Consider the following 57,671-nt stretch of genomic DNA (forward strand, 5'->3'; position numbering starts at 1 on the left):
AACGCAATCAAAACGACGGACATGAAGACCAAACCAAAGTTACACAAAAGACCAATAAAGGCAACGAAACCCTTGGAACCCCCTGCCAGTAGCATTGCGAAAAAGAGAATGATTAATAAGACGGTCATGGTACTCATTTAATCACCTTCATTTCACAAAGCGCACTCGCAATCAGGCTGGTAATCGGCACCGTCAGCGTGATTCCAATCGCACTAATCAGACTTTGAATGATTCCAAGTGACATAATCATTGAGAACGAGTAGCCCCAGCTATTGCCGTTTCTTAAGAACAAAACCATCATGGGAAAGGTACCAGCCACGAAGATCAGGAACAAAACGTTAATCAGCGGTCCCATGATTGACCGCCCGATGTTTTGCCCGTTCTTTAAGAGCTTCAAGAATGAGAGACTATGGTCTTCCTCGTAAACCGCAAACAGGCTGGACGTAATATCGGCTGAGAGGTCCATGATGGCTCCTAGTGACCCAATCATACAACCAACGAAGTAGATTGGCAGTCGTTTTTGGGTCACGTAGTCCATCATCTCAAAGTTCATGCCCCGTTCGTGCGTCACTGACAGGACAATGAACGCAATCAGAATCGCGACCGCGGTTCCTAGAATTGTCGACGAAATCGTCACGACCGTCTCCTTTGACACGCCAAAAATCAGGATGGCGGTGACAATCGTGAAAATGACCGATAAGATGGCAAACAAAATAAACGGATTGAAGCTCGTTCCCACGTCAATTGAAACCGCCAAAAAGAACAGGACGGCGTTGATGATAATACTTAAAAGCGCCATGGACCCACTGAACTTCAGAATCACCAGCAACAGCATCACCGTTAGCCAGATTAAGAAGACGACCGCGGTGTCCCGCTTAAAGCCGTTGATCAGAATCGACGAAGGCTTTAAGTTCTTGTTGGCAACGTGAATAAAGATCTGTTGGCCGGCATGATACTTCATGTCGGTCGCCCCAGCACCAGAATACTGGTTGTTGGCGGTAATTGTCTTCCCCTTGTACTCCCCGTTTAAGACCTTGAGGGCCAGTTTCTGATTCTCTTGGTAATCATGATTCTTAAATTCATCAGTTTGACTAGTGCGACCGTAGTTATGCACGTTTACGACTCGAGCCACCGTCTGTTTGTACATCGGTGCGTCGAAATGGGTGAAGGTCACGGCGACGATCCCCGAGATTAGCACCAAAACGATGGCGAGCCAACGAATCTTTAGCTTTGGATGGATTCGTTTCAAATTCTCATCCCCTAATTATTTACGTTCAGTGTATCATACTAAAATTAAGTTTCGCTAAACTTACGTATTTATAGCTAGACAACAAAAAACACCTCTGAATTAAATCAGAAGTGTCACGAATTTTATTTAATAATTACCAAACGAATAATCCGACAATTCCAGCCGAGAGTAATGATACCAAGATTCCGGATAGGATTAAGTATCCAACGTTTCTGGAAATAACGTCGTTCTTTTCACGGCTGACTAAGCCCTTCAAGCATCCAATAACCATGCCAACGGTACTGAAGTTGGCAAAGGAAGTCAAGAAGACACAGAGTTGGGCTTGGTAGTGAGCTGGGAAAATGTGGAGGTTGTTGATGTGGGGAGCAATGGCACCCATGACCACGAATTCGTTGGTCACTAACTTGGTTCCCATGTACTGAGCAAACTGGAAGGCGTGGTTAACGTCCATCCCCATCAGCCATGCAAATGGGAACATCACGATTCCAAGTAAGTGTTGAAGTGACAACCAAGGATTAATGAGTCCCAGTAACTTACTGATTAAGTTAGCAAGGGCCACGAAGGCAATGACGTTAGCAGCGATGATTAATACCAGTTTACCGGCACCTAAGATTGAATCACCCAAAAATGAGAAGAATGGTTCTTTCTTGGGTTTTTCCGGCTTGTCAGCAACTGTCTCTTCGGCCACTTGTTCTGAAGGTTCCGTCATCGTCGCAATTGTGTCTTCTTCAGGCGTAACGTGAACTGGATTCAGTAGTGAAGTCACGATGATGGCGTTCAAGATGTTAAGCGGGATTGCGGTTAAAACGTATTGCCCCGGAATCATCTGGGTGTACGAACCAACGATCGCAGCGGTGATACACGACATCGACATCATGGCGACGGTCAAGAGTCGTTCACTGGATAATTTCTTGAGTTGCAGACTAGAAACGGCTAGGGCTTCCGTGTTTCCAAGGAACATCATTTCAACGGCGTAAAATGATTCGAACTTTGGTTGTCCCGTGACCTTTGATAACGCAATTCCGATCCATTTAATGATAAATGGCAAAATCCCAAAGTATGTAAGGATATCAAACAACGGAACAATCATTAAGATTGGAAGCAGTGCTGAAGTCACAAAGTTCATCTGTTTGACGTGCACCCAGTTTGGCAGCGCAAAGGCAATCCCAGTGTAAGCAACCTGCACGATCCAGTTGAATCCTTCAGCGGCCCCCTTGACGGCGTCTCGACCCCAACTAAAGCGAGTAAGGAGAAACGCGATGACGAGGTTTAAGACTAAAACGACAATGACCGATCGCCAGTTGACGTGCTTGTGATCCTTGGAAAACAAAAAGGCAATTCCGAGGAACACAGCGACCCCAATGATGTTAATAATTAGATAGTAATTCATCGAACTTTCTCCTCCATTTTATATGCAATGTTCGGATATTGTCAGATAACAAAATTCGAACAACCTGTTTTTTATAATAATAGTATTAAACATTAACAATTTCAACCTTCATCGCGGAAATGGTTCACGGATTGGTTAATTTTCCCGTAAAAAAAGACTAATTATCGGTTAAAACCAACAACTAGTCTAATTAATTTATTTCTTTTCTCGTCGTTTATCAATGCGTTCGTCATACCACGTAAAAATCAGGAGCAACCCGATCATAATCAGATTAACAATCGACTGCAAGACTTGATCTGGAACTAGTCCGTACATTAAAACGGTAATCAAAAACAGCACCAGGTACTTAGCCGAACGCAGATACTCCTGGGTGTAGACGTAGCGCGCAAACTGCATGATTGACAGGATGGCGATGATTAAAAACGAACCATCCCTTAAGACGTGCTTCGATACATCTAATTTCATATGCGTCAGTCCTAAACCTGATCGGTTGGTCGAATCACGATTTCGTTGACAGAGGCATCCTTTGGCATGTCAATGGCGTACAGGATGGATTGCGCAATCCGTTTGGGACTAAGCGGCGTCAAGTCGTATGACTCAAACTGCTTCTTGATGTCCGGATCGGTAATGTGATTGGGCAATTCGGTAGCTACCGCGCCGGGTGAAATCATAGTCACCCGAATACCAGACTTAGCCTTAGCCTCTTCCTCTCGTAATGAATCACTAATCATCTTCACGGCCGCCTTTGTGGCACTGTACACCCCACTGTTAATTCCAGAAGTGTGAGCCGCCACCGAAGCGGTGTTGATGTACTGGCCACCACCTTGACCACGCATCGTATCAAGGGAAGCAGTAATGCCGTACAAAACACCCCTGATATTGACGTCAATCATGAGATTCCAACCCTTGACGTCACCCTTAATCAGTGGTGATTGGGGCATCACACCCGCATTGTTCATCCAAACGTCGATGCGACCAAACTGGTCAACCGCAGCGGACGCCAGGTTTCTGACCTCGTCGAGTTTAGTAACGTCGGCCTTCTGAATGGCAGCCACGCCACCGTCAGCTTCAATATCTTCCTGAATCGCACGTAAGCGGTCCTCTCTTCTAGCACCCAGCACGACCTTGGCGCCGTTTTTTGCCAACAACTTGGCGGTCGCTTCACCAATTCCACTAGAAGCTCCCGTAATTACAACTACTTTATCTTTAACAGCCATCTTAATTCTCCCTAACTATTTTAAATTGTTAAGTGCGGTTTCGATACTCATGTCACCACTGTGCATGATGATTACCTTGTCAAAGGCATGCTGGTTATTTAAAACGTCAAACAAGACCTGTGAAACGTCGTTGATTGAATTTGAACCAGGTTGGTCATCATTAAAGGTTACTTCGCCGGTTCCAGGAGTCTCAAGCAAGGAGCCCGGCTGTAAAATGGTGTAGTTCAGGTCAGTATCGTGAATTAACCAGTGGTCGGCCATGAACTTAGCAGCCTGGTAGTCCTGTAACTTGGCGTAATGTTTCTTTCCTTCCCACTGGTCTGGTTGAAGCGCAAAGGCTGAACTGAGCATGATGTAACGTTTGACGCCGGCTTTTTCGGCGGCCTGCATGGTCTTGATGGCTCCGTAACTGTCAACTAGGACCACGTTGTGTCCACCGGATCCAGCGGTGAAGTAGATGGCATCAAAGCCCTTCATTGCGTCGGCCATTGCGTTAACACTCATGTCGACGATGCTAAACTTCATGGTGTTAATTTTGGGACGTTCCTCAACGGTGTCCACAAACTTGACTTCTTCGGGATGACGAGCCGCAATGGTAACCGAATCGTCAGTGTTTTTTTGAAATTGTTTTACTAGGTCAGAACCGACTCTTCCGGTTCCACCAATAATCATAATCTTCATAATTGAAACCTCCTATATACGTCTAAAGCATAACAAATTCAACTAAACGTTAATAGCGATATGCATGTGAAGTTTATGTTAAAGCCAGCGTTAATCGTGCTACCATTCAATCACATAAAATAAATAAAGATAGACATTTTTATCATGTATGATATACTATGTTTGTACCGCGTAGGCGGTAGTTTTCAAACAAGATGCACTACTCCTTTCTATTTGATGGTTATGACCCACAAGTACCATGAAGTTCCCTTGCAACTATTTTTGATAGTTGCAAGGGAACTTTTTGTTTTAAAGACTAATCATGACATTGGATTACCTCTAACTAGATAAGAATAATCTTTGACATTTCGTTCTTAAATGCTAATATCAAATTGGAAAAATGGTTATAGTCCCGTTGAATCACTTAATAACAACTAAAAATCACCCAAAGACTAGTACATAGTCATCGGGTGATTTCTTCAGTCGTTATTTTTTAATGACCGTTGCTCGACCGTTTTCCTCAAAATCGGCAACGTTGTCTAATGACGTAATCACGGCTTCCTTGCCAGTGTTTTTCACAAACTGCATCGCCGCTTGAATCTTGGGTTCCATTGAACCCTTACCAAATTGACCTTGTTTTAGATACATGTCCAGTTCGTCAAGCGACACGTGTCCCAGTTCTCTTTGATTAGGCCGTCCGAAATTAATGGCCGCCTGGTCAATGCCGGTCAGGATAATTAACTGATCAGCATTGACCATTTGTCCGATTAACGAAGCCGTAAAATCTTTGTCAATCACGGCTTCCACGCCTTCGACGTCCCCATTGTCAGTCATGACGACCGGAACGCCGCCACCACCACCAGCAATGACAGTGAACCCACTGTCAACCAGGGTGCTAATCTGCTTGGCTTCTAAAATGCTGATGGGATGAGGCGATGGAACAACCCGCCTGAATCCGCGACCGGCATCTTCGGCAAATTTCCAGTCCGGATGTTTCATTATAACGGAATTAACGTCCGCGTAAAACGGACCGATGGGCTTGGTTGGATCCTTAAACGCTGGATCATTGGGATTGACTAATACCCGCGTGACAATGGTTGAACTAGTCATATCATTGTCTGAAAGGGCATCCCCAATCCACAGTCCTAACTCACCTTGAGTCATCGCTCCAACCACGTCAAGTGGCATTGGCGGATTTTCCTTCGTGCTACCGTTTAGTTCTTGGAGTAACAAGTTTCCAACCTGCGGGCCATTGCCGTGAGTAATCACTAACTGAAGGTTCTCAGTTGAATTACGCACGAACTTCACGATTTTTTTCGTGGTTTTTTTTAAAGCTTCTCTTTGCCCTTTTGCAGTTGGATCATCGGTTAAAATCGCATTGCCACCTAGAGCTATCACGATTCTCTTCATTTACGACACTCCTATCTTTCCCATAAATAGAGCAATGACCGCCCCAATGGCAGCAATCGTTATCAATGCCATCATGATCCATTCAAAGGGTGTGATTTTACGTCCTTGATTCTTGATTGCCTTGATGTAGAAACCAAAGCCTAGAACGTATGCAATTGAACATAACCACAAGAATTGTAGTCCCGCCACTGCGATTCCGACAACTTCAAACAATAGAGCTAGGATTCCCGGCATCATTTTCTTGACCGAATGAGCCTGCAGTCCAGCCTTAATTTGATCGGCACCAACCAGCGCGTAACAAATCACAATCGCTGCCGTACACAACGAAATTGCCAGGTTGTACGCCTGATCGGTAAATAGTAACGAAATCAAAACAATTTGTACCAAAATCTGAGTTAACCATAATGAGTGTGAAGGTGAATTGTGCTTGTTTAAGTAACCGAACCACCGGGGTAGTAGCTTCTGATCAGCTAGTTGTGACGTCGCTTCAACCGGAAGCATGGTCCATGACAGGAGGGCACCGACCATGGTGATTATAAGTGAGATACTGACAAAAGCCGCACCTATTGGTCCAATCATATCTTTAACAACATAGGTCAGGGCCGGGTTACTCAACTTAGCTAGTTTGGCTTGGGGTAAGTAGCCATATGGTAGCATCGCAATCACGATGTTGATGATCAAGAGTGAGATGGTGCCAATAATGGTCGCCTTGGCCGCATCAGAACGCTTCTTAGCGCGTCCTGCCATCATCGTGGCACCTTCAATCCCGATGAAGATCCACATGGTGGTGATGATACAGCCCTTGACTTGATCAAATACCCCCATTGCCGTCGCCGGACTATACGTGAAGTTAGTACTAAAATTAGCCCAGAAGTGGGCGGTGAAAACGTTAGCTTTGAATAAGACAATTCCTAAGATTGCGAAAGCAACCAAGGGAATTATTTTTATTACGGTGATAATGGTATTGATGAAAGCCGCGTTCTCAATCCCCATCGTTACTAACCACGTGAGTAGCCACGTGAATACCGACGCAATGATTACCGCTTGAATTGAGTTGCCTGATCGAAAAACCGGAAAGAAATAACCGATCGCTGACATCATCATGGTGGCAAACGCAATGTTACCAAGCCATGCCGATAGCCAGTATCCCCAGCCTGATAGAAATCCAGCAAAGTCACCAAATCCATCTCTGGCAAAATCGGAAATTCCAGTCAGTTCTGGTTTATCCTCACTTAGAGACTTCAAACTCATTGCTAGTGCAAAAATTCCGACTCCAGTAATAATCCACGCAACCAGCGCGGGTCCCGGAGTGGCCGCTGCCGCAATCTGTTCACTGGCATTATAAATTCCAGCGCCAATCGCGGAACTAATGACCAGCATGATTAATCCAAATAATGAAACTCCCTTTTTATTTCCCATATAATTTACGCAATCCTCTCAAATCCTAATTTAGGACATGATTGTATCATTGATAATCCTATTTATGCTTTAGTAAAATTTAATTTTCGTTGTACATACTTAAGTCGCCTAAAGTGGCGGCCATAATTGCCATGATCGAGTGCTTGCGGTTGCCAGCTTCAACGAACTGGCGCCCGTAAGGACTTCTAAAGACCTCGTCGGTTACTTCCATTTCGGGACTATTCAAGCCCTTGTACTTTTTAACCGCCTCTTTGGCAGTGGTGGTGTTGCCGTCATGAAAGGCTGGCAGACAGTGCATGAAAATCAATTCATCGTCAGGGGTGCCCGTCTTCTTCATTAAGTCCATGTTGACTTGGTATGGTAGTAGTTGGTCAATTCGTTGTTGCCAGTTGTTTTCACCCATTGAGACCCAGACGTCGGTGTAGATGATGTTTGATCCTTTGACCCCCTTGTCGATATCAGAGGTAATCATGAAGTGTGCTCCTGATTCCTTGGCGTACTTTTCCGCCAGGTCGACCACTGATTTTTCGGGGTGCAGTTCGTCTGGAGCCACGATGTGAACGTTCACACCCAGCATCGAACCGGTCACCAGTAAAGAATTAGCCACGTTATTTCGCCCGTCACCAACAAAGGTCAACGTGAGCCCCTTTAAGTGACCGAAGTTTTCCTTCACGGTCATGAAGTCAGCAATCATTTGAGTGGGATGCCACTCGTTTGAAAGACCGTTCCAAACGGGAACTCCCGAGTACTTGGCCATGATTTCCATGTCGGATTGTTCAAAGCCCCGGTACTCAATTCCGTCAGCCAGTTCGCCAAAGACTCGCGCGGAGTCTTCTACCGATTCCTTTTTGCCGAACTGACTTGAGGTTGGATCAATGTAGGCCGTGTTTCCACCTAAGTCGTCACCACCAAGTTCAAACGAAAGTCTGGTTCTGGTCGAAGTCTTTTGAAACAAGAGCACCAGGTCCTTGTCGTGTAAATACTTGGTCACCTTGCCATACTTCTTGTGTTCGTTTTTCAAGTTAATGGCAAAATCAATCAAAGCTTCAATCTGGGCTGGCGTAAAATCAGACTCCTTTAAAAAAGAACGTCCTTGCATTGATTTTAATTCCTCTAGTAATGTACTCATTTAATTTGCTCCCCCTCTAATTATTTTTATCAAGTGGTTCACGAATGATTGGTTGTGACATACAACGAGCTCCACCACGGCCACGCGATAGTTCTGAAGACAAAATCTCGTAAACGGTAATACCGTGTTTTCGCATCACATCAATCGTGACCGTGTTGCGATCGTATGTGACCACTTCCCCGGGGGCAATTGCCAGGTTGTTTGACCCATCGTTCCACTGTTCACGTGGAGCGGCAACTGGATCACCATCGCCGGTCTCCATCATGTCAATCTCAGATAATCCAAGAACTTCCTTGAGTGTATCCGGCAGACTTTCACGATGTTTCATGTTGATGGTATTGTTTTTTCCGGGATGAAGGATGTTAATATTCATCTTACCACCGTTCATGATCCCTGGATATACGGTAAATTGGTCGTAGTTGACCATGGTGAAGACCGTATCTAGATGCATCATAGCATGGTTATGCGGAATTTGAACCGCCACGATTGTGTCAAAATGTGACTTGGGATCTTCAAAAAGTTTGTGAGCCAGTTTTTCAATCGAACGAGTTGAGGTTCGTTGCGAACAACCAATTGCCATGACGTGATCGTTTAAAACGAGTTCGTCACCACCCTCAATGCGAGCATCATTATAGCGGTCCAGCCAAACGTCAACTTTTCCGGCAAACCGTGGATGATACTTCATCACGTACTCCGTGATGAGTGACTCCGGACGCCGCGCCTCAAAAGTCATGTGGTTAATCGTTAAACCAGATCCCATCGAAGCTTGCGGATCCCTGGTAAAGTACGCATTTGGTAGTGGATCCAGCAGGAAGGGATCAAAAGCGTTCGTCCCGGCCACATCATGCAAACTTGGGTGAGTAAAATGAATCTTGTCTCGTCTTAGACCGGCATAAATCGTACTGACCAGGTCGTGAATCGAGAGACTCTCAAAGTAGCGCTTGATGTCCTCTGCCGAACTACCCGTGTAGTAGTGTTCATTTAGATAAGTTGACTCAAAATCATCCCTTACGTCATCCTTTTTTAAGATGTCTTCCAACAAATCCTCGATGTACACAACCTCCACTCCATGATTACGGAGTAGATTGGTGAAATAATCGTGCTCTTTGTCAGCGATTTTTTGATACGGAATGTCATCAAACAACATCTGCTTCATGGTATCCGGAATGACATTTTCAATCTCTTTTCCGGGCCTGTGCATTAAGACAGACTTCAGCTGCCCAATTTCAGAGTTCACTTCAATTGCAGATTTCATAATAATCCTCCTTAAGATTGTTATTCATGCTTATGGTTAAACGATTTAACCACCCATATCGTACGGGGTTTCGCAATTTATAACAAGCATTTTAACCGACTAGAAAAAGTTTCCTAGTCGTACGTCAATAATGATAACTGTTTCACAAATTTTGTCAAATCGTTCAAAGGTTGATAATTTGCAAAAGCGAATACGTGTTGATACACTGGGAAACTTAAATATTTTTGCCAAATTTTAACTAACTTTTTAATAGTTACATGTTTAACAATCATCGCATCAGAAAAATCCTCGAACGTAATATAACTTGGCTCTTAATTAATTAACTTTGTTGAATGTACTGATTAATGATAATCCATTATTAGTTGATACTTAGGCCCTTTAAATCAGCCTTAATCGCCAGCACTTGTCAACCATCTAAAATAATTAAAAATAATCTCGCTTTTGTTTTAACGCAATGGTATAATTAGTTCGGTAATGAGAAGTACCAATCAATCTCTTTTGCCATTTTAAAAACATACCTGTGCACCAAATCTATTGAGAGACCTCCACGTCTACTCGGATTTGGTGTTTTTAGTAAAACAGAAAGGGGGTTACTTGAATTGACAGTCTTTAAGGAACTACTTGAACTAGTGATTTTGGTGTTACTGATGGTCTTAACCTTTTTTCATCCCAATCCATGGGTGGGAATTGGTCTAAACGTCCTTTTAATCTTAATCTTGTGGTTCTTCCCCGAAGGAAGTAATAAGATTAACAAGCTCTTCAAGTACATAATCACAGCGGTCTTCTTGATCTCGATTATCCTGATCGTCCTGCAGATGATTTTTCAATAAAAAAAAGGAGCACTTCAAAAAAATGAAGTGCTCCTTTTGCGTATTTACTTATAGACCTAATTACCTAAAAGCTTGGTGTAAGAAGCAATGTCACCTACGGCATCCTTTAACTGTTTGGAATAGTACTCTTCTGATGGCGCATTACTTACAAAATTGCCATCCTTTTCAAAGTTGTCGTCAATGTGACCAATCATGGTCATGTGTGGCAGCATTACCATTCCCAACATGGATAAAGTGGGAAGGATGCCTAAAGCCGAAGCTTGACCAGACAAGGCACTGCTAGAATACGAAACAATTCGGGCAGGCTTGTCAGCCGTTTCAAAGCCGATATAATCAAGGGCGTTCTTAAACGCGCCAGAAAGACCGTTGTCATAGACTGGTTCAATAAATAAATAACCATCACCAGCCTTGATGTTATCAATCCACTTCTTGGGAGCCCCCGTTAGTTTCCGGTCCGGATCACCCATTGGTGGGAGCGGCTCATTGAAGATTGGTAAGTCTAAATCACCAATATCAATAAAGTTCAACTTGACCTCGTTATCAGACTCAAGTTCTTTTGCGTTCTTCTTTAAAAAGTTAAAAATTCCGGCACCACTAGAATTGGATCGGGCACTACCTAAAATTACGTCAACTGTTTTCATTTAATCTCTCTCCCTTTACTCACAAAAAGTAAGTTAATATGTACTTTAATTCTATTTAATTTCCGAAATAAAAGCAAGCAAAAGGTCCCCTTCGTAGTTGGCCTATCACAATTCTTTATAAATTAGTTAACTTTCATTACAATCAAAACCCACTATACTATAATAAGGTGAGAAGTAGATGAGGGGGAAGTAACATGAAGAATTGGCTTAATAAGATTCTCAAATCAGTCCATGGCGATTCTAACAAGAAGTCATCGGATCATGCCGAGAATAAAAATCAAAACACTCCAAATGAAGCAAAAAACAGTGATAGTAAGCAAACCACTGAACAAAACCAAGATCCAAAGCAAATCAAAAACGATAAATTACTTGGAACAAGCAACGCCATTGATAAGTGATTCTTAAGCAAGATGATTGTGATTGATTCAGTTGAACACTATACTTTAGTTAGTAAATAACCTGTAGGAGGTACTAAAATGACGAAAAAAATGGAAGTCCAAGTTTGGTCCGATATCGCATGTCCGTTCTGTTACATCGGACGGGCCCACTTCAAGTCCGCACTAAATGACTTTGACCACAAGGACGACGTCGATGTTCATTACAATAGTTTTGAACTCGATCCCAACGCATCTGGTGAACCAGAAACCATGGCTGACCATATGAGTAAGGAAAAGGGAATGTCAAAGGAAAAAGTTTCCGAGTTTCTATCAACCATCACCGAACTGGCAAACGAAGCTGGTTTAAGGATGGATACCGGAAAGATTAAAGTAGTGAACACCTTAAAAGCTCACCGTTTACTTCACTTTGCGGGAACCAAGGGTAAAGAATCCGAACTGATGGACAAGTTATTTGAGGCTTACTTTGCCGACGGTTTAAATGTTGACGACAACTCCGTTTTAGTTGACCTTGCCATGAGCGTTGGTTTAAACCAAGACGAAGTCAAATCTGTTATAGACAGTGATAAATTCAAGGACGACGTCCGAGCTGACGAAGCCGCCGCTCAACAAGTTGGAATTAACGGGGTTCCGTTTTACATCTTTAACAAGAAGTACGCCGTTTCTGGTGCTCAACCGGTGAAGGTCTTCAAGTCCGCTTTAGACAAGGCTTGGGCTAGCTTTCAACCAATTGAAATGGTTGGTGGCGATGACGACCAACAAAAAGGTGCTAACTGCGAAGGCGGAAGCTGTAGCGTTGACCCAAATGATAATAAAAATTAATTAAACTAAACGGTCCGTTGGAATAATCCAGCGGACCGTTTTTTATTTAATCAGATGGAGGTGTCTGCCCCAGAGTTCCACAAAAGGACCCGAACACAACGAGATAATGACGGTCATGATTCCAATTGGACCAGAAACGAGGAACGCCAAAAACATGAAAAGCACATCCTGAATCACCCGCACTGACCAGTACGGCATGTGCAATCTTTTAGAGAAAATGGGAGCAATCGCGTCATACGAGGATACCCCGAACTTAGCCGACATGTAAACGGCAATTCCGACCGTGAATATCAGGAATCCAAGGACAGCGAACAACAATTTCAACCAGAAGTTATCGAACACCAAGTAGGCACCGAACCAGAGCGTGAAATACTGAACCCCGTAACCCACCAGCATATTAATCAAAGTCCCAAAACCAATCTGATGGTAATCCAAAATCAGCACGATGACCAACAGGATCATGTAGTCGATGAACTGGATGTTACCCAAGCCAAGCGGTAAATGGTGCGATAATCCGACACTTAACGCGGTAAAGGCGTCCATTCCTAAGTTTTCTTTCCGCATCAACGTCATTCCCAAAGCGATAATCGCCGTTCCAATAGCGGTAATTAGAACTTGAACCAGAAAACGCAGCACCCGATGCAAATTTAAATTTTTCATTATTAATGACACCCTTTCGGCGTTGTACGTGTAGTTGAAGCAAATATCCATATTTTACAAATAAAATAATAAAAAAAGCTAATCAGCCTGTTTCCTATTTATGGTACGGACTGCCGCTATTAATCATGAAAGCTCGATAGATTTGTTCGGTCAACACTAAGCGCATCAGCTGGTGCGGCAACGTGAAGCGACCAAATGACAGCTCAAAGTTAGCCCGTTTTAAGACCTTACGAGCAAGTCCCAACGACCCACCAATCACAAAGGTAATGTCCGAGTGACCGTACGTTGCGAGATCCTTGATTTTTTTCGCAAAGGCTTCAGAGGTCAGTTCATCGCCTTGAATTGCCAAAGCAATCACATACTCGCGGTCTTTAATTTTAGCCAAAATTCGGGTTCCTTCTTGCTCCATCACATCGTCCATTTCCGCTTGACTAAGGTTCTCAGGCGCCTTTTCGTCGGGAACCTGAACAATCTTAAACTTGCAAAAACGAGAAAGTCGTTTGACGTACTCATTAATTCCGTCTTTGAAGTATTTTTCCTTCAATTTTCCAACTACCACCAATTTAATGTTCATAAGTCGACTCCTTTAAACAGACTATCCACAAAGTTATCCACAGGTACCTTCACAAACTATCACGTTTCTGGAGAATTTAAAGACCTGTTAATATTTCGATTTTGTCAACAACATTTTTATTTATCCACAGAAATAAACAAGACATATGTTCGTTAACGCAATTTTCGTTGTTGTAATATCAACGTTTATCGCGTTCTCTTTTTAATAAAATTTTGTTACATAAACTTATGCACACCGCCTGTGGATAACTTCTCGATACTTTTCCACTATCATTTAAAGCCTAAATTACAGCTTTTGTGTTTTCACAATGAGTTTATCCCCAAAGTTATGCACAGACTTTTACCACTTGACATTTCCAACCACGTATTTTCTGATTATTAATTTTTTTTAAACCAATTTTGTTCGGAGTTTACCGTCAATCCCTCTATCATGGAATTCATAAGTATCGTTACAATCATCACAACTAAAATTCAGGCCTTAAACGGACAATTGCTTCAATTATCGCATTAAGCTATCCGAATGTCAGTTCACTCTTTTCAAACAAAAAATGTTCGTCGCATCTATTCTACGACGAACATTTTTTAAATTACTGCTGTTTTGCTTGCTGATCTAGCGTAATCTCAGCCGTTTTCATTTGCCCATTATGATAATAGGTAACGGAAATCTTGTCGCCAACGTTATGCTCATACAGGATGTCACGTAACTTACCCTGATTGGTAATGTCTTTTCCAGCCAACTTGGTAATTACGTCATTTTTCTTGAGACCCGCATTAGCGGCTGGTGAGCCACCCCTAACGTCCATCACCACAACTCCATTGGTAACGTTTGAAGGGAGCTTTAAAATCGATTTCTGCTGTTTAACCGAGATGTTAGCTAGGTCCACGTACTTAATGCCTAGTTCGGGACGAATTACCTTTCCGTTCTTAATGAGCTGGTTGATAATCCGTACGACCTCGTTACTTGGAATGGCAAACCCCATCCCTTCAACACTGGTACCGGAACTATCCTTCGACAGTTTCATTGAGTTAATCCCAACGACCTGTCCGGTACTATTTAGGAGTGGTCCACCCGAGTTTCCGGGATTAATGGCCGCATCGGTCTGAATAACCGTTGCGTCACCGGCACTGGCGTTCTGTTGCCCGTTCTCGGTGCTAACCTGCGGCACTTCCCGTTTCTTTGCGGAAATGATTCCCTCAGTCAGAGACGAAGCGTACTCAGAACCAAGTGGTGATCCAATCGCAAGGGCAGTTTGACCCACCTTGATGTCGTCAGAATTACCGAAGTTAGCCACCTTATTGACACCATCGCCGTTAATCTTAAGAACAGCAAGGTCGGTTACGGCATCATGGCCAATTAGCTTAGCTTCCTTTTTCTGGCCGTTACTCAAGATGACTTCCAAGTTGGACGAACCAGACACCACGTGATTGTTGGTCACAATGTACGCTGAGCCGTTATCCTTATTGTAGACAACTCCAGAACCCTCACTAATCTGTTGCTGATCCTTTTGGTCTTGACCGCCATTGTCTCCACCATTTCCTCCGAACACGCCACCAAACATGCCCTGAAGTGGATCAGAGTCACTGGACTTGGTCTTCTCGGTGTTAATGACCGAAACGACGGTATCCTTGTTGTCCTTAAAGACTTTTTCCGCCTGATTAGAGGCATTTACCCTTACATTCTCAACTTTTGCGGTTCCGCCACGATTGGAACCCGCAGGGACGGATTGAGTTCCTAGAGACATTCCGCCGTTATACCACGAAATCCCACCATAGGCAATTCCACCGCCCAATAGACCGGCTACTAGTGCCACGATGGCAACTGTTAGTAGCGGATGTGTTCTCTTCATATTTACACCCCATTTAATATTATTCTATCAAATAGTTTTTAAAAAAGTATCAATTATTCTCAAAGAGTTATTAAATCGGATGGTTTTTCGACATCGGTGTCAAACAAATTGAAGTCATGACCAACCCCAAAATCCTCATTTTCAAGCATGGAAGCGACGGTGAGATGAGCCAAAGACTTCATGTTGTTATGATGACTGCGGTGCCCGATGAAGATGTTCTTGGTGTCACGTCCGATGATTTTCATCATGGCATCCGCGCCGTCTTCGTTTGACAAATGGCCCTCATCACTCATGATGCGCTGTTTGGTTGGCCACGAATAGTCGCCGTTTCTCAGCATTTCCACGTCATGATTACACTCTAAAACGTACGCGTTGGCGTCTCTTATGACCCCTTCAATGTGATCAGAGACGTAGCCCGTATCAGTCAACACCACAAAACTTTTATCGCCGTCGTGAAAATTGTAGAACTGAGCGTCGGCAGCATCGTGGGACACACTGAAACTTTCAACGTCCAAGTCCCCAAACGATTTAGTGGTATCGGGATCAAAAATAAACTTTTGTTCCTCAGGAAATTTTCCGATCTTGTTACCCATCGCGTTCCAGGTCTTCTCGTTCGCGTAGACCTGCATGTCATACTTACGCGCCAAGATTCCCACTGATTTGGCATGATCGGTGTGTTCGTGGGTCACAAATAACTTATCAACGTCGGTCAAACTCCGTCCAATTGAATTCATGAGGTTCTCAATTTTTTTGCCCGACAGTCCGGCATCAAGTAAGACCTTGTGCTGGTTCGTCTCAATATAAGTAACGTTGCCGCCACTTCCGCTCGACAATACACTGATTTTCATTGGATCTTCGTTCAACTTATTCCCAGCTTTCTAATTATCTTCTGTCCCACTTGTGATTTTATTTTTAAAGTTCTCCTGAACGTTTTCGGTCTTTAAGACCGACCCAGTGAAGGCGTTAATCCGCCTTACGGAAACGTCCTTGGAGTTGCGGGTCTGGATGGCAATGACCCAAGTAGGGATATAGACCCCATTATTATTAATGTTTAACAATTTAGTGTACGATCTTCTGGTCCAAAGCACCCTGGAGTTGTTGGGAATCTCATTGTACTGGTAGAGCCAGATCAGTGCCCGTTCTTCCGAAATGGTCTCAGAACTCTCGTGTAAAATCTTGATGTTATTAAGCGCCGTTTGCGTATAACTCTTAATATTACCGTCGTCATCTAAATAGAAGATGATTCTGGCATTATTGTCCATCAAATTACTCGTCAAAGCCTTCTGAATGTAGACAATCTTACTTGAATTGGACTGGTTTTGGTCATACTCATAATCCTCACCGTTAATCACAAAACTCTTTCTTTTCATGAGCGGGTCCAGCGTGTTCTGTGGGTTCCGATTATCAATGTCAATTGGCGTCCGCAACGTACTTACGACCGCTCCGTTTTCAAAGCGCGCGTCCTGATTTTTCAAGTTACCCATCTCATTTGCGAGATTACCATCATTAGAAGCGGAAATGTAGTAACCGTTAGAGCGCTTATTAGAGAGCTTGCCAACTGAAATTTCATCCCTGCGCATTTCTTTGATAATGGTGGAGTTCGCACTATTTTGACTCGTGTTCTCAGACTGCATGTTTTGGTTTTGAACAATCATTAGGACCAAAAAGACGTCCAAAATAATGAAAGCCAGCAAGAAGATCTCTTGAATTCGCTTAAAATTCATTAGAAGCTCTCCTTTCCGGTTCCATTGCCAATTAACTGGGAGTTAATCCAGGTGCCGTCGTAATTAACGAACCATGATGGCTGCAAGGTGATTAACTGCTTGTTGTTCTTTTCGGGAACAACTTGGTAACCAAGGGTGATGGATCTGACCTTCTTCATGTCAATTCCCTGAGCGGATAGTTGGTTTAAGATTGTTCCAGTACTTGGAAGGGTGGTACTTTCGGCGTTCGTTGGAATTGGGATTTGGAAACTTAAAAGTGAAAATTCATAACGATTGGCTCCACCATTCCCCATCTTAAACGAACACGTTCCCAGTCGCTTCTGATTGAAGACGGGATAACCCTCCACAAACGTTCGGTAGGTGACGGTGTTTTTGACCGGATTATAACTGTCAAAACGAGCATTATCCAGTGGAATCCCCAGCTTAGTAGCGTAGCGATAAGCCGAGTTCAAAACTTCCTCATAACTGTGACCCCGCTTACTTTGCTGGTAGTCCTGATAAATAACGTTGTCCTCATTGTCAAAGTTTAATGACTGGTCCCGACTACTGTAGGTCGTACTCTTCTTTCGGTGCTTAACGCTGGTATCCGTCGTATTACCTAGTACCCGATTAATGTAAGCCGTCTGGGACTGTTCTGCGAGTAAGTACCCGTAATTACGCATCTTGACCTGGCTTGGGTAGAAGAGAAACGGGCGATCGTTTAACGTCCGCATCTGAACGTCCACACTTTGAACTTTCGTAGTAAGAATGTTCTGTAACTTGGCTAAATTCCGCTTTTTAGTGGTGACCTGGTACACGTGGTAACCGTCATCGCCTAGCAGGTAAAAGTGGGTACTGTCATTTAGTGGAATGACCATGCGATCAACGTTGAAATCATTCTTTTTCACCTTGTGATTAAAAATCTTACTTAACAAATTAACTGGAACTTCGCCACCATAATTCAGCATCAGCGAATTTTCAGAGTTAAGGGTATCGATATACCGCTTTTGATTATCCTTTGAGACCTCTTTGATTGACTTGACCTGATAGGTCTTGATGTTTTTGACGATTTCACCGGTCAAACTCGTGGTCTCACTTGTGAGCGACTTCTGTTTCCCACTCCTAGTGGTAGTAATAACCTCGGTGGGAGAATAGATATCATAACGATTCTTCGAAGAAACTTCGCTTTTAAGCGTAGCTGATTTATCCTGATGCATTCGACTCCCAAAGCGAGCTGGATTGACCAGTAGTGCCACGATGAGCACCAAACTGACTAGTACGGCAATACACAGTGAAACCGGTAAAATATAAGGTTTAAGCTTCTCCTTCATCCCAAAGATCCTCCTCGACTGGTTCGTTTGGTAGTGAAATATAGAACGTTGAACCCTTTCCTTCAATACTATCGACCCAAATATGGCCGCCAAAGGCTTCCACAATTTCCTTAGAGATTGCGAGCCCAAGTCCACTTCCACCTTGAGCCCGTGAACGAGCTTTATCGACTCGATAGAAACGATCGAAAATGTGTTTAATGGCTTTTCGTGGCATTCCTAGTCCCTGATCGGAAATACTCATGATGATGCGGTTGTTCTGTTCGTACAGCCGACAGGTAATGATGCCACCGTCTGGTGAATATTTGATCGCATTATTCATAATGTTATCAATGACCTGGGTAAAACGGTCGGTATCGATGTCAGCCCACAGATCCTGCTTAGTAAAGTCCCGTTTAATGGAATAATTCTTCTTTTTCGGATCGTCATCGGTCTTAATGATCATGTCAAAACGATCCAAGATGTAGTTAAAGAGCTTGTTGATGTTAACTAATTCCGTATCATACTTCTGGGTCCCAGAATCCATCCGCGATAGTGTCAAAAGGTCGTTGATCATTCGAATCATTCGGTCGGTCTCGTCCTGAGTGACCTTCAAAAATTTGGGTGCCAACTTTTTATCCTTCCAAGCGCCGTCCTGCAAGGCTTCAATGTAGGAATGCACACTGGTTAAGGGCGTTCGCAGTTCGTGTGAAACATTGGATACAAACTGCTTCCGATCGTCATCAATCTTTTGTTGCAAGGTGATGTCATGGAACACGCAAACAAGCCCATTAATAAAGCCGGATTCACGCTGAATCAACGAAAAATGAGCTGATAAAATCAGCTTATGGTCGTGATCAGAAAAGTCCAAGTTGACCTGTCCTGGGTCTTCAATCAAGTTTTTAAGGGTGAACCGGTCGCGTAAATGCAAGACATCTAGGATGGACTTACCGATGACCTGTTGCTTACTAACGCCTAGAAAACTAAGCGCCTCATCGTTGATGATGATGACGTTTCCGCGACGATCCGTGGCAACCACCCCGTCGGTCATGTTATCTAAGACCGAATCCAGACGCCTTCGCTCTGACTCGGTTGACTCCTGAGACTCTTCAACCCGTACTGACAGGTTATTGACCGCCTTCGCTAGTTGACCCAACTCGTCATTTCCGTAGACCTTAACGTGCCCCGAATAATTACCGCGAGCAATCTGTTCCGTCTGCTTCTTCATTGCGTCGATTGGCTTCGTAATGGCCCGAGAAATAATGAACGTTAGAAGCAAGCCCAAGATGATGGCGACGATCGCCGCAAACAGGTAGATTAAGGTGATACTGTTGATGTTTTGGTAAACCGGATTCAGATTAGCCCGAACGTAAACGACCCCTTCCATGTTGTTTTCATTGCCCTGACTGTTAATCAAGGGTGTAATCATGGTGTAGTAACGGTTCCCATCACTGTAAGTGTTTTTCTCGATGGTTTTACCGTTATTTAAAGCGTTCTTGATGTCATTGTCGGTGGTCTTTTGTCCCACTAACGATTGGTCGCTACTCTGATTGGTTCCACGGATGTTCCCCCTGGAGTCCACCACCAGAATATCATCAGAATTGTTGGTATCAACGTCTTCAAGGATCGTCTGAATCTGCTTATTAGCCTTGGTTTGATTCCTTTTGGCTAACTGCTTTTTAAGGGATGTATTAACGTAGGGCTTCAGTTGGATGGAGTCCTTAAACGTATTCAAATTTTGGTACTCGAGTTGACGCACAAAAACGGCACCCACTACTTCCAAGGTAATGATCATCATTAAGGCGAAAACTAACGCAATCTTAAAATGAATGGACCTTAAAAAGTGCCAACGTCTTTTCTTCTTCATTACATGAATACCTCTAAACTAATCAATTTGGGTTATTCTTCTTTTTCGGAATCCCGCAGGTAATAACCAACCCCACGTCTGGTTACTAACCACTTGGGGTGACTTGAATCGTCTTCAATTTTTTCTCGTAAACGACGTACGGTCACGTCGACGGTTCGAACGTCACCGAAGTAATCGTAGCCCCAAACCGTCTGAAGCAAGTGCTCTCTGGTCATCACTTGACCAATGTGTTGGGCTAGGTAATGAAGGAGTTCGAATTCTCGATGGGTAAGATCCACACCCTTCCCGCGTTTGGTAACGGAGTAAGAGTCCGGATGAATCACCAGGTCACCGATTTCGATATCGTGATTATCGTCTTTCCCTTCCCCAGCTGAGCCAGTGATGTTTTGCCGTCTCAAGTTGGCCTTGACCCGTGCCACTAATTCACGGTTGGAAAACGGCTTAGTAACGTAGTCATCGGCACCGAGCTCTAGACCCAATACCTTGTCGAGTTCAGAATCCTTGGCAGTCACCATGATAATTGGCATGTTGTGGGTCTTTCGAACTTCCTTGGCAACTTCTAAGCCATCGACCTTTGGCAACATGAGATCAAGAATAATGAGATCAGGTGTATTACTATCAACCTTATCAAGGGCCTCTTGCCCATCGTGTGCGACGTCAACGTCAAATCCTTCTTTGGTTAAACTAAATTTTTCAATGTCTGTAATTGGTTTTTCATCATCGACAACTAGAATTTTTTTCTTCATAATATTATTTGTCTCCTTTGGACTACTGGTAGTCCCTATATCAATCAAGTTTGGGATCAAGGCTTATTTTACGCTCAATCCTAGTTAAATTGTAACACATCAAATTACTCGCTTCACGTTATTCAACAACTGTTGTTAATTAATAACAGCTCTTTTCAGTATTTCTTCCGTATCTGCAATTTCGCCTTTTTTGTAAATTAGTGTTGCATGGGGTTTTGCGGTATGCTATTATAATAAATGTACTTTTGATTTGGGCAGTTAGCTCAGCTGGCAGAGCAACGGACTCTTAATCCGTGGGTCCAGGGTTCGATCCCCTGACTGCCCATCACATATCATGATCATGGTTAACGCCATGATCTTTTTTTATATCATTAATTTCACTAAAAAAGGAAAGACCATCTTCGTTAATTGCGAAGGATCCTTCCTTTTTTATTTTTTAATTGCTAAAATTTCGGTTAAAATTGCTAAAACAGCACAAAAGCCGGCCATCGCCAGACCAATCCAAATCAAGCTTTGATCCTCAATAAACGGAACGAGGATCAAAAACATTGCCGCCAAAAAGGCCAAGATTAACGATAGGACATGTTGCTTCTTCACGCTTAACACCTCTAATCCTTGAACACCATGGGATTACATCAATTGTTTCACGTGGAACAATTATCATTTAAAACAGTGAAGCCTGTTGATAGGCAACTTCATCTACTTCTTTCAACTGATTAATCACAACTTGGACACCTTTGGTGGTAAAAGCCGCGTTTACGTATAGTTTATCCGCTCCACATGGTTGAGGCAAGTTAAAATGACCAATTTTTGGTACCATTAACTGCTTTTTCACACTCAGGTCACTGGGGCTATTATTTCCCTTGAGCCATTTGATGGTGTAGTGATGGGCTCTTAAGAACTGGTAAAACTCACGTTTCGTCATTTCCATCCCACTTACGTGTAACTCACCGTAAACGTCATCAATTGATTTAGTGATCTGATTCTGCTTTAAACTATTTCCGTAACGCAACACGATTGGTTTTACCTGCTGCTGAATCCAGCGCATTAGTCGGTCAGCACGTGGATAATTACTAAGGGAAGCAAGACGACACGTTCCTAAAACGGTTAATCGGTTAACTCCATTTTCATCAGTCACTAGTTCACTGTCTGAAAGCGAAACCATTTTGGGCTTCAATAAATTAATTACATCTAAGTAGTCAAAATAGACGTTCGACCCATCGAAACTAACGGTCAGTGGATGCCCACGAAAACCACCTACATCAATTACCTGCACGTTCTCACCTCCAACTAGTCCTTAATGTCGTTTAAGATCCATACTGAGATTGCCGCCAAAACCATGGTAACCGCCGCAATTGCAAAGATGTTAGCAATGGATCCAATTGCCATCACAACTAGTGGACTGGCAAGTGAAGCCACAATTTGGGGAATACAAATTTGAACGTTAAACAGTCCCATGTACACACCAATGTACTTTCCTGGAATCTCACGGGTTACAAAAGTCAACGGGTAGACCGAAACGCCAGCCCATCCAATGCCAATCAAAATAAACGCAAGCACCTGCAAGAAAACGGTGTGGGAGAATGCTGACATCAAAAAGCCGACTCCGCCAATTACCAAACTAATTGAAAAGAGCAACTTATACTTTCGTTGGGGGATTCTTGATAGTAAAAGTGAAAAAATAACAGCTGATAAAGCATAAACGGCCGATAAAATTCCAAATAAATTACCACCGGACTGATAACCACTGCTCATCGGATTGGTTGTGTTGAAAACGTTTTTGGCAATGATACTCGTCCCGTACATCCACATGTAGGCAAAGCCAATGTAGGCAAAAAGTTGGATGATGGATACCACCCAGAAAACGCGTGGAGCATCTTTTAAAAGCATCCACGTACTCTTTTTGGCCCGTTCGCCATTCTGCTCCAGTCCATGATAGTCATTAAACTGTTTAGGGGGGTACTCATCAACCTTCATGACGGTAATAAACGTACAGAAGATTAAAACGATCACCGCAACGTAGAACGAAAAAATGACTGAATTAGGAATCATCCCTTTACTAGCGGTGTTACTGACCCCGAGCTCGGTGAAAACCCACGGCGATAAACACGCTAACACACTCCCAATGTTTAAGAAAAAACTCTGAATTGAGTAAGCAAACCCACTCTGACGTTGATTAACCATGTCACCAATCAACATCTTGTAGGGTTGCACACACATATTGAACGCAATCATCAAAACCAACGTGATGACGGCGGCCAGTGAGATCGTAATGATGCTCGGCCAGCCAAAATCACCAACGTTTGGTAAAAGAAACAGGGTAACGGCGGAAGCAACGGTTCCAATAATGAGGTAGGGAATTCTTCTTCCCCATTTTGGCACCCAGGTTCGATCGGACCACGCTCCCACTAACGGTTGGACAAATAATCCCGCAATTGGGGGAATAATAAACAGAAGCCCTAAAAGACTCGGAGAAGTCCCGAGGGTCTGAAAAATTCTTCCCAGTTGCGAATTCATTAAGCCAAACGCCATTTGGACTCCAAGAATTCCAAAGGATAGAAACCAGATTGCGGCCGTGGTAAGTTTTGGCAACCCTTGTGTCTTTTCATTGTTATTCATTGAAAATCCTCTCAATCATTCTTAATTTTAATAAAAAGACCACTTACTCTGTAAGTGGCCTTTTACTGTACACCATCGTTTGAAGCGTATGAAATCGATGAAAACTTATTATACGATTTAATAAAGAGCAGTTTAACCGTTCCACGTGGACCCGAACGGTTCTTTTCGATAATAACTTCAACTTCGCCAACGTTATCATCATCATTTTCAACACCGGAACGTGGATCTTGGTCATCATCATCTGAATCGTGTTCATAATAATCCTCTCGGTATAAGAATGCAACAATGTCAGCATCCTGTTCGATTGACCCCGATTCACGGATATCAGACAGCACCGGACGCTTGTCCTGACGCTGTTCCACCCCACGCGAAAGCTGAGATAACGCAATCACTGGCACCTGTAATTCATTGGCCAGTTTTTTAAGTTGTCTGGAAATCTCAGACACTTCCTGTTGCCGGTTTTCTTTATTACCACCCTCAATTAACTGGAGGTAGTCGACCACAATCAGCCCTAAGTTCCCCGTTTGTTTTGCCAAACGACGACAGTTGGCCCGAATTCCAGCCATTTTATTGCCGGGAGTATCATCAATGTAAATGTGGGCCTTAGAAAGACTGCCCATCGCAATGACTAGATTTTGCCACTCCTCTTCAGTTAACTGCCCCGTTCTAAGGTGATTGGCGTCAATGCTACCTTCAGCACACAACATTCGGTTCACTAACGATTCGGCACTCATTTCCAAACTGAAAATGGCCACCGTCTTGTCGGTCTTGGTTCCCACGTTTTGTGCAATGTTTAGCGCAAAGGCGGTTTTACCAACGGCTGGCCTGGCAGCTAGAATCATCAATTCGCCAGGATGAAGTCCGGTCGTCATCTTATCGAGCTCGTGATAACCAGTCGCAAGTCCCGTGATGTCGTCGCCACCATTTTGAGAAAGTTGGTCAATCTTTGTAAATGATTCGTTTAAAACGTCCTTGATGTTCTTAAATCCCGACTGATTACGGTCCTCAGAGACGTTCATAATGTCACGTTCGGCATTATCTAAGAGGTCTTCGACGTCTTCGGACTGTTCGTATCCCTGGGTGGCAATATTAGTAGCCGTCTGAATCAAGCGCCTGAGCACGGCCTTATTTCTTACAATTTTCGCGTAGTAGACCAAGTTAGCGGCCGTTGGCACGGCGTTGGTCAGATCAATGATGTAAGGCACACCACCAACGTCTTCCAGCTGGTCACGCTGCTTCAAAAGATCGGTCACGGTCACGGCATCAATGCCCTGATCGTCATCATTTAGATCCAACATCGCCTTAAAAATTAATTGATGCGCCCGCTTATAGAAGTCATCTGGATTCAGATATTCCATCGCGTCAACTAAACCGTCGGTACTCAGAAAAATGGAACCCAAAACGGCCTTTTCGGCCTCAATATTTTGTGGTGGCGTGTGATCATTTAAAGTATCGTTGTTCATTATCGACTCTTTTCTAACTGCAACTTACGACTATTTTTCGCTGACGTGAACCCGAATTTGAGCGGAAACCTGGGGATGAACCTTAACGGGAACATCGGTGTACCCCATGGTCTTGATTGGTTCACTTAATTCAATCTTCCGTTTATCCAGTTTAATGTTGTATTGATCCAAAAGTCCCTGGGCAATCTGTTTACTGGTAATGGAACCGAACAAGCGACCGTCAGACCCAGCCTTGGCTTTCAACTCAACGACGGTTTTGTCATTTTCAAGTTCTTTTTTTAGTTTCTTGGAATCTGCTAGTTCCTCTTGCTCGTGCTCCTGTTCAACGTGTTGTTGAGCCTTTAATTCACTGATAGCCTGCTTGGTAGCTTCTTTAGCCAAGCCCTTCTTAATCAAAAAGTTGTTAGCATACCCAGATGGCATGTCCTTAACGTCGCCCCGGTTGCCCTTGCCTTTAACATCGCTTAAAAAGATTACTTTCATTTTAAATCCCTCCTTGTTTACTAATAATTTAACAGATTTAAACTAATTCTGCTATTGGTCGGTTTTATCATCGTTATTAACGATTTTATCAATGGCACCTAGCAGTGTCTTCTTAACCTCTGAAACACTTTCGTCGGGAATTTGCGTAGCTCCCGCTGATAAGTGGCCACCTCCACCAAGTGCTTCCATAATCAACTGAACGTTAATGTTACCATTACTTCGCGCCGAGATTCCAATGTTCCCGTTCGTCCGCTTAAAGACGATAAACGAGGCTTCCACTCCGTCAATCATCAGTAGCGAATCAACGGCTTGCGCGGCAATGACCGAATCATATTCCTTATCATCTTCAGCGGTAATCAGGGCCATGTTCTCATCAATCTGTTCCATCATGGAAATCAGGTGGTTTCGGGCCATGTAATTATTGATACTTTCCTTCATAAAGTCGGCCATTTCGTCAGCGTTGGCACCGGCTGACCGCAGATAGCTCGCCGCATCAAACGTTCTCGTTCCCGTTCTAATGGTAAAGGATTGGGTGTCAACCACAATCCCACTCAGCATGGCAGTCGCCTCTAACTGATTGATTGGATCGGCGTCTTGAGACTGGTACTCAAACATCTCGGTAATCAGTTCGCAGGCTGACGAAGCGTAGGGTTCGATGTAAACCAGGATCGGATTCTCTGGGAAGTCTTCCCCACGTCGGTGATGGTCAATGATGACGACGCGGTTCTTTAAGCGTTTGTAAAGGTCCCCAGAAACACCCATGTCCGGTTTGGAATGGTCAACCATAATCAGCAAACTGTTGTCAGTTGCCTTTTTCAACGCCTTATCTGGAGTAATAATTGACTCTTTAATGTCTGGATAATCATCAATCGCGTTTAATAACCGCTTGATGTCTGAGTGCGGTTCTTCGTCATCCATCACAATCCAACACTGCTTCCCGTTCATCTGGGCAATCCGTCTGATTCCCATGGCGGCTCCCATCGCGTCCATGTCAGGCTGTGCATGACCCTGCACAAAGATTTGATCCGATTCTTTCATTAACTCTTGTAAAGCGTGGGAAATCATCCGCGCCCGGACCCGAGTTCGTTTCTCCATTGGGTTCGTCTTTCCACCATAGTAGCGGGCTTCTTTGTCCTTGGCCTTAACGACCACCTGATCTCCACCACGACCGAGGGCTAAATCAAGGTTACTTTGAGCCTGGTCAGCTAAGTTGTTCAGGTTATTATCATCGTATGAAATCCCGATACTAAGGGTCAAAGGAAGGTTCTGTTTCGAGGTATCCTCTCGAATCACGTCTAAAATCTTAAATTTATCCGCCTCAATTTGATTCAACGCGGAAACGTACAACAGAATAAAGTAATGATCGGCATCAATTCGCTTTAGAAAAATTCCGTATTCCTGCGCCCACGAGCTCAGTTCGTTGGTGATGTAGTTTCTAAGGTTCGAGACGTCCTGGTCGCTCATTGACTGCGTAATTTCGTCAAAGTTATCCAGAAAAATCTGGCCGACCGCAATTTTACCGTTTTCGTACTTCTTTTCAATCTCAGCATAGCGGGTAATGTCCATCATGTAGACGGTGTTGTACTCTCTTTGAATCAACATATCGAACATGTGACCGCGCCAGGTGACCTCAATTGGCTTGGTCTGGTCAAGGTTTGCCTGAATGATGTCAAAGAGGTCTGGAGCAGAATGGTCAAGTGGATATCCGACCACCTCCGTACTATCAAAGTATGGCTGTAAATATGGATTAATCCACTCCACCACGTGGTTATCATCAAGGATTAAGATCCCAATCGGCATCTCAAGCAGTGACTCCTGTTGTCCGCGCATGATTTGATAGGACAAATCGTTGATGTACTTATCGGATTCTTCACCCACGCGGTTCATCGTGTTAATGGTATAGACAAGTCCCACACAAGCAATCAGTAAAAGAACGATTCCGATAAAGAAGTTGTAGAGAAAGGCAATTACTAGTCCCAAAATCAATGAAATTGCAATAAAAATCGTAATTTTTCTTAATCGTGTATTTTTTAAAAATGGCGGCAACGTCATTTGTGAAAAGAATTTCTTCATAGTAACTCCCATCTTTGCTCCATTATAGCTTCTATTTTATCACATTGAGGCAACCCAATAATCGGATAAAAAAAAGACCTAACTAAATTAGTTAAGTCTCAAATTCTTAATTAGTCACCAACTACGAATGGCATTAAGCCCATGATGCGGGCACGCTTGATCGCAATGGTCAACTTACGTTGGTTTTTAGCGCTTGTTCCGGTAACTCGACGAGGTAAAATCTTACCACGTTCTGATACGAAACGTCTTAACAAATCAACGTCTTTGTAATCAATGTATTCAATATGATTAGCGGCGATAAAGTCAACCTTACGGCGACGATGGCCACCTCTTCTTTGTTGAGCCATGTGTAATTCCCTCCTAAAACATTAATCAAATCGTTCCATTAAAATGGAAGATCGTCATCGGAAATATCAATCTGGTCTCCAGAGTTAGCAAACGGATCCTTCGAATTGTCGTTACCTTTACTATTGTTAGGAGTGGCCTGACCACTCGTCTTTGGAGTTCCAAATGGATTTTCGCTAGGAGCGTGATTGCCACCGTTGTTAACTTGACCCTGACCATTTCCGTTCTGTGAACGTGGTTCAAGGAGAGTGAAGTTCTCAACGACTACTTCGGTAACATAAACCCGTTGGCCCTGCTTGTTTTCGTAATTTCGGGTCTGAATTCGACCTTCAATTCCAACCAGGGAACCCTTATGCACGAAGTTGGCAAAGTTTTCAGCTGATTTGCGCCAAATGACACAGTTGACGAAGTCAGCTTCCCGATCACCATTCGAATTAGTGAAACGACGGTCAACAGCTAGCGTAAAAGTACCCACTGCTGCGCCGTTTTGGGTGTATCGCAAATCAACGTCTCGTGTTAAGCGTCCAGTAAGAACTACTGTATTAATCATACTGAAAAACTCCTTTCATTCTAATTATTTGTCGTCTCTTCTTACGATCATATGACGTAAGATGTCTTTGTTAAACTTAGCAAGACGGTCAAACTCGTCTAGACCTTGGTCGTTGTCGCCTTCTTCAACGTTAACAATGTGGTAAGTACCTTCATTGTAACCGCCGATTTCGTAAGCAAGACGACGTTTTTGCCAGTCTTTTGAATCGATTACGTTTGCACCGTTATCAGTCAAGATCTTATCGAAGCGGTTTACCAAGTCAGTCTTGGCAGCATCGTCGATATCTGGTCTGATGATGTAAGTAATTTCGTATTTGTTTTCCATGAATTACACCTCCTTGTGGACTGTCGGCTCTTCAGTGATTTGGAGAGCAAGGGGAGTCAATTAAAATCTAATTAAACTCACAACGATTGATTATATCATTGATTGTTTTTTACTTCAACAGGACATGCGAGACGTTGACTTGCGATACATGATTAAATACGAAGCTTTTTTTAAATCTTTTTTTAATCACCATTATAAATTGAATTTTTTACGACCACGTAATCAACTTTTCTAATGGCATCGATGTCTTTTCCACCAGCATAAGAAATTGATGACTGCAAATCTTCCTGCATTTCTCTTAAAGTGTCGTAGATGCTGCCCTTAAACGGAACCAGCAACTTCTTACCCTCGACGTTCTTGTAGGCACCCTTTTGAAATTGCGATGCGGAACCAAAGTACTCTTTGTATTCCTTACCGTCTTTTTCAACGTTTTTACCGGGCGACTCTTCGTGGCCCGCAAACATCGATCCAATCATGCACATTGTAGCACCAAAGCGAATCGATTTCGCAATATCACCATCGGTCCGAATCCCACCGTCAGCAATGATGGGCTTTCTGGCACCTTTCGCACAGTACCGAATGGCAGCTAGTTGCCATCCTCCCGTTCCAAATCCGGTCTTAATCTTGGTAATGCAGGCTTTCCCGGGTCCAATTCCAACCTTGGTAGCGTCCGCTCCGGCATTTTCAAGTGCCCGCACGGCTTCTGGCGTTCCAACGTTTCCAGCAATCAGGAAAGTGTCAGGCATCTGTTCTTTGACAAATTTAATCATATTGATAACCGAGTCCGAGTATCCGTGAGCAATGTCAATCGTAACGTATTCAGGGATCTGGTTGGCTTTGACCAACTCTTTAATGAAATCATACTCGCCAGGCTTGACCCCAATACTGATGGAGGCAAACACGCCATCAGCGTGCATCTTTTTGACGAAATCAAGTCGTTTTTCTGGTTGAAAACGGTGCATGACGTAAAAATAACCGTTTTTTGCGAGGCTTTCGGCTAAATCAGCATTAATGACCGTCTGCATGTTGGCGGGTACGACCGGAATCTTGAACTTACGGCCACCGAATTCCACGGAAGTATCACACTCACTTCTAGAATTGACCACACACTTATTCGGAATCAGTTGAATATCTTCATAATCAAACACGTCCATCTTCATAACTCTCCTTGATTATTTTACGAACTATTTTGTCAAATTTAGTTTAAATGTTTCAAACACAACCAATATCATAATCGAATTGCACCATTTAATCAATATGAAAGTGCCAATTTACGAATGTTAACCATAAATTTAGCCAAAAAAATAGCACTACCGTTAACGTAGTGTTATTTTTGACCATTATTCTTCGGATCGATCAGTAGATGAAGCTGGTTCATTGACCTTTGATTCGTTTTCTTCATCCTTAGCAACGACCGCCATCGTCGCAACTTTGGCATGATCGTCAACTCGAATTAAGTGAACTCCAAGGGTGGCACGTCCGGTTTCAGAAACGTTATTAACCGCAAACCGAATCATAACACCCATGTTGGTGATTAACATGATGTCTTCATCACCAGTCACGGTACTTAATCCCACTAGGGGACCATTTTTCTTAGTAACGTTTGACGTCTTGATTCCTTTACCACCGCGACCTTTGATCGGGTAGTCGGAAGCTTTCGTGCGTTTCCCATATCCATTTTCAGAAATGACAAACACGTCACTATCAGGTGTCAAGATGGCCGCTCCAACCACATAGTCGTTTGGTCTGAGTCGAACTCCTCTCACTCCTGAAGCGGAACGTCCCATAGAGCGAACGTCATCAGCTCTAAAGCTAACGGCGTAGCCCAAGTGGGTTCCAATGATCATGTTGTCGCCGTTATCCACGATGGATACGCCAATCACTTCATCATTATCGTGTAAGTGAATGGCCTTTAAACCATTCTTTCGAATGTTCAAGAAGTCAGAAACTGGGGTTCGTTTAACCGTTCCCAGTTTCGTTGTAAAGAACAGGTACTTGTCTTCGTCATTATGCTGGGACGAAATACTGATAACCGTTTGAATCTTCTCATTTTGACCGAGATTTAAGAGGTTAACAATTGGAATTCCCTTCGCGGATCGTCCGTACTCTGGGACTTCGTAAGCTTTCATACTATAAACTTTGCCAGCGTTCGTGAAGAACAAGAGTCGATCATGGGTTGCCGTTGACAGGAGATGTTCAATGAAATCGTCCTTATTGACACCCATTCCTTGAATTCCACGACCTCCACGATTCTGGGCCTTGAACTCGTCGGTTGGTAACCGTTTAATGTAGCCATTGTGGGTCAATGTAATTACGACGTTTTCCTCTTCAATTAAGTCTTCGTCTTCAATACTGGTAATTTCTCCAACCAGTAATTCGGTTCGCCGTTTGTCACCGAACTTTTTCTGAATCTCAAGGAGTTCATCGTAAATGATGCCGTTGATCCGATCCCGACTGTTTAAAATGTCTTTGTAATCTTTAATGTTAGCCAGTAATTTATTGTGCTCGTCGGTAATCTTGCCACGTTCCAATCCGGTTAATCGAACCAGCCGCATGTCTAAGATCGCTTGGGCTTGCTTGTCGTCTAAATCAAAATTACTAATCAGTTCGTTTTTGGCGATATCGCCGGTCGCGGAATTACGAATAATCTTGATGACGGCATCAATGTTGTCAAGAGCAACCAGTAACCCTTCCAGAATATGAGCTCGAGCTTGAGCCTTACGTAAGTCAAACTTCGTTCTTCTGGTAATAACTTCCACCTGATACTCCAGGTAGTACTGCAAAATTTGTTTCAGACTCAAGACTTTCGGCGCACCATCAACGATGGCTAGCATGTTGAAACTAAAGGAGGTTTGCATCAGGGTTAACTTGTACAGATTGTTCAAGATAACTTCGGCTGAAGCATCCCGTTTGACATCAATCACAACCCGCATTCCGTCCTTATCGGACTCATCGTTAATGGCGGTAATACCTTCAATTCGTTTGTCCCTTACTAGTTCAGCAATCCGTTCGATTAACTTAGCCTTGTTGACCATGTACGGCAATTCAGTCGCAATAATGCGCTGCTTGCCGTTTTTTTGTTCCTCAATGTCAACCTTAGCCCGAACAATGATACTACCACGACCCGTTTCGTAGGCCTTTCTGATTCCAGACTTACCCATAACCACTCCCCCAGTGGGAAAGTCCGGTCCGGGCAGAGCTTCCATCAGATCATTGGTGGTAGCGTCTGGATTTCTCATCAAAATGTGAATTGCACTAATTACTTCGCTTAAATTGTGAGGTGGAATGTTAGTGGCCATTCCAACCGCAATCCCAGAAGCTCCATTTAAAAGGAGGTTCGGAATTCTAGCCGGTAAGACCACTGGTTCACGTTCGGTGCCATCGTAGTTGGGCTGAAAATCAACGGTGTCCTTGTTGATGTCTCGCAACATTTCCATCGCAATCTTGGAGAGTCGTACCTCGGTGTAACGCATGGCAGCGGCACCATCACCATCGACGGAACCAAAGTTTCCGTGTCCGTCAACTAACATGTAACGATAACTAAATTCCTGAGCCATTCGAACCATGGCCTCATACACGGAACTGTCACCGTGAGGATGAAACTTTCCTAGAACATCCCCAACAATTCGCGCGGATTTCTTGTAAGGCTTATCCGGTGTAACTCCTAGTTCGTGCATATCGTACAGGATTCGACGATGAACCGGTTTTAAGCCGTCACGAACGTCAGGAAGCGCACGGGACACAATCACACTCATTGCATAATCCAAGAATGATGATCTCATCTTCTTCGATAATTCAATGTTTTGAACTCGACTTGGTTTATTATTTTCTTCATTTGCCAAGAGATTTTGCCTCCATTCCTTGTTAAATCAGTCAATTAACCTAATTGTTTCACGTGAAACAATTTATACATCCAGGTTTTCAACAAAGGTTGCGTTGTCTTCAATAAACTTCCGTCTTGGAGCCACCTTTTCACCCATTAACATGGTGAAGGCTTCTTGAGCAGCCGAAGCATCATCAGAAGTAACCCTTAGAAGCCGACGATGATCTGGATTCATGGTGGTGTCCCATAACTGTGAGGCATCCATTTCGCCTAAACCTTTGTATCGTTGAATTTGTGGTTTTGGTGAAGCCGGAAGTTGAGCTAACAACTCCTGAAGTTCCTCATCAGAATCAACGTATCGTTGGAATTTGTTTCCCTGACGAACTCGGTACAACGGTGGCTGGGCAATGTAGACGTATCCAGCATCAATCATTGGACGCATGTAGTTATAAATTAAGGTTAGAAGCAAAATCTGAATGTGGGCCCCATCAACATCGGCATCGGTCATGATGATTAACTTGTGGTAGTTAACCTTACTAATGTCGAAGTCACTGCCAAAGCCAGTCCCCATCGCGGTAAACAAAGAACGAATTTCTTCGTTAGCCAGAATTTTTTCCATCGTGGCCTTTTCAACGTTTAAAATTTTGCCACGAATTGGCAGGATGGCCTGCGTCAGTCTAGAACGACCTTGTTTAGCGGAACCCCCGGCCGAGTCACCTTCGACAATGAACAATTCGGAGACTTTCGGGTCCTTACTGGTGTTGTTAGCCAACTTCCCGGGTAAACTGTTGATTTCAAGTCCGCTTCGTTTTCTGGTTACTTCACGAGCCCGTTTTGCTGCGGCTCGCGCTTTAGATGCCACGGAACCCTTTTCAACAATCTGTTCGGCAATCTGAGGATGTTCCATCATGAACTTGGAAAATTCCTGACCGAAAATGTGGTTCGTAGCGGTTCTCGCATCAGAGTTACCAAGTTTGGTCTTGGTCTGACCCTCAAATTGAGGATCGGGATGCTTAACCGAAACGACCGCGGTCATTCCTTCTCGAACATCGTCACCAGAAAGGTTCGGTTCGCTATCCTTAATTAAATTGTTGTTTCTCCCGTAGTTATTGATAATTCGGGTCAAAGCCTGCTTGAACCCTTCTTCGTGGGTTCCACCTTCATAGGTATTGATGTTATTAGTAAACGTCAAAAGAGTGCTGTGATAATCGTTAGTGTACTGAATGGAAACTTCGACCGTGATGCCATTTTCCTGACCCTCAATGTAGATGGGATCCTTGAAGATTGGAGTGCGACCCCGATCGAGGAATTCAACGTAGTGCCGAATTCCACCTTCGTAGAAGAAATCGTGTTCCACGGGTTTTTCGGGGCGATCGTCTCTAATTGTGATTCTTAACCCCTTGTTTAAAAAGGCCAGTTCTCTGACACGCGTGGTCAAAGTCTTCATGTTAAAGGTCGTGGTCTCGGTAAAGATGTCTGGATCGGGAACAAAGTGAACCTTAGTTCCGTGAGCATCCCTGGGTGCGTCCCCAATGACTTTCATTGGCGTCTTGACGTGACCCCTTTCAAAGTCCATGTAGTACCGCTTGCCACCTTTAGTAACAACAACGTCCAGTTCCTTTGACAAGGCGTTTACCACTGAGGCTCCAACTCCGTGAAGTCCACCAGAAACCTTGTATCCGCCACCACCGAATTTACCACCAGCGTGAAGGATAGTGAAGACGGTCTCTAGTGCCGATTTACCGGTATCTTTTTGGGTATCCACGGGAATCCCACGACCGTTATCAACGACCGTAATACTGTTATCCTTTTCCACGGTAACGTTGATTTCGTCAGCAAAACCCGCCAACGCTTCGTCAATTCCGTTATCGATAATTTCCCAAACTAAGTGATGGAGTCCCTGTTCGTTAGTGGCTCCAATGTACATTCCGGGACGCTTTCTGACCGCTTCTAGTCCCTTTAGGACTTGGATTTGACTAGCGTCGTACTCCCCGGCTCGTTCTCTTTTTGCTTCTTTTTCTTGATCAGTCACTACAATTCCTCCTCAACTACGTTACTCGGATACAATGACTCCCTTTTCAATGTGAAAAGTCTTGGGATTGTTGATTAAATCAGATGCGACCCCACTCATACTTGTGGTTGTTAGAAAGGTTTGAACCCGATCCTGAATGGCAGTCAGCAAGTGGGTCTGCCGACTTTCATCAAGTTCAGACAAAACATCATCAAGTAGTAAAACCGGGTACTCGCCGGTTTCTTCTTTCATTAAATCGATCTCGGCCAACTTCGTGGATAATGCCGCTGTTCGCTGTTGACCCTGTGAACCAAATATAGAGACATCCTTACCGTTAACCATGAAGTGTAAATCGTCACGATGCGGCCCAAAGATCGTCGTTCCTTGCCTCACTTCTTTATCTCGATTGGCCTTAAATTTAGCCAGCAGACTCTGATAGATTCGTTCCACCGACGTTAAATCGGTCTTTTTTAGCGCGGTGACGTATTTAAATCGCAACGTTTCCTTTTGCTGTGAAATTTCGTAATGGATGGCCGAAGACCATTTCTGTAATTTGGCAATCAGTTGGATGCGTTGAAAAATAATCTTGGCCGCATACGCTGAAAGCTGGTCTGACAATACATCCAGGTAGACCAGATCACTCTGTTTGTGAAGTAATAGTTCACGTAAATAGGCGTTTCGTTGTTTCAAAATTCGACGGTACTGGGTCATGTTGTATAAATAGCGATTACTCATCTGGCCAAACTCCATGTCCATAAAGTGCCTTCTAATCTGAGGCGAACCCTTTACAATCGACAAATCTTCGGGGGCAAACAAAATCACGTTCAGCTGCCCAACGTAAGACGATAGCTTGGGCTGCTCAATGTGATTGACCTTAGCTCGTTTGCCATTTTTACCAAAATCAAGCTCTAGTTCAGTGGTGGTATGGTTCTTTTTAACTCGACCCCACAATTGCGCATGGTGTTCTTCCCAATTAATCAAATCACGATTGGTAGTGGTCCGATGGCTCTTGGTGAGTGCGAGCGCATAAATCGCTTCAAGTAGATTGGTTTTGCCCTGGGCATTTTGTCCAAGTAACACGTTCACTCCATCTGAGAAATGAACGTCAGCATCTTTATAATTACGAAAATTGCGTAATTTCAATTCTTTTAGCTGCATGCTTAACCCTACTTTGTCTTAATAAAAAACATCCCTACGTCTGGAATTGAGACCGTATCACCCTGGTAGAGTTTCTTGCCACGTCGATTCTCAGGCTCATCGTTTAGATACACCATATTTTCCTTTAGGTACCACTTCGCTTTGCCACCTGATTCAACAATGTTCTCTTCTTTTAAGAGTTGCCCTAAAGTTATGTACGGAGTCGTTATGAAAATGTCTTTTTTCATGAATTCACCCACTTTCAATCTATTTCTATTATACGCTAAAATTTGGTAAAAGTACATAAATCGGGCGATTTTATGCGCTTTATGCGCGTGTACGCATTTCTAGACAAAAATGCCTCAAATGATCTAAAAAGCTCATATTCGTAAATAAATGGAAATATGAGCTTTTTTAATATTTTGAGGTCTTTGGTAAATATAATTTGGTTTCATTTTAAAGACATAAAAAAAACGACCTCAAAATGAAGGTCGTTAATAATCATTCTTAATTAAAAGGTTCGAACTGGGGTAATCAATTGGATGAAATCTTCTTTATTTTCGGTTGGAACCAGCGTGAACGGACGAAGAGCTGAAGTAAACGCAATCTCAATGTCAGTTTGCCCAAAAACTCTGAGAGCTTCCTTCATGTAATCGGGGTTAAACGAAATTTCAAGGTCATCGCCCTCTGAAGTCTTTGGCTTTAAATCCTCTTCAACGGTTCCAACGTCAGGAGAATTCCCCGAAATGGTAACAACCTGGTCGGTTGGTTTAATCGTCAACTTAATGACGTTATTTCGCGATTCATGTGACAACAGCGAAGCCCGCTCGATTGCGGCGAGCAAGTCACCGGCCGCAAACTCCATCTTGGTACTTGAGGTCTTTGGAATCAGACGCGAAGTATCCGGATAATTGCCCTCAAGTAAACGTGAGTAGAACCGGGTGTCGCCGAGGGTAAAGAGGACCTGATTCTCTGACAGGTTCATCTGGATGTTTTGATCGATTCCGTCAAGCATGTGTGAGAGTTCTTTTAAACTGTCACCTGGGATGACCACGTCAAACTTACCGTCGTCATCAGCTGGAAGACTAACTCTTCGTTGACTTAAACGGTGACTGTCGGTTGCAACCGCAAGCAACTTATTGTTAGCAAGCGTGAAGTGCACCCCAGTCAAGATTGGCCGACTTTCCTGTTTTGAAACCGCAATGACCGTCTGTCCGATAACCTGTCTGAAAATATCAGCCGCTAAATCAACCGTATTCTCGGAATCAATTTCAGGTAGATGTGGGTAACCGTTCGCATCAAGACCGTTGATCGTAAATTCTGAGTTGCCTGACTTAATTGTGGTCTGAAAGTTGTCACCAACTTCTAATGACATGGTTTTGTCTGGTAACTTTTTAACAATCTCACTAAAAAAACGGGCTGGTAAGACGATGCTACCAGTTGAGTTAATCGTGAGTTCATTATCTGGGTTAGAAGCTTGAATGCTAGTTTGAATTGAAACGTCAGCGTTACTACCAGTTAGTAGAATGTCACTTTCCGATACATCTAATTTTAAACCCGTCAAAATTGGAATGGTCGTTTTTGATGAGATTGCTCTTGATACGGTATTTAGTGCTTTGATGAAAGCATTACGGTTAATTACGAATTTCATTGCCAAATTTCCCCCTCAAAATGTGGTGCATGTTTATTTACTTAATTAAAAAGATAAAAAACAGTAGAAGCAGTAGGCACTGTTAATACTGTGGATAACTCAATGATTAGTTACGGAATAAAAGTTATCAACTGTGGATAACTTTGTGGGTAAATCAACGGTTAATTTCCCGTTTATCCACACCCGTCATTATAACATTTTTAAACCGAGCAACGCTTAGTGCTGGAGTTCCGTCTTGATGTCTGAGATTTGCTTACTCAGATCAGAGTCATTTGCGGCCATTTTACTAATCTTGTCGTAAGCGTGAATGACGGTAGTGTGATCCTTACCACCGAATTCGTCGCCAATTTTTGGAAGCGAATTGTCGGTCATTTCACGTGACAGGTACATGGCAACCTGTCTAGGAACCACGATGGCCTTGACCCGTTTGGTGCCCTTAATTTCCTTTACACTAATGTGATAGTAAGAGGCGACTTTCGAGATAATGTCTGAGACGGTCAGAGCCGAGCGCGCTTTGGCCAACTTCAGCGGCCTTAGGGCGTTTGCCACTAGTTCAGTGTCAATGGGAGCGTTATTGAGTTTGGAAAAAGCCTGCACCCTTGATAACGCCCCCTCCAGTTCTCTGACGTTAGACTCAATTTGACTCGCGATGTAGCCTAATGCGTCCGCTGGAATGTTCATGTTGTCAGCTTTGGCCTTGGCCCTAAGGATAGCGGTTCGTGTCTCTAAATCGGGAGCAGTAATGTCAACGGATAGTCCCCACGCAAACCGGGATACCAACCGGTCTTTTAGTTTTGGCACTTCGTTTGGCAAACGGTCAGACGTTAAGACAATCTGCTTGTGATTAGAATATAACGCTTGAAAGGTGTTAAAAAACTCATCCTGAGTTCCTTCTTTATTACCAAAAAACTGGATGTCATCAACTAAGAGGACGTCGACGTTTCGGTAAACGTTTCTGAAATCATCCATCTTATTGTTTTGGATGGCACCGATAAAGTCGTTGGCGAATTTCTCACTTGTAACGTACATCACCCGCTGACTCGGGTCGTGTTTGATAATGTTGTTGCCAATCGCGTGCATCAAGTGGGTCTTACCTAAACCAACTCCACCATATAAGAAGAGTGGATTGTACAATTTTCCGGGTGATTCACTGACCGCTAGCGCTGCGGCCTGAGCCATCTTGTTACCCTGTCCAATCACGAAGGTTTCAAAGGTGTAATTGGGCTCCAAGTGCGTGTCGGTGTAACTATATGACTTTTCGCTCTCGTCTCCCGGTGTAGGAGCTGGGGTTTGCTTCTTTTTTAATTCTTCTTCTAGAACAAATTTTGGTGAAATGTTCTTGTAAGTAATGGCATAAGCGTACTCAACCAGCTGACTTTTAAGCATTTTCTCCCAGTAGTCACGGTGAAGCGAGGATGGTAATTCGAGTGTTAGGGTATCGCCATCATATGAGATTGGGTTCACGGTGGCGATCCATGTATCATATGTCGTTCCCTCAAATTTCGGATCCGCTTTAAATTTACTTTTAATTTTGTTCCATAATTCGTTTTGATCCATTGAGAGTGACTCCTTGTGTTTAAATTATGAATGTATAATATCATTTTTAAAAAAAGTTTTCCACAGAAAAAACAGGGTGTGGACAAATGTTTCACACCCTGTTTACTGTTTATCCACAGCATTGTTAATAAATATCAAAATCACGCGAATATTTTAGGTAATTAACACGAAAATGTGGACAACTAATTATTAATGTGACGGGGATGTTCAGCATGATTATTCATTTTATCCACAGATTGTGGTTAACGTTGTTAACATGCTGTGTTTTTGTTTAAAAACGTGTTGAATTCGTGTTAATTACGGGATGAGTTATCCACAATAATCCACAAGTAAATTTTATGAAACTTTTTTGAATCGAACGGAGTGTTACCTATGAATTTAAAATCCCTATTTGAAGATTGGTCGATTTGTGATACTATAAGTTAGAAAAGCTATTGAATAAACAATTTAATATAGGCGATTAATTAGTAAGGAGGGTTAGTAATGAAAAGAACTTACCAACCAAAGAAACGTCGTAGAAACCGCGTTCACGGATTTAGAAAACGTATGAGCACTGGCAAAGGTCGCAAAGTGTTAGCACATCGACGTCAAAAAGGTAGAAAAGTATTATCGGCATAGGCCACTGACCATTCAGTGGTCTTTTTCATTATTTTTTGAAAATACTTGGAGATTATTCATGAGAAAATCGTACCGTGTCAAAAAAGAAGCTGACTTTCAAAAGGTTTTCGAAAAACATGATTCGGTTGCTAATCGACAATTTGTCGTGTATCAACTGGAAAAGCCGGGACAAAAACATTTCCGCATCGGGATTTCCGTTGGAAAGAAGATTGGAAATGCCGTGCATCGCAACTGGGTTAAACGTAGAATTCGCCAGTCGATCACCGAATTAAAGCCAGACCTAAAAACGGACGTTGATTTTTTAATCATTGCGAGACCGAGAGCGGATGCGATGTCACAAAAAGACGTTAAGGCAAGTCTAATTCATGTTTTAAAGTTAGCTCATTTACTAGATTCTGATTATAGCGAGGAATAAAATTGAAAAAACTTAAACGAATCGCTACTACACTTGCGATTGCCAGTATTGGTCTGGTGCTCACGGCATGTAGTAACGCCCCAATTACTAGTCATAGTAAAGGAATTTGGGATGGCTTAGTTGTCTTGAATTTCTCAAGAGTGATTATTTGGTTATCAAAGTTCTTTGGCGATAACTATGGAATTGGAATTATCCTCTTCACCATTCTGGTTAGAATTATTCTTCTTCCGTTAATGATGTATCAGACCAAGAGTATGAAGAAGACCCAGGAAATTCAGCCCCAATTGAAGGCCCTGCAAAAGAAGTACTCCAGTAAAGATTCAGAGACCATGGAAAAACTGCAGACTGAGCAGCAGAAGCTCTACAAGGAAGCAGGAATTAATCCATGGGCCGGCTGTTTGCCAATGGTAGTCCAGTTGCCAGTGATCTTCGCCTTGTATCAAGCCATCTGGCGAACTCATATCCTTCGAACTGGTCACTTCTTGTGGTTACAGCTGGGAACTCCAGATCCGTACTACATCCTGCCAGTTTTGGCCGCCGTGTTCACGTTCCTTAGTTCGTGGTTGTCAATGAAGGGGCAACCCGAATCAAACGGAATGACCACGATGATGACGATTGGGATGCCAATCATTATCTTCTTCACCGCGTTAAACGTGCCATCAGCTTTGTCACTATACTGGGTGGTAACCAATGCGTTCCAAGTAGTTCAAACGTTATTGATTCAGAACCCTTGGAAGATTAATCGTGAACGTGAAGAAAAAGAACGTGAAAAGCGTCAACACGATCGCGCCGTTAAAAAGGCCATTCGAAAGGCCAAGCAGAGTAAACATCACAAATAGATTACTAAACAAAAAGCAGACGTTGGTCTGCTTTTTTTATTTTTGTGACAAATGTAATATTACATCTCTAAAATCCTATTCCAACAGCTATTTAATTTGTGCTAAGATTAATAGCGTTAGACGTTTACAAAAATAGGAGAACAATAATGACGAAATACACCGGAGCCACCATCGAAGAAGCCGTTAAAAATGGCTTAAAATCACTTGATACTAATCGAAATAATGTTGAAATTAAAGTTATTAAAACCGCAAGTAAGGGATTTTTCGGACTTTTTAAACATCCCGCAGAAGTTGAAATAGAAATGAAATCATCTGCTCCAGACCCAAAACCAGCAGGTGGCAAGTTAAAAATTAAAAGAGAAGCGAGCACGGCGGTTGCTAATCCAGTTCAAACAGAGGATCGCCACGCTAGAAACGTTGAAGCTATTAGTGGACTAATTAAATATTTACAAGCAATTACTGATCAGATGGGGATTGAGGCCGAGCTAAGTTATGAGATGCCAAACAATCGGCACGTGATCATTAACTTTGATACGCCCAAAGAGGGGCTTTTGATTGGCAAACACGGTCGGACCATCAATGCCTTACAGGAGTTAAGTGGGATTTATCTAAATAACATGGGGATTAGCTACCTTGAAGTTGAGCTGGATACGGCTAATTATCGCAGTCGGAGACTTCAGATCCTTACCAGTCTAGCTGAGCGAACCGCAAGAGAGGTTTCCGCCACCGGAAAGCCGGTCTATTTGGACCCGATGCCATCTTTTGAGCGCAAACAGATTCACGTGACGCTGGAAGATAACCCCTACGTGATGACATATTCGGCAGGACGGGAACCCCATCGTTCAATCGTAGTAGCTCCACGGTAAAATGATTGACAAAATAAAACTTTCGTCCTATTATGTGTAGGATTGTAAATTCGAATAGGTAAAGTAGTGAAAGTACTTTATCCACGCAACGGGCGTGGTTTAAGTACTTTTTTTATGCGATTAAAAATGAGAAAGGAGTTTTCAAATGGCACTGACAACGACTGATTACGATACCATTGCGGCAATTTCGACCCCACCTGGTGAAGGTGGCATTTCGATTGTCCGGGTTAGTGGATCGGATGCAATGAAAGTGGCTGAAAAGATTTATCGGGGCAAGAACCTCGAAAAGGTGGCGTCAAACACGATTAACTATGGTCACATTGTTGATCCAGCAGACCACAACAGTGAAGTTGATGAAGTGATGGTATCGGTCATGAGAGCGCCTAAGACGTATACCAAGGAAGATATTATTGAGATTAACTGTCACGGTGGGATTGTGGCAACCAACAAGATTTTGCAGTTGGTTTTAAGTAACGGTGCCAGAATGGCAGAACCCGGTGAATTCACTAAGCGGGCCTTTTTAAACGGACGTCTGGACCTTTCACAATCGGAAGCCGTCATGGATCTGATTGAAGCGAAGACTGACGAATCGATGAAAGCGGCTTTAAATCAGCTCGATGGGAACCTGTCTCATTTAATTAAGCACCTGCGTCAAGACATCTTAGACGTGCTGGCTCAGGTCGAAGTCAACATTGACTACCCGGAGTACGATGACGTGGAGACGATGACGTCGAAGCTTTTAATGGATAAGTCCAAGGAACTAAAGGCGCAGATTGACCAATTGCTAAAGACGGCTAAACAAGGAAAAGTCTTACGAGACGGTTTAAACACCGCTATCATTGGACGTCCCAACGTGGGTAAGTCGAGTTTATTGAACCGTCTCTTACACGAAGAAAAGGCGATTGTAACCGACGTGCCGGGGACTACGCGGGATGTTTTAGACGAATACGTGAACGTTTCTGGCGTTCCCTTGCACCTAGTTGATACCGCTGGGATTCGTGATACTAACGATAAAGTTGAAAAAATTGGAGTCGATCGTTCTAGAAAAGCCATCAAGCAGGCTGATTTGGTACTACTAGTGTTAAACGCTAGTGAACCGTTGACTGACGAAGATCGGGAACTTTTGGATCTGACGCAGCACAGCAAGCGGATTATCCTATTGAATAAAACGGATTTACCAGAAAAAATTGATGTTGATGAGTTAAAGAACCGCTATCATGCTGATAACGTGATTAAGACCCAAGCCGTAAAGGATAACGGAACCAAATCCTTAGAGGATACGATTTCGAAGATGTTCTTTACTGGTGGCATTAAGAGTTCTCAAAACGACGTCATGGTTACTAATGCCAGGCATATTAGTCTCTTACAACAGGCCAGTGATTCCCTTCAGTCCGTTGAAAATGGGTTAAATAACGGGATGCCCGTTGATTTAGTTCAGATTGACATGACGAACGCTTGGGATTTACTTGGTGAAATTACCGGTGATAGTTACGATGGCGAATTACTGGATCAATTATTTAGTCAGTTCTGTTTGGGTAAATAAGACTTTGACTCAATGGAGGTTTTTAAATGAATAAAATGATACAGCAAGAAGTGAAGCAGACCTACAATGGTGGCGATTACGACGTCATCGTCGTTGGAGCCGGCCACGCTGGCTGTGAAGCCGCACTAGCCGCTGCCCGCATGGGTCAAAAAACACTGCTTGTGACAATTAATCTTGATATGGTAGCGTTTATGCCATGTAATCCGTCGGTTGGTGGCCCCGCTAAGGGAACGGTCGTAAGAGAAATCGACGCCCTTGGTGGTGAGATGGGGAAAAACATCGACAAGACCTACATTCAGATGCGGATGTTAAACACCGGAAAGGGTCCCGCCGTCAGAGCTTTACGGGCGCAAGCTGATAAGCACGCCTACCATCATGAAATGAAGAACACCCTGGAAAAAGAACCCAACTTGACGCTTCGTCAGGGAATCGTAGAACGTCTGATCGTGAAAGACGATCAGGTTGAGGGTGTGGTTACCAATACGGGTGCCAAATATTACTCCAAAGCCGTGGTCATCTGTGCTGGTACGGCCGCTCGTGGTAAGATCATTATTGGTGAACTGATGTATTCCTCGGGCCCAAACAACTCAATTCCAGCCATTCATCTTTCAGAAAACCTGGAAGATTTGGGCTTTGAACTAAAACGATTTAAGACGGGAACTCCACCGCGTGTCAACGGTGATACCATTCACTACGATGAAGCGGAGGAGCAACCGGGCGACGAAACGCCCCATCATTTCAGTTACACCACTCCGTATGCCGATTATTTACCGGTTTCAAAGCAGATTTCGTGCTGGTTGACGTACACTAATGAAGAAACCCATCAGATTATCAAGGATAACTTGGATCGCGCCCCAATGTTTACTGGGGTCATCGAGGGGGTCGGTCCCCGTTACTGTCCATCAATTGAGGATAAGGTCGTTCGGTTTGCGGACAAAAAGCGCCATCAGGTCTTCTTGGAACCGGAAGGACGCCACAACGAAGAGTGGTACGTCGATGGGATGTCGACCTCCCTTCCAGAAGAGGTTCAACAACAGATGTTACATTCTGTGAAGGGCCTTGAAGACGCGAAGATGATGCGTCCCGGTTATGCGATTGAGTATGACATTATCTCTCCATATCAGTTGAAGCCGACGCTTGAAACCAAGAAAGTTAGTGGATTATTTAGCGCGGGTCAAACCAACGGAACCTCGGGATACGAAGAGGCCGCGGGACAAGGCTTGATCGCTGGAATTAACGCTGCCCTTAAGATTCAAGGGAAAGACCCGTTGATTTTGCAGCGAGACCAAGGATACATTGGCGTTCTAATCGATGACCTGGTTACAAAGGGAACCAACGAACCGTACCGACTCCTAACGAGTCGGGCTGAATATCGACTCCTGCTTAGAAACGACAATGCTGATATGCGGCTGACACCAATTGGTCACCAGTTGGGTCTGATTTCAGATGAACGTTATGACAAGTTTGTTGAAAAACGTAATGCCGTTGAGGATGAAATCAAGCGTTTGAACACCGTACGGATTAAACCAGGTGAAAAGGTCAACCAGTTCGTTGAAGCTCAGGGTGATAAACCGTTAAAAGACGGCATCATCGCAGCCCAGTTCTTGCGTCGGCCATACGTAAATTACGAAAAGTTACTTGATTTTATTCCGGGACCCGACGAAAAATTGGATCCAGAAGTGGTGGAACAGGTCGAAATTAGAACGAAGTACGCTGGCTACATCAAAAAAGAAGAGGATAAGGTCACCCGCATGAAGAAAATGGAATCCAAAAAGATTCCTGATCACATTGATTACTCCGTAATTGATGGGATCGCAACTGAGGGTCGCCAAAAATTGGAGAAAATCCAACCGGAGACGATCGCACAGGCCGCTCGAATCAGTGGGGTCAATCCTTCTGACATTGCCATTCTCTCCGTGTACATTCAGCAGGGAAAAATTGCGAAGAAAAAATAAGATCAAGCTGGACTACGTGAATAGTCCGGCTTTTTGTTATTTCTAAGTTAAGTTTTTAACAATTTTTGTATTAAACTATTGCAATCAATATGTAAGCGCTTTATACTGTTAACAATAAACGATACAAAAAAATGGCAAAGGGGATCATTTTTATGCGATATGGAAGTATTGAAGCAGGTGGAACAAAGTTCGTTTGTGCGGTTGGTGATGACGATTTCAATATTGTGGATAGTGTCCACATTCCAACTACGACACCAGAAGAGACGTTAGCAAAGGTCGTTGAGTACTTTAAGAAGTTTGATCACATTGATGCATTTGGGATTGCATCATTTGGACCAATCGACGTTCGAAAAGACTCTGACAAATACGGTTGGATTATTAAAACCCCTAAAAAGGGTTGGAGTAACGTCAACTTTGTTGGAACCATGAAACGTGAATTTGGGGTTCCAATTTACTGGACGACCGACGTTAACGGTTCAGCTTACGGTGAATACATCAAACGTAAACAGGCTAATAAAAATATTGAAGCCGTTAGTTACATCACTGATGGAACTGGGATTGGTGCTGGAACCGTCATCAAAGATGAATTCTTAGGGGTTCGTGGAACTCCTGAATTTGGTCACATTCGAGTTAAGAGACACCAAGATGACATGAACTTTCCTGGAATTTGTCCTTATCATGGTGACTGTCTTGAAGGGGTTGCTTCTGGTCCGACTTTTGAAGCTCGAAACAACATTAAAGGTCAAGATACCCCGCCAGATGATCCAGTTTGGAACATCATTGCGTACTACATTGCCCAAGGGGTTATCAGTTTAACGGTTAACTTCCGTCCCGACCAAATTGTGCTTGGTGGGGGAGTATGTACTCCTCAATTTGTGCAAAAGGTTAGAGACCAATTCAATCTGTTGTTTGATAACTATCTTGACGTTGGTCCCCTTGACGAATACATTAGTCGTCCGGTCGTACCACACAACGGTTCCGCTACCTTTGGTGATTTCGTATTAGCTAAAAAAGCTTTAGATGAATCAAAGAAATAATTAATTAAATTGTTTGAAGGGATGCCTGCGGGTGTCTCTTTTTTTGTGTAAATTGACATTTATGGTACCTTAAAAATAAGGAGGATTAATCATGATGTTTATTAGTAGGTCACAAATTAGTTTTAGAGTAGATGCTGAAACAAAAAAACAATTTGATGCTCCAATTGAACGTTTAACTAAAGCAATTAAAAGTAATGATTATAAGAAGTTTGATAATCCTGGTGAAGGGTTGAAGTGGCTAAATGAGTGAAAATTCATATGTTTATAAACTTGCTATTGAAAACAAGTTTAAAAAACATCATTTTAGCTAAATCTATATACAACTATTTCCCGCAATGATATGATATACATAATGAAAGCGGTTGCAAATAGGGAGGCAGTAAAATGAGTAAAAAAGTTGTTGTGATTGGGTCTACCAACGTTGATAAGGTTCTAAACGTTGACAAATATGCGTTACCTGGTGAAACCTTGGCGGTGAAGAATCACCAAGAATCTCATGGTGGCGGAAAGGGTGCCAATCAGGCAATTGCTGCGGCAAGATCTGGTGCCGATACGACTTTTATCACTAAACTAGGTGATGATGAAGATGCCAAATTCATGATGGAAGGATTTAAAAAGGACGGGATGAACCTTGATTCCGTGATTACTACGGATGAGCAACAGACTGGACAGGCTTACATTACCGTTGATAGTACGGGTCAGAATTCCATCTATGTTTATGGGGGCGCCAACATGGCCATGACACCGGAGGACGTTGACCAACACGAAGACGCCATTAAGAATGCGGACCGTGCGATTGCGCAACTAGAAATTCCAGTACCAACGATTATCGAAGCATTTAAGATTGCGAAGAAAAATGAGGTTCAGACCATTTTGAACCCAGCACCAGCCAAGAAGTTACCAGAAGAATTACTTCAATTGACTGACATTATTACCCCTAACGAGACCGAAGCAGAGGCCCTCACTGGGATTAAGGTGATTGACGACGATTCCATGATGAAGAACGCGGAGTACTTCTTTAAACTAGGCATTAGAATGGTGATCATCACCGTTGGGGACAAGGGTTCATTCTATGCTACTCCAGCCAGTCATGCTTTCATTCCAGCGTTTAAAGTCAAAGCTGTTGACACGACTGCCGCTGGTGATACTTTCATCGGAGCCTTGGCATCACGTTTGGATTTAAACAGTGCTAACATCAAGGATGCGATGTTGTACGCTAACCATGCCTCATCACTGACGGTTCAAGTGGCTGGAGCGCAGAACTCCATTCCTTATGAAAAAGACGTCTTGGATGTCATCAGCAAGACTTCCAAGACCAAAGAAGTGATCGAAAAAGAGAAGAAACAAGCTGCTGAATACGCCGCTGCTCGAGTTCCAAATCATATTGTGTTAGGACTTGGATCTGGTAGTACTGCTGCCTACTTCGTCAAAGCCATTAACGAACGAATCAAAAAAGAGGGCTTAGACGTTCAATGCGTCGCCACTTCAGTTGGCACCGAGAAATTAGCCGAAAGTCTTGGAATGCCAATGCTTGACGTTAACACCATTGATCGGGTGGACTTAACGGTTGATGGCGCCGACGCCGTTGACGACAAGCTCAACGGAATCAAGGGTGGCGGAGCTGCATTACTCTTTGAGAAGTTGGTCGCAACCATGTCAGACAAGAACGTTTGGATCGTTGATTCGACCAAGTATCACAAGACCTTAGCTGGCCAAAAGTTGCCGGTTGAAGTCATTCCGTTCGGTGGAATGGGTGTCTTCCGATACTTAAACGAAGCTGGATACAAGCCAGAGTTCCGCTTCAGAGATGACGGTGATATTCTTCAAACTGACTCAGGAAACTACCTAATCGACATTACAATTCCAGAAGATGCTGACTTACAAAAGTTAGCTCACAACTTGAAGAACTACACCGGAGTTGTTGAACACGGTCTGTTCTTAAATATTTGTGATCAGTTAATTATCGGTGGCGATAAGGTCAAGGTAATTGATCGTCCGAAAGAAGAAGCTAAGAAATAGTTGATAAGTAAATTTCCGGATTGGCGATAAAGCTGGTTCGGTTTTTTATTTTGAGTTTAAAGGTATAATGATTAGAAAATGGGTTGAGGTGATGTTTAATGACAATTAACGTTATTTTGAGTAGTTCCAGAAAGGCCAGTCTGGGACGTCGGATCTTTAAGTACTTACGTAATCGACAGGGTGATTTTGAGCGGGTTAATGATGCTGATTTCAATTTTATTAGTTTGGCGGACTACGATTTGCCGTTTTTTTATGAAGATATTGCGCCAATGGACAACCAAAACCGGATTTTAAAACCTAATGAACAAAAATGGGTGGATGACATGAAGAAAGCGGATGGTTATCTCTTTTTGGCTCCTGAATATAATCATTCGTTTCCGGCTGTTTTAAAGAATGCGCTCGACTTTTTGGCGTTTGAAGCCAAGGGCAAACCGGCCAAGATTATTACCTATTCTAATAATTCACGAGGTGGTCAATCTTCTTATCCGGCTTTGTTACCAACGCTTGGACAACTGGGCCTATTTACCCTGCCAAAGCCAACTTTAATTCGAAAGGTCGATAAAAATTTTGCTGACGATGGGAGTTTTCTAAAAGATGCTCCCGGGGAAGCCGTCGACATAAGAAAATTAAATCGAGCTTTTTCCGAAATCGTGTTTTACAGTCAGTTATTTAGGGACCATCCCTTTAAATATGATGCCAGTATTTATGATGAATAAACAAAATTAAGATAGTTTCACATGAAACAATTTGCCAAGGCACCTGTCGCTAGTGACTTGAAGTGACATGGTACATTTATTAATATAAAAATAAATTGAAATGAGGAAAATAAAATATGAAATCAGTTGCAGTATTTTGTGGTGCGGCTCCTGGCAATGATCCAGCATACCAAGAGGCCACCAAAAAATTAGCGAAATGGTTGGTTAACCATGACTTAGCGTTAGTTTATGGTGGTGGCGGTGTTGGTCTCATGGGATTGCTTGCCAAGACAGTTTTAAAACTTGGTGGAGTAGTTCACGGCATTATGCCAAAAGAACTGGTTGACCGTGGTGCCAGCATGGACGGCCTAAATAGTTTAGAGGTAGTTCCCAACATGGATATTCGCAAACAGAAAATGTTGACTCAATCGGATGGTTGTATTGCACTCCCCGGTGGTCCTGGGACTCTAGAAGAGATATCTGAAGCGTTTTCATGGGCTCGAATCGGCGACAATGATGATCCATGCGTGTTGTATAACGTCCAGGGATACTACGACCCGCTTAAACAAATGTTTGATGAAATGACCGAAAAGGAATTTTTGACGGTGGAAGATCGCAAAAAGTTACTTTTTTCGGATTCGTTGTCTGAAATCTATGAATTTATGACCACATACACAGCACCAAAGATTAGAACCTACACAAAATAAGATACGAAAAACATCCTCACTTTTTTGGAAGTGGGGATGTTTTTTGAGTTTTATTCAATTATTAATAATAAATAATGTGTATATCATGTTTTCATTGTTTACATGATGCCTTAATATTGATCTAAGGGGGATGGAATTATGGTAAGGAAAAGAAAAGCTAGAAGCAATGTACGCGATGATAAAGATACTTTAGCAAATATTCAAGCCAGAAATGATGCTCTTAACGGCAAAACTAATAAAATTGGAAATATTGATGACTTCGATAAGTGGGCAGATAACTTGTGATAAATATTGAAACCACTTATTTATTTGTTACATCCAACGGCTTATTCAACTTATCCGCTAAATTTACCACCACGATAATGATGAATAGTACCAGTGCAAACCAGAAGACGTTATGAAAGGCGCCAAGTAGAATCTGATTGATATCATTACTGATATTAACTGGAAGATGAACTCCAGCCGAATTTTTCGATGAAATTACACCGTTTAGAAGTTTGCTGTTAATGGCAGGATAGCGGTTGTGACCTAGATTGATTGATAGATTAAAGATAAATCCGAATACACCAGTCATAACGGTTTGTCCAAGTGTCCTCCCCAAAGTAATCATTGATGAAGCAACGCCGACGTTGTCTTTGGGCACGATTGCTTGCGCAACGACTGTGTTCATCGTGATTACGATTCCTAGTCCAGCACCAGTGACACCTGAAATGATGTAGAACCAAATCATTGGTAGGGAGACGGAACTGAATACCAGAATGAGGTAAAATGCAAATTGAATAAGCACAATCGGAATGGTAACGAACTTTGGAGCGAAACGCTTAATCAGCGTTCCAACGAAGAACGATGTAATTAACCAGGCAAAGGGACTGGGTGTAATTGCCAAGCCTGCAATCGTTGCTGAAACCCGATATATAGACTGTAACCACATTGGAAAGTAAATTTGAAAACCAAATTGAATTCCACTCAGTAGTAAAGCCGTTAAGATTTGGGCCGAAAAGGTCCATGATTTAAATAGTTTTAGTGGAATAACAGGATCGCTGGCTTTTCTTTCGGCACGAATGAACATGATAAATGAAACTAAGATAATAATTAAACCAATAATAATTAAGACAAAGTTGATTTTTTGTTCACTCAAAAATTGAAGGGTAACTAATAGTGATACTAGAAACAAGGCTAAGTAGGTACTGCCAAGATAATCCATTTTAAGGGATGTTTTCTTGGTAATGGGATCTGCATATCCAAAGTAGATTAGAATGAATACAATGATGCCCAGTGGAACATTGATGAAGAAAATCCAATGCCAGCTAAGTTGGTCAACGATAAAACCACCAATGATGGGACCAATTAAGGCTGAAATCCCCCAGGCGGTGTTGTTCCATGCCATCATGTTAGAGCGTTCTTCTAGTGGAAACGTGTCGGCAATTAAGGTAAACGTGATTGGCATAATGGCTCCTGCGCCCAGGCCTTGAAGGGCTCTCGCCGCAATCAACAAGCCGATATTCGTTGAGAGTCCACAGGCCATTGATCCAATCGTGAAAACTGCTAAGCCGAAGAGAAAAATGGGCTTCCTGCCAATTCGATCACTTAATTTACCGTAAATGGGTGTACTGAGTGTGGTCGTTAATAGATATGTAGCGAACACCCAACTTTGAAAAGCCAGTCCGTGCAAACTACTCAGTATTGAGGGCAAAGCCGTAGTGACAATGGTGGTCTCAACCGACGTCATGAACGTGGCGATTAACACTGAAATGATGATGAGGACTTTTTTCTTGGTCCATTTCTTCTTTTTCTTCAAGGTAATTCCTCCTAATTAGTAAAATGTATTTCGATAAGTATCGAAATTATAATTAGAATAGTCCCATCTAGAATTGGATGCAAGTATCTTGAAAGCAAAATAAAAACAGAAGTCTAATTATGGCTTCTGTTCAATAACATTATTTAAGTGAATTTTGTTAATTAAGTCTTGATTAACGGATAGGTATTTGGTTTGCCCAGCTTTTCTCATATTGGTTAATCCCGCGTGTCTGAGAATTTTGAAATGATAAGAGACGGTTGATAAGGATAGATTGAGATGGGAACTAACTTCGCCACATGTCATTTCATTTTTATTTTCCATGAGAATTCTGAGAATTTTAATCCGATTTGGTTCAGAAAGAGCTTTGAAAATGCTGGCTAATTGTTGTTCGTTAGGATTATCCAAGAAACTTTCTCCTTTCTCCTTTCACTTCATTTTAAAAATTAACTATTCCATTATTTAGAATAATTGGGTATGATTATATACAGAGTGATAATTGATTTGATCACCAATTGGAGCTTTAGTAGGTTTACTGTGTTGAGCCTCATCTCCACCTTAATAATTAATGAAGAGGTGAGTCGCTTGAATACAGAAGAAAGTGGGTTATTGGGATTGTTCCACTAGCAGTAGTGGTTCTTGTTATCTCGCGTGCAGCAATTAACTTTGCTAAAGCATACGCGATAATAAAAAAAGCTAACCGCAAAGATTAGCTTTTTACCCAAATAACACACTAAACCTATGCAGAAGAGATGATAACGGCATCTCTTCTTTTTTATTTAGTATACACTTATTTTATTTCCGTTGATGACGAATGTCAATTATTATTTGGTATGAAATGATTATTAAAATAGTTTCACGTGAAACAAAAATAATTTTTATCTAACAAAATTTTCTTAAGGACAACTCGTACTTATTAGTGTTGTCCTTTTTGGTTGCTCTAATTATATTGATTATCAATATTCGTTAATTAATTAATGTATTGAGTGTAACAGGGCATATAAAATATGTATTTAAATAAAATACGAACAATTAAAAGATATTTATTGAAAATTGTATGCATCATGATATGATTAATTTGTCTGGTACAACAATTTTTTGGGAGGGACTCGTAATGAAACTCAAGCAAGCTTTGAAATGGATCACAGCAGGTGCTGCCATTACATTTTTGTCGGTTGGATTAGTTGGATGTGGGAAACAGTCTAGTAACTACAAACCAAAGAAATTGACGGTTGGTTTTACGCCGTCAGTGAACGCTGGGCAGGCCAATGCCGAAGCGAAGCCACTCGCCAAACAGTTAGAAAAACAGCTCCATATTCCGGTCACGGTCAAGGTTTCAACTGACGGGAACTCACTTATTCAGGCCATGGGTTCAAAGACGTTAGATGTTTCTGAAATGAACCCCGGGGACTTTGTCCTAGCGCAAAAGAATTACAAGGTGGTTCCCCTCGTTCAAGCGACGCGTCAAGCACGCGATCCGAAGACTTTGCAACTCACTAACAAGTCATCAGATCATTTCTATTCCACGATTGTTGTCAGAAAAGACAGTGGTATCAACAACATCAACGATTTAAAGGGTAAAAAGATTGCCACGGGTACCACGAATTCAACGGCGGGTTATATTTACCCAGTCGTTGAGCTTATGAAACACGGAATTAATATTAACAAGGATGGCATCAAGACCGACGTTATCAACGGTTACGATCAAGCTGTACTGTCCGTTTTAAACAAGAACAACGATGCTGCCTTTACTTTCCAAGGAGCTCAAACCTTAGTCTCAAAGGACAATCCGAACGTTATGAAGGATACCAAGGTTATTTACACGACTAAGGCTATTCCAAATGACGTGGTTGCTTGTCGAAGTGACATGTTGAAGTCGTGGCAGAAGAAGATCGCAAAGGCCTACGAGAACATGGCGAAGACTAAAGAAGGTCATGACGTTATCTTTAAGATTTATCAAGAAGAGGGATACGTTCCGTACAAGAAGTCAGAGTTTAAGCAACTTCATTCGTACATGGACCAAGCTAACAAGATTAGTAAAACCAAAGAATAGGCGAGAGGGATTAAATTGAGCGATTCGGATATTTTACAAGTTAATCATGTTACCAAAACTTATCCTAGTGGTATTAAAGGATTAGATGATATTAGTTTTAACGTCAAACGCGGTGAATTCATCGCTGTCGTTGGACTTTCGGGTGCTGGGAAAAGCACCCTGTTTCGTTCCATTAATCGGATGCAGGACATCAGTGACGGCAAGATTATCATCAACGGGACTGATATTTCTAAATTGAAGGGGAAAGCGCTCCGTCACTTTCGCCGAAAAATTGGAATGATTTTTCAAAGTTTCAACTTAGTGAACCGGCTTACGGTTCAAAAAAACGTCTTAAGTGGGAGGGTTGGCTACTATCCAATCTGGAAAACACTCCTCGGTTTGTACACTAAAGAAGACAAGGAAAAGGCGGTTCGATCACTTGAGCACGTTAACATGCTCAAAAAATTATACGATCGGGCGGACTCCCTTTCTGGAGGACAGATGCAACGGGTTGCCATCGCACGAACAATGATGCAGGAACCTGATTTGGTTCTGGCTGACGAACCAGTTGCCTCGCTTGACCCCAAGACCAGTCACGGAGTTATGCAGGATTTGAAGAATTTAAACGTCAAGGATCACGATACTGTTCTGGTGAACCTCCATTCAGTTGGACTAGCACTTGAATTTGCGGACCGAATTATTGGAATTCGGGACGGAAAATTGGTGTTCGACAAACCGGCGGCTGACTCGACTCCAGAAGATTTGAAGGCGATTTACGAAGGAGGCAATAGCTAATGCACACTAGCGACATGCCGAAGATGTCCTTTGTCAAAAAGTATCACGTTAAGGGCATCATCGTAATTGCCATTCTGATAATTCTGTTCGTTTACTCCATGAAAATTTGTGGGGTTGATCCCAGCTTGTTTATCTCGAACATCGCCCAGTTTGGGGTTCTGATTGGTCAAATGAGTAACCCGGACTGGTCGTACTTTAGTTTTATCTGGGACCCACTGGTTCAGACCGTTCAGATGGCAATCCTTGGAACCACGATTGGGACCGTTTTTGCGATTCCCGCCGCTTTTCTGGCCGCTCGGAATCTTGACCACAGTAAGGTTATTCACGGCACGTCTCGGTTCGTACTGGACATCGTCAGAACGTTACCATCACTGCTACTGGCAGCTATCTTAGTTGCCATCTTTGGGATTGGTCCAACGACTGGAACGATTACCCTTGCCATCTTCTCGTTTGGGATGATTTCCAAACTGTTCTATGAAGTATTAGAGACAGTCGATATGGGGCCAGCTGAAGCCATGAAAGCTTCCGGTGCCAGCATCCTCCAAATTATTCGCTTAGCGATTATTCCCCAGATTGCGGGTCAGTTTTGTAGTTTCTTCCTGTATACCCTAGAAGTTAACGTTCGTTCATCAACCGTTTTAGGATACGTTGGTGCTGGAGGACTTGGGTTGTATCTTCAACAAACCATCGATGAATTTAACTACTCCGAGACGGCGGTTGTAATTCTTGCAACCTTCGTAACGGTTCTGGTGATTGACATCCTTAGTAATTACTTGAGGAGGAAACTACAGTGACCCTTCCAAAAATTAACGAAAAACAAAAACGATGGGACCGCTACAGCTGGATCGTTTGGGCAATCATCATCATTTTGATTTATGGCTGGTGTTTCTCTGACATGAAATTTAGTCAGATTCAGGAATCGGCTGGCACGGTTTCCAAGTCCATCTTCATGGGACTGATTCATCCCGATTGGTCCTATATTTACAATGGTAGTGGAGAAGACCTGATTTCCCAGCTGATTATGACGCTTGCCATTGCATTTTTGGGAACCATCATTGCCGCTGTCATCAGTGTCCCGTTTGCCTTCTTTGCCGCTCATAGTAAGAGTAGCAAGTACAACGTAACATCTAAGGTGGGAACCTTCCTTTTGACCGCCATTCGAGCTTTCCCCGAAATCGTTTTAGCCATTATGTTCATTAAAGCAGTGGGACCCGGTAGTTTTGCCGGAGTCATGGCACTTGGGATTCACTCCATCGGGATGCTAGGGAAACTCTTTTCAGAATCCATTGAGGAAATGAATCACAGTTCGGAGTACTCTATCGTGGCTGCAGGTGGCAGTAAGCCGCAGGTCTTCGCACTATCGACGTGGCCGACCATCCTGCCGGCTTTGATTTCATACACTTTGTACAGCTTTGAAATTTCAGTTCGAGCTGCCTCAATCCTTGGTTTGGTTGGTGCTGGCGGAATTGGGGCGCCAATGATTATGGCGTTGAACACGCGCAATTGGTCCAGAGTGGGGATCATCTTATTGGGGATCGTCATCATGGTCATGGTGATTGATGGCTGTTCCGGATACATTAGAAGGAAATTAATTTAATTAATAGTGTAAAATACCAACTAATTCCAAATGGGAGTTAGTTGGTATTTTTTTCGTTTATAGTATAATTTACCTAAGGATTGAATTTAATTGAAAGAAGAGTGTCTACATGCGATTTCTTAAGTCATTAGGTAAGTTTATCTTGGCACCATTGCTTTCGGCTTTGATTGTTTTCGGTAGTTTTCCTGAATTGTTTGCGGTTATAAACATTAAGACTAGCCTCACCCTTAGTCCCGCCATGTTTTGGATTATTTTAATCTACGGAATGGTGGTGTTTGCTGTGGTTTACGCTTTGTTTTATAACGTTCTGTTTAAAAAGGATAAGCCAAGTTCAACTAAATACAGTAAGTACGCCTCGGTCGGGATGCTTATCGTCAACCTGATTTATGTGGTTTCCGCGTTGCTGCTTGGTTTGATCATGATTGGAATGAAAATGCCGCAATTTATTGATTCCATTGTGAGTGGCTTTACGATAATTGGGTTGCCCATTATCCTAATTCTGAACTTAATCGATTTCTTGTGTTATCCAACCAAGAAAACGTACGTAATTAATGGAATTTTCTTTGCGTTTGCCACTATTGTTTATGTGATGTTGTGGTGGAACTAATTATCAATATTGAATAACGAAATATTTTGATTGAGCTAGTCAGTGATGATTGGCTTTTTATTTTTAATGGCATATTTTGATTATTTTATTAATTTAGTACAATAGACGTATAAGTGTTATCTACAAAAAATATCATTTAATAAAAAGAGGTCATTTGATTTTGAAAAGTAAAAAATATCAATTACTGACGCTGAGCGTAATATTTTCGCTGGTGTTTTTAATCATGCCGCTGATCTTCAATCCTAGTACGGTCGATGCTAGTAACAAACAGCCGCCCATTTCACAGAATGAAATTAACATAAAGGCCAAAAGTGCCATTGCCGTTGATGCCACCAGCGGCCAGATCATTTATAGCAAAAACGCTAACCAAGAGTTGCCGATCGCATCCGTTAGTAAACTTATTACTACATATATTGTGTTAAACCAAATAAAAGCAAAAAAGATCTCGTGGGACAGCAAGGTCAAAATTAGCCCTGGGGTTGCTAATTTGAGTCAGAAACGTGATTTTACTAACGTTCCGTTGAAAGCTGGTCAATCATACACGGTTAAACAACTGTACGACGCGAGTCTGGTTTGTTCTGCTAACGGTGCTGCCATGGCACTTGGCGAATATTTGGCAGGTCCTAACCACGACTTCGGTCAAATGATGAATCAAGAAGTCAAAAAATTGGGAATTAAGAACGGACAATTCTATAACGCATGTGGATTGGCTAATCACGATTTAGGCGCGCTAAAGAATCCTAAACTAAGTGATGACGCTGAGAATACGATGTCAGCTAAGGAATTAGCTAAATTAGCACAGAAATTAATTACTCAATACCCGCAAATCTTAAAGACTACCTCAATGACCACGTTGGAATGGGATGGAAAGACACACAGGAACACTAACTTACTTCTGGGCCAAACTAATCCATTTAAGATTGACGGATTAAAGACGGGAACCAGTAATACCGCTGGCGAGAATTTTGTGGGAACCGGTACCAGCAACAACGACC

At 42.8% G+C, this 57,671-nt stretch carries 58 protein-coding genes and 1 tRNA gene (2 of these 59 cut by a window edge); 22 read left to right on the forward strand and 37 right to left on the reverse strand.

Translation table 11 applies throughout. The features are described 5' to 3' along the window. The 10 genes from AC6UD1_RS05600 to AC6UD1_RS05645 all read right to left on the reverse strand — a co-directional run. Positions 1-137: the 5' portion of a YibE/F family protein gene (locus tag AC6UD1_RS05600; protein WP_500707506.1), read on the reverse strand. Its footprint begins 634 nt before the window's first position; only the first 137 of its 771 coding nucleotides appear in the window; its start codon is at positions 135-137; the stop codon falls past the left edge of the window. Beyond that, positions 134-1,249 (reverse strand): YibE/F family protein, encoded by a 1,116-nt coding sequence (locus AC6UD1_RS05605; protein WP_500707507.1) that lies wholly within the window; start codon positions 1,247-1,249, stop codon positions 134-136. Before AC6UD1_RS05605 ends, AC6UD1_RS05600 begins: the two co-directional genes overlap by 4 nt. 133 nt (positions 1,250-1,382) lie before the next feature. Next, a complete protein-coding gene (locus tag AC6UD1_RS05610) occupies positions 1,383-2,639 on the reverse strand; it encodes a NupC/NupG family nucleoside CNT transporter (RefSeq protein WP_500695972.1) in 1,257 nt (418 codons plus the stop codon). Positions 2,640-2,834: 195 nt separating this feature from the next. After that, positions 2,835-3,104: a hypothetical protein gene (locus AC6UD1_RS05615; RefSeq protein ID WP_500695971.1), complete on the reverse strand. Its 270-nt coding sequence runs from the start codon at positions 3,102-3,104 to the stop codon at positions 2,835-2,837. An 11-nt stretch (positions 3,105-3,115) separates the two neighbouring features. Continuing rightward, positions 3,116-3,856, reverse strand: coding sequence for an SDR family oxidoreductase (locus AC6UD1_RS05620; RefSeq protein ID WP_500707508.1), 741 nt, complete (start codon positions 3,854-3,856; stop codon positions 3,116-3,118). Between the two features lie 15 nt (positions 3,857-3,871). Next, positions 3,872-4,537, reverse strand: a complete 666-nt coding sequence (locus AC6UD1_RS05625; protein WP_500701416.1) for an SDR family oxidoreductase — start codon at positions 4,535-4,537, stop codon at positions 3,872-3,874. 465 nt (positions 4,538-5,002) lie between these two features. Further along, entirely contained in the window at positions 5,003-5,926 is a 924-nt protein-coding gene (gene arcC / locus AC6UD1_RS05630; RefSeq protein ID WP_500707509.1) for a carbamate kinase, read from the reverse strand. Further along, entirely contained in the window at positions 5,927-7,345 is a 1,419-nt protein-coding gene (locus tag AC6UD1_RS05635) for a basic amino acid/polyamine antiporter (protein WP_500699689.1), read from the reverse strand. Between the two features lie 79 nt (positions 7,346-7,424). Further along, positions 7,425-8,474 carry an ornithine carbamoyltransferase gene (gene argF, locus AC6UD1_RS05640; protein WP_500695966.1) on the reverse strand — a complete coding sequence of 350 codons (1,050 nt, stop codon included), beginning with the start codon at positions 8,472-8,474 and terminating at the stop codon, positions 7,425-7,427. A gap of 16 nt (positions 8,475-8,490) precedes the next feature. Then, on the reverse strand, positions 8,491-9,729 hold the full coding sequence (locus AC6UD1_RS05645; RefSeq protein ID WP_500707510.1) for an arginine deiminase: 1,239 nt from the start codon (positions 9,727-9,729) through the stop codon (positions 8,491-8,493). 599 nt (positions 9,730-10,328) lie between these two features. On the opposite strand from AC6UD1_RS05645, the gene AC6UD1_RS05650 reads away from it, so the two are divergent. After that, positions 10,329-10,559 carry a hypothetical protein gene (locus AC6UD1_RS05650; protein ID WP_500707511.1) on the forward strand — a complete coding sequence of 77 codons (231 nt, stop codon included), beginning with the start codon at positions 10,329-10,331 and terminating at the stop codon, positions 10,557-10,559. Positions 10,560-10,615: 56 nt separating this feature from the next. On the opposite strand, the gene AC6UD1_RS05655 is transcribed toward AC6UD1_RS05650, so the two are convergent. Then, the gene (locus AC6UD1_RS05655; RefSeq protein ID WP_500695964.1) at positions 10,616-11,200 is read right to left on the reverse strand and encodes an NADPH-dependent FMN reductase; all 585 of its coding nucleotides are present in this window, start codon (positions 11,198-11,200) and stop codon (positions 10,616-10,618) included. Positions 11,201-11,394: 194 nt separating this feature from the next. On the opposite strand from AC6UD1_RS05655, the gene AC6UD1_RS05660 reads away from it, so the two are divergent. Then, positions 11,395-11,598, forward strand: a complete 204-nt coding sequence (locus AC6UD1_RS05660; protein ID WP_500699692.1) for a hypothetical protein — start codon at positions 11,395-11,397, stop codon at positions 11,596-11,598. Positions 11,599-11,676: 78 nt separating this feature from the next. Continuing rightward, positions 11,677-12,417: a DsbA family oxidoreductase gene (locus tag AC6UD1_RS05665; RefSeq protein WP_500707512.1), complete on the forward strand. Its 741-nt coding sequence runs from the start codon at positions 11,677-11,679 to the stop codon at positions 12,415-12,417. Between the two features lie 42 nt (positions 12,418-12,459). Here AC6UD1_RS05665 and AC6UD1_RS05670 read toward each other — a convergent pair whose 3' ends face one another. From AC6UD1_RS05670 to yycF, 8 genes are all read right to left on the reverse strand, one after another. Next, entirely contained in the window at positions 12,460-13,077 is a 618-nt protein-coding gene (locus AC6UD1_RS05670; protein WP_500707513.1) for a YczE/YyaS/YitT family protein, read from the reverse strand. A 94-nt stretch (positions 13,078-13,171) separates the two neighbouring features. After that, a complete protein-coding gene (gene rlmH / locus AC6UD1_RS05675) occupies positions 13,172-13,651 on the reverse strand; it encodes a 23S rRNA (pseudouridine(1915)-N(3))-methyltransferase RlmH (RefSeq protein WP_500707514.1) in 480 nt (159 codons plus the stop codon). Positions 13,652-14,237: 586 nt separating this feature from the next. Next, positions 14,238-15,497 carry a S1C family serine protease gene (locus AC6UD1_RS05680; protein ID WP_500707515.1) on the reverse strand — a complete coding sequence of 420 codons (1,260 nt, stop codon included), beginning with the start codon at positions 15,495-15,497 and terminating at the stop codon, positions 14,238-14,240. Between the two features lie 59 nt (positions 15,498-15,556). Continuing rightward, positions 15,557-16,345 carry an MBL fold metallo-hydrolase gene (locus AC6UD1_RS05685; RefSeq protein WP_500701423.1) on the reverse strand — a complete coding sequence of 263 codons (789 nt, stop codon included), beginning with the start codon at positions 16,343-16,345 and terminating at the stop codon, positions 15,557-15,559. Positions 16,346-16,375: 30 nt separating this feature from the next. Further along, complete coding sequence (locus AC6UD1_RS05690) at positions 16,376-17,221, reverse strand: two-component system regulatory protein YycI (RefSeq protein ID WP_500707516.1); 846 nt, start codon at positions 17,219-17,221, stop codon at positions 16,376-16,378. Further along, positions 17,221-18,531: a YycH family regulatory protein gene (locus tag AC6UD1_RS05695; RefSeq protein ID WP_500696263.1), complete on the reverse strand. Its 1,311-nt coding sequence runs from the start codon at positions 18,529-18,531 to the stop codon at positions 17,221-17,223. Before AC6UD1_RS05695 ends, AC6UD1_RS05690 begins: the two co-directional genes overlap by 1 nt. After that, positions 18,515-20,374 carry a cell wall metabolism sensor histidine kinase WalK gene (gene walK / locus AC6UD1_RS05700; protein WP_500707517.1) on the reverse strand — a complete coding sequence of 620 codons (1,860 nt, stop codon included), beginning with the start codon at positions 20,372-20,374 and terminating at the stop codon, positions 18,515-18,517. Before walK ends, AC6UD1_RS05695 begins: the two co-directional genes overlap by 17 nt. A 32-nt stretch (positions 20,375-20,406) precedes the next feature. Next, positions 20,407-21,120 (reverse strand): response regulator YycF, encoded by a 714-nt coding sequence (gene yycF, locus AC6UD1_RS05705; RefSeq protein WP_039143559.1) that lies wholly within the window; start codon positions 21,118-21,120, stop codon positions 20,407-20,409. A 252-nt stretch (positions 21,121-21,372) separates the two neighbouring features. Here yycF and AC6UD1_RS05710 point away from each other — a divergent pair. Next, a tRNA-Lys gene (locus tag AC6UD1_RS05710) sits at positions 21,373-21,445 on the forward strand. A 104-nt stretch (positions 21,446-21,549) separates the two neighbouring features. On the opposite strand, the gene AC6UD1_RS05715 is transcribed toward AC6UD1_RS05710, so the two are convergent. The 16 genes from AC6UD1_RS05715 to dnaA form a co-directional block, all read right to left on the reverse strand. Next, entirely contained in the window at positions 21,550-21,717 is a 168-nt protein-coding gene (locus AC6UD1_RS05715) for a hypothetical protein (RefSeq protein WP_500695955.1), read from the reverse strand. Between the two features lie 67 nt (positions 21,718-21,784). Then, positions 21,785-22,396 (reverse strand): hypothetical protein, encoded by a 612-nt coding sequence (locus AC6UD1_RS05720; protein WP_500707518.1) that lies wholly within the window; start codon positions 22,394-22,396, stop codon positions 21,785-21,787. A 14-nt stretch (positions 22,397-22,410) separates the two neighbouring features. Beyond that, positions 22,411-23,739, reverse strand: a complete 1,329-nt coding sequence (locus AC6UD1_RS05725; protein WP_500707519.1) for an MFS transporter — start codon at positions 23,737-23,739, stop codon at positions 22,411-22,413. Between the two features lie 62 nt (positions 23,740-23,801). Continuing rightward, positions 23,802-25,202 carry a replicative DNA helicase gene (dnaB, locus tag AC6UD1_RS05730; protein ID WP_500701429.1) on the reverse strand — a complete coding sequence of 467 codons (1,401 nt, stop codon included), beginning with the start codon at positions 25,200-25,202 and terminating at the stop codon, positions 23,802-23,804. 30 nt (positions 25,203-25,232) lie between these two features. Then, positions 25,233-25,685 (reverse strand): 50S ribosomal protein L9, encoded by a 453-nt coding sequence (gene rplI / locus AC6UD1_RS05735; RefSeq protein ID WP_500694197.1) that lies wholly within the window; start codon positions 25,683-25,685, stop codon positions 25,233-25,235. Between the two features lie 51 nt (positions 25,686-25,736). Further along, on the reverse strand, positions 25,737-27,758 hold the full coding sequence (locus tag AC6UD1_RS05740) for a DHH family phosphoesterase (RefSeq protein ID WP_500707520.1): 2,022 nt from the start codon (positions 27,756-27,758) through the stop codon (positions 25,737-25,739). A 110-nt stretch (positions 27,759-27,868) separates the two neighbouring features. Next, positions 27,869-28,105, reverse strand: coding sequence for a 30S ribosomal protein S18 (gene rpsR, locus AC6UD1_RS05745; protein ID WP_010022194.1), 237 nt, complete (start codon positions 28,103-28,105; stop codon positions 27,869-27,871). Positions 28,106-28,143: 38 nt separating this feature from the next. Continuing rightward, positions 28,144-28,653: a single-stranded DNA-binding protein gene (gene ssb, locus AC6UD1_RS05750; protein WP_500694199.1), complete on the reverse strand. Its 510-nt coding sequence runs from the start codon at positions 28,651-28,653 to the stop codon at positions 28,144-28,146. Between the two features lie 24 nt (positions 28,654-28,677). Then, complete coding sequence (gene rpsF, locus AC6UD1_RS05755; protein ID WP_500694200.1) at positions 28,678-28,977, reverse strand: 30S ribosomal protein S6; 300 nt, start codon at positions 28,975-28,977, stop codon at positions 28,678-28,680. Between the two features lie 182 nt (positions 28,978-29,159). After that, entirely contained in the window at positions 29,160-30,131 is a 972-nt protein-coding gene (locus AC6UD1_RS05760) for a GMP reductase (RefSeq protein WP_500707521.1), read from the reverse strand. 186 nt (positions 30,132-30,317) lie between these two features. Continuing rightward, on the reverse strand, positions 30,318-32,759 hold the full coding sequence (gene gyrA / locus AC6UD1_RS05765) for a DNA gyrase subunit A (RefSeq protein ID WP_500707575.1): 2,442 nt from the start codon (positions 32,757-32,759) through the stop codon (positions 30,318-30,320). 123 nt (positions 32,760-32,882) lie between these two features. Further along, entirely contained in the window at positions 32,883-34,832 is a 1,950-nt protein-coding gene (gene gyrB, locus AC6UD1_RS05770; protein ID WP_500694202.1) for a DNA topoisomerase (ATP-hydrolyzing) subunit B, read from the reverse strand. 21 nt (positions 34,833-34,853) lie between these two features. Beyond that, on the reverse strand, positions 34,854-35,969 hold the full coding sequence (gene recF, locus AC6UD1_RS05775; RefSeq protein ID WP_500707522.1) for a DNA replication/repair protein RecF: 1,116 nt from the start codon (positions 35,967-35,969) through the stop codon (positions 34,854-34,856). A gap of 8 nt (positions 35,970-35,977) precedes the next feature. After that, positions 35,978-36,196: a S4 domain-containing protein YaaA gene (gene yaaA / locus AC6UD1_RS05780; RefSeq protein WP_500694205.1), complete on the reverse strand. Its 219-nt coding sequence runs from the start codon at positions 36,194-36,196 to the stop codon at positions 35,978-35,980. Between the two features lie 263 nt (positions 36,197-36,459). Beyond that, positions 36,460-37,599: a DNA polymerase III subunit beta gene (gene dnaN / locus AC6UD1_RS05785; protein WP_500694206.1), complete on the reverse strand. Its 1,140-nt coding sequence runs from the start codon at positions 37,597-37,599 to the stop codon at positions 36,460-36,462. Between the two features lie 216 nt (positions 37,600-37,815). Next, positions 37,816-39,156 carry a chromosomal replication initiator protein DnaA gene (gene dnaA, locus AC6UD1_RS05790; protein WP_500707523.1) on the reverse strand — a complete coding sequence of 447 codons (1,341 nt, stop codon included), beginning with the start codon at positions 39,154-39,156 and terminating at the stop codon, positions 37,816-37,818. Positions 39,157-39,639: 483 nt separating this feature from the next. On the opposite strand from dnaA, the gene rpmH reads away from it, so the two are divergent. The 12 genes from rpmH (at position 39,640) to AC6UD1_RS05850 (ending at position 50,135) form a co-directional block, all read left to right on the forward strand. Then, on the forward strand, positions 39,640-39,774 hold the full coding sequence (gene rpmH / locus AC6UD1_RS05795; RefSeq protein WP_500694208.1) for a 50S ribosomal protein L34: 135 nt from the start codon (positions 39,640-39,642) through the stop codon (positions 39,772-39,774). A 58-nt stretch (positions 39,775-39,832) separates the two neighbouring features. After that, positions 39,833-40,189, forward strand: coding sequence for a ribonuclease P protein component (gene rnpA, locus AC6UD1_RS05800; RefSeq protein ID WP_500695946.1), 357 nt, complete (start codon positions 39,833-39,835; stop codon positions 40,187-40,189). 2 nt (positions 40,190-40,191) lie between these two features. After that, the gene (locus AC6UD1_RS05805; protein WP_500696254.1) at positions 40,192-41,028 is read left to right on the forward strand and encodes a YidC/Oxa1 family membrane protein insertase; all 837 of its coding nucleotides are present in this window, start codon (positions 40,192-40,194) and stop codon (positions 41,026-41,028) included. Between the two features lie 146 nt (positions 41,029-41,174). Continuing rightward, complete coding sequence (gene jag, locus AC6UD1_RS05810; RefSeq protein WP_500707524.1) at positions 41,175-41,894, forward strand: RNA-binding cell elongation regulator Jag/EloR; 720 nt, start codon at positions 41,175-41,177, stop codon at positions 41,892-41,894. A 145-nt stretch (positions 41,895-42,039) separates the two neighbouring features. After that, positions 42,040-43,437 (forward strand): tRNA uridine-5-carboxymethylaminomethyl(34) synthesis GTPase MnmE, encoded by a 1,398-nt coding sequence (mnmE, locus tag AC6UD1_RS05815; RefSeq protein ID WP_500694212.1) that lies wholly within the window; start codon positions 42,040-42,042, stop codon positions 43,435-43,437. A gap of 26 nt (positions 43,438-43,463) precedes the next feature. Next, positions 43,464-45,392 (forward strand): tRNA uridine-5-carboxymethylaminomethyl(34) synthesis enzyme MnmG, encoded by a 1,929-nt coding sequence (gene mnmG, locus AC6UD1_RS05820; protein ID WP_500707525.1) that lies wholly within the window; start codon positions 43,464-43,466, stop codon positions 45,390-45,392. Between the two features lie 152 nt (positions 45,393-45,544). Then, positions 45,545-46,429, forward strand: a complete 885-nt coding sequence (locus AC6UD1_RS05825; RefSeq protein ID WP_500694214.1) for an ROK family protein — start codon at positions 45,545-45,547, stop codon at positions 46,427-46,429. A 91-nt stretch (positions 46,430-46,520) separates the two neighbouring features. Beyond that, positions 46,521-46,679 carry a hypothetical protein gene (locus AC6UD1_RS05830; protein WP_500707526.1) on the forward strand — a complete coding sequence of 53 codons (159 nt, stop codon included), beginning with the start codon at positions 46,521-46,523 and terminating at the stop codon, positions 46,677-46,679. 134 nt (positions 46,680-46,813) lie between these two features. After that, positions 46,814-48,448: a ribokinase gene (rbsK, locus tag AC6UD1_RS05835; protein WP_500707527.1), complete on the forward strand. Its 1,635-nt coding sequence runs from the start codon at positions 46,814-46,816 to the stop codon at positions 48,446-48,448. A gap of 98 nt (positions 48,449-48,546) precedes the next feature. Next, on the forward strand, positions 48,547-49,164 hold the full coding sequence (locus AC6UD1_RS05840; RefSeq protein WP_500707528.1) for an NADPH-dependent FMN reductase: 618 nt from the start codon (positions 48,547-48,549) through the stop codon (positions 49,162-49,164). A gap of 116 nt (positions 49,165-49,280) precedes the next feature. Beyond that, positions 49,281-49,850, forward strand: a complete 570-nt coding sequence (locus tag AC6UD1_RS05845) for an LOG family protein (protein ID WP_500699710.1) — start codon at positions 49,281-49,283, stop codon at positions 49,848-49,850. 138 nt (positions 49,851-49,988) lie between these two features. Then, entirely contained in the window at positions 49,989-50,135 is a 147-nt protein-coding gene (locus AC6UD1_RS05850) for a hypothetical protein (protein WP_500699711.1), read from the forward strand. 16 nt (positions 50,136-50,151) lie between these two features. Here the strand turns inward: AC6UD1_RS05850 and AC6UD1_RS05855 are convergent, their stop codons facing one another. Both AC6UD1_RS05855 and AC6UD1_RS05860 read right to left on the reverse strand, forming a co-directional pair. Further along, on the reverse strand, positions 50,152-51,648 hold the full coding sequence (locus AC6UD1_RS05855) for an MFS transporter (protein ID WP_500707529.1): 1,497 nt from the start codon (positions 51,646-51,648) through the stop codon (positions 50,152-50,154). Between the two features lie 117 nt (positions 51,649-51,765). Beyond that, positions 51,766-52,053 carry an ArsR/SmtB family transcription factor gene (locus tag AC6UD1_RS05860; protein ID WP_500695935.1) on the reverse strand — a complete coding sequence of 96 codons (288 nt, stop codon included), beginning with the start codon at positions 52,051-52,053 and terminating at the stop codon, positions 51,766-51,768. 706 nt (positions 52,054-52,759) lie between these two features. Here AC6UD1_RS05860 and AC6UD1_RS05865 point away from each other — a divergent pair. From AC6UD1_RS05865 to AC6UD1_RS05890, 6 genes are all read left to right on the forward strand, one after another. Next, positions 52,760-53,698, forward strand: coding sequence for a phosphate/phosphite/phosphonate ABC transporter substrate-binding protein (locus tag AC6UD1_RS05865; protein WP_500707530.1), 939 nt, complete (start codon positions 52,760-52,762; stop codon positions 53,696-53,698). A 9-nt stretch (positions 53,699-53,707) separates the two neighbouring features. After that, positions 53,708-54,472, forward strand: a complete 765-nt coding sequence (gene phnC, locus AC6UD1_RS05870; protein ID WP_500707576.1) for a phosphonate ABC transporter ATP-binding protein — start codon at positions 53,708-53,710, stop codon at positions 54,470-54,472. Continuing rightward, positions 54,472-55,266 carry a phosphonate ABC transporter, permease protein PhnE gene (gene phnE, locus AC6UD1_RS05875; protein WP_500701441.1) on the forward strand — a complete coding sequence of 265 codons (795 nt, stop codon included), beginning with the start codon at positions 54,472-54,474 and terminating at the stop codon, positions 55,264-55,266. The genes phnC and phnE (AC6UD1_RS05875) overlap by 1 nt, the downstream gene beginning before the upstream one ends. Beyond that, positions 55,263-56,069: a phosphonate ABC transporter, permease protein PhnE gene (gene phnE, locus AC6UD1_RS05880; RefSeq protein ID WP_500707531.1), complete on the forward strand. Its 807-nt coding sequence runs from the start codon at positions 55,263-55,265 to the stop codon at positions 56,067-56,069. Before phnE (AC6UD1_RS05875) ends, phnE (AC6UD1_RS05880) begins: the two co-directional genes overlap by 4 nt. 109 nt (positions 56,070-56,178) lie before the next feature. Then, on the forward strand, positions 56,179-56,676 hold the full coding sequence (locus AC6UD1_RS05885; protein WP_500707532.1) for a hypothetical protein: 498 nt from the start codon (positions 56,179-56,181) through the stop codon (positions 56,674-56,676). Between the two features lie 160 nt (positions 56,677-56,836). After that, positions 56,837-57,671: the 5' portion of a D-alanyl-D-alanine carboxypeptidase family protein gene (locus AC6UD1_RS05890; RefSeq protein WP_500707533.1), read on the forward strand. Its footprint extends 494 nt past the window's final position; the window shows 835 of its 1,329 coding nt (coding positions 1-835); it begins with the start codon at positions 56,837-56,839; the stop codon falls past the right edge of the window.

It is taken from the genome of Fructilactobacillus sp. X8R1C1 (genome assembly GCF_059900945.1).

Bases quoted from the DNA above. Each gene is read 5' to 3' on its own strand.
- AC6UD1_RS05680 (WP_500707515.1), bottom strand. From the start codon at position 15,497: ATGAAGAGAACACATCCGCTACTAACAGTTGCCATCGTGGCACTAGTA.
- yycF (WP_039143559.1), bottom strand. From the start codon at position 21,120: ATGAAGAAAAAAATTCTAGTTGTCGATGATGAAAAACCAATTACAGAC.
- AC6UD1_RS05830 (WP_500707526.1), top strand. From the start codon at position 46,521: ATGATGTTTATTAGTAGGTCACAAATTAGTTTTAGAGTAGATGCTGAA.
- rpmH (WP_500694208.1), top strand. From the start codon at position 39,640: ATGAAAAGAACTTACCAACCAAAGAAACGTCGTAGAAACCGCGTTCAC.
- recF (WP_500707522.1), bottom strand. From the start codon at position 35,969: ATGCAGCTAAAAGAATTGAAATTACGCAATTTTCGTAATTATAAAGAT.
- rpsR (WP_010022194.1), bottom strand. From the start codon at position 28,105: ATGGCTCAACAAAGAAGAGGTGGCCATCGTCGCCGTAAGGTTGACTTT.
- yaaA (WP_500694205.1), bottom strand. From the start codon at position 36,196: ATGAAAAAAGACATTTTCATAACGACTCCGTACATAACTTTAGGGCAA.
- AC6UD1_RS05620 (WP_500707508.1), bottom strand. From the start codon at position 3,856: ATGGCTGTTAAAGATAAAGTAGTTGTAATTACGGGAGCTTCTAGTGGA.
- AC6UD1_RS05825 (WP_500694214.1), top strand. From the start codon at position 45,545: ATGCGATATGGAAGTATTGAAGCAGGTGGAACAAAGTTCGTTTGTGCG.
- AC6UD1_RS05695 (WP_500696263.1), bottom strand. From the start codon at position 18,531: ATGAAGGAGAAGCTTAAACCTTATATTTTACCGGTTTCACTGTGTATT.
- AC6UD1_RS05740 (WP_500707520.1), bottom strand. From the start codon at position 27,758: ATGAAGAAATTCTTTTCACAAATGACGTTGCCGCCATTTTTAAAAAAT.
- AC6UD1_RS05625 (WP_500701416.1), bottom strand. From the start codon at position 4,537: ATGAAGATTATGATTATTGGTGGAACCGGAAGAGTCGGTTCTGACCTA.
- AC6UD1_RS05845 (WP_500699710.1), top strand. From the start codon at position 49,281: ATGAAATCAGTTGCAGTATTTTGTGGTGCGGCTCCTGGCAATGATCCA.
- AC6UD1_RS05760 (WP_500707521.1), bottom strand. From the start codon at position 30,131: ATGGACGTGTTTGATTATGAAGATATTCAACTGATTCCGAATAAGTGT.
- AC6UD1_RS05610 (WP_500695972.1), bottom strand. From the start codon at position 2,639: ATGAATTACTATCTAATTATTAACATCATTGGGGTCGCTGTGTTCCTC.
- jag (WP_500707524.1), top strand. From the start codon at position 41,175: ATGACGAAATACACCGGAGCCACCATCGAAGAAGCCGTTAAAAATGGC.
- walK (WP_500707517.1), bottom strand. From the start codon at position 20,374: ATGAAGAAGAAAAGACGTTGGCACTTTTTAAGGTCCATTCATTTTAAG.
- AC6UD1_RS05615 (WP_500695971.1), bottom strand. From the start codon at position 3,104: ATGAAATTAGATGTATCGAAGCACGTCTTAAGGGATGGTTCGTTTTTA.
- rplI (WP_500694197.1), bottom strand. From the start codon at position 25,685: ATGAAAGTAATCTTTTTAAGCGATGTTAAAGGCAAGGGCAACCGGGGC.
- AC6UD1_RS05690 (WP_500707516.1), bottom strand. From the start codon at position 17,221: ATGAATTTTAAGCGAATTCAAGAGATCTTCTTGCTGGCTTTCATTATT.
- rbsK (WP_500707527.1), top strand. From the start codon at position 46,814: ATGAGTAAAAAAGTTGTTGTGATTGGGTCTACCAACGTTGATAAGGTT.
- ssb (WP_500694199.1), bottom strand. From the start codon at position 28,653: ATGATTAATACAGTAGTTCTTACTGGACGCTTAACACGAGACGTTGAT.
- arcC (WP_500707509.1), bottom strand. From the start codon at position 5,926: ATGAAGAGAATCGTGATAGCTCTAGGTGGCAATGCGATTTTAACCGAT.
- argF (WP_500695966.1), bottom strand. From the start codon at position 8,474: ATGAGTACATTACTAGAGGAATTAAAATCAATGCAAGGACGTTCTTTT.
- AC6UD1_RS05840 (WP_500707528.1), top strand. From the start codon at position 48,547: ATGACAATTAACGTTATTTTGAGTAGTTCCAGAAAGGCCAGTCTGGGA.
- rlmH (WP_500707514.1), bottom strand. From the start codon at position 13,651: ATGAACATTAAATTGGTGGTAGTTGGAAAATTGAAGGAAAAATACTTC.
- rpsF (WP_500694200.1), bottom strand. From the start codon at position 28,977: ATGGAAAACAAATACGAAATTACTTACATCATCAGACCAGATATCGAC.
- AC6UD1_RS05665 (WP_500707512.1), top strand. From the start codon at position 11,677: ATGACGAAAAAAATGGAAGTCCAAGTTTGGTCCGATATCGCATGTCCG.
- AC6UD1_RS05670 (WP_500707513.1), bottom strand. From the start codon at position 13,077: ATGAAAAATTTAAATTTGCATCGGGTGCTGCGTTTTCTGGTTCAAGTT.
- dnaN (WP_500694206.1), bottom strand. From the start codon at position 37,599: ATGAAATTCGTAATTAACCGTAATGCTTTCATCAAAGCACTAAATACC.
- AC6UD1_RS05685 (WP_500701423.1), bottom strand. From the start codon at position 16,345: ATGAAAATCAGTGTATTGTCGAGCGGAAGTGGCGGCAACGTTACTTAT.
- gyrA (WP_500707575.1), bottom strand. From the start codon at position 32,759: ATGAGATCATCATTCTTGGATTATGCAATGAGTGTGATTGTGTCCCGT.
- dnaA (WP_500707523.1), bottom strand. From the start codon at position 39,156: ATGGATCAAAACGAATTATGGAACAAAATTAAAAGTAAATTTAAAGCG.
- AC6UD1_RS05655 (WP_500695964.1), bottom strand. From the start codon at position 11,200: ATGAAAACAGTTGACGTAATTTTAGGTAGTGCCCGATCCAATTCTAGT.
- AC6UD1_RS05725 (WP_500707519.1), bottom strand. From the start codon at position 23,739: ATGAATAACAATGAAAAGACACAAGGGTTGCCAAAACTTACCACGGCC.
- AC6UD1_RS05645 (WP_500707510.1), bottom strand. From the start codon at position 9,729: ATGAAATCTGCAATTGAAGTGAACTCTGAAATTGGGCAGCTGAAGTCT.
- mnmG (WP_500707525.1), top strand. From the start codon at position 43,464: ATGAATAAAATGATACAGCAAGAAGTGAAGCAGACCTACAATGGTGGC.
- AC6UD1_RS05660 (WP_500699692.1), top strand. From the start codon at position 11,395: ATGAAGAATTGGCTTAATAAGATTCTCAAATCAGTCCATGGCGATTCT.
- AC6UD1_RS05865 (WP_500707530.1), top strand. From the start codon at position 52,760: ATGAAACTCAAGCAAGCTTTGAAATGGATCACAGCAGGTGCTGCCATT.
- AC6UD1_RS05885 (WP_500707532.1), top strand. From the start codon at position 56,179: ATGCGATTTCTTAAGTCATTAGGTAAGTTTATCTTGGCACCATTGCTT.
- AC6UD1_RS05635 (WP_500699689.1), bottom strand. From the start codon at position 7,345: ATGGGAAATAAAAAGGGAGTTTCATTATTTGGATTAATCATGCTGGTC.
- mnmE (WP_500694212.1), top strand. From the start codon at position 42,040: ATGGCACTGACAACGACTGATTACGATACCATTGCGGCAATTTCGACC.
- AC6UD1_RS05850 (WP_500699711.1), top strand. From the start codon at position 49,989: ATGGTAAGGAAAAGAAAAGCTAGAAGCAATGTACGCGATGATAAAGAT.
- dnaB (WP_500701429.1), bottom strand. From the start codon at position 25,202: ATGAACAACGATACTTTAAATGATCACACGCCACCACAAAATATTGAG.
- phnE (WP_500701441.1), top strand. From the start codon at position 54,472: ATGCACACTAGCGACATGCCGAAGATGTCCTTTGTCAAAAAGTATCAC.
- rnpA (WP_500695946.1), top strand. From the start codon at position 39,833: ATGAGAAAATCGTACCGTGTCAAAAAAGAAGCTGACTTTCAAAAGGTT.